Genomic DNA, 57671 nt, shown 5'->3' with positions numbered 1-57671 from the left:
GTCAGTAACACGATGAACACGCCCATGGCACCCAGTGCCAGCAGGAATCCGACGGTCAGGCTGAACCAGGTGCTGTACTGCTGGCTGTAGTCGTAGCCGATCCACACCAGCACCGACCCGCACAAGAACGCAATAAAGGTCAGGAAGGTACGACCGCGCTGACGCAGCGCCGAGCCATCGATCATCAGCAGGGTCAGCGAGAGCAGGGCCAGCACCACCGAGCCGATCGCCAGCACCCGCCATTGCGGGATCGCGACCACCGGCCCTTCAAAGTTGAATTTCTGCTGGCGCGCCGCGTTGAACACGCCCCAGTAGGCGCCTGCCGAGCCTTCGTCGCTGACCTTCCAGGGCTGGTCGAACGCCTCGATCACGAAATAGTTAAAGCCCTGGCGATTAAGCTTGTTGACCAGTGTGCGCAGGTAGATCGCCTGGTCGGCCGGGGACGATTCATTGCCGCCACGCATGCGCCCGTTGCTCGGCCAGCCGACTTCGGACAGCAGCAGCGGTTTTTTCGGGAACAGTTTCTTCAGGTCGCGGGCGCGGTCGAGTACGTACTGGCCGGCCTTGTCCATCGGAATGAACTCCCAGAACGGCAGGATGTGCGCGGCGATCAGGTCGACGTGCCTGGCCAGTTGCGGGTTCTTTTCCCAGATGTGCCACTGCTCGGAGGTGGTCACCGGCACTTTCACCGCGGCGCGCACCCGGTCCAGCAGCACGATCAGCGCTTCGGGGGTGATTTCTTCACGGAACAGCGCTTCGTTGCCCACTACCACGCGCACCACGCTGCGCGAGCTGTTGGCGATTTCGATAGCGCGCTGGATTTCACGCTCGTTGCGTTCCAGGTCCGGGCTGATCCAGATGCCCAGGGTCACGCGCAGGCCGAACTCTTCGGCCAGTTTGGGGATATCGCCCAGGGTGCCGTCGACCGAGTAGGTACGGATGTTGTCCGTCAGCTTGCTCATGATTTCGAGATCGCGACGCATCTGGTCGTCGCTCGGGTACTGGTTTTTCTGCGGGTACTGGCCTTGCTGGAACGGCGAGTAGGAGAACCCCGAGATCTGTTCAGGCCAGTTGGGAGTGGTGACCGGGCGGTTGATCAGCGCCCAGAAACCGGTGAACAGCGCGGCAATTGCCAGCACCACCACCAGGTTGAGTCCAAATTTACGCGATGACATGGCGATTTCGGGTTCCAAAGGGTGTGGAACGAAAAGAGGCGTCGGCTAACGCCGAACGGCGCGCATCCTACACCGGCCTTTCCCTGAGCGTACAGCAAGCCGAGAAAAACCTGACATTGGGCAGCGAAACGCCCACTAAGTTCTTCACCGGTCAGTTGTCGCTTAAAACTTGCCGCTGCGTAGCCCATACTGCGCGCCGGTTTTTGGGGTAATGGTCATGAGCACAGAAGATCCACGGTTTGCAGGCGTCGCTCGCTTGTATGGCATTGAAGGCCTGGAACGCTTGAAAGCGGCCCATGTGGCGATCGTCGGCGTCGGCGGCGTTGGCTCCTGGGCGGCGGAAGCCATGGCCCGTTGCGGGGTGGGTGAGATTTCGCTGTTTGACCTGGACGATGTCTGCGTCAGCAACAGCAACCGCCAGTTGCACGCGCTGGACAGCACCGTGGGCAAACCCAAGGTCGAGGTCATGGCCGAGCGCCTGCGCAGCATCAACCCGGCGTGCACGGTGCATGCAGTGGCCGATTTCGTGACCCGCGACACCATGGCTGAATACATCACGCCGAATATCGACTGCGTGATCGACTGCATCGACGCGGTCAACGCCAAGGCCGCGCTGATTGCCTGGTGCAAGCGCCGCAAGATCCAGATCATCACCACCGGCGGCGCGGGTGGGCAAATTGATCCGACGCTGATTCAGGTGTGCGACCTGAACCGCACGTTCAACGACCCGCTGGCCTCGAAAGTACGCTCGACCCTGCGTCGTGACTACGGGTTCTCGCGCACGGTGACGCGTCATTACAGCGTGCCTTGTGTGTTTTCCAGTGAGCAACTGCGCTATCCGAAGCCGGATGGCAGCATCTGTTTGCAGAAGAGTTTTGTCGGCGATGGGGTGAAGCTGGACTGCGCGGGTGGGTTTGGTGCGGTGATGATGGTGACTGCGACGTTTGGGATGGTGGCGGCGACCAAGGCGGTGGATAAGATTGTGGCGGGGGGGCGCAGGCCGTCGGAGCGTAGGTCTTAAGCAGGTGTAAGGGTGTACATATCCGTTGCTGCGGTAACGACTGATATGGGTTCCGCCCTTACGGCGGGTTACTTTTTGAAGAGCGCAAAAAGTAACCAAAAACGCTTTGCCCCACCACTCGGCACCTCGCTCAGGCTCGGTGTGCCCGCACGCAGGCTTGAATCCGTGGGCCGCCGCAATGGGCCATCCATGGCCCAGTGCGGCTAACCCGGCGTCCTGCCGGGTTACCCACGGATTCAAGCCTGCGTGCGGCCAGCGTGGTTAACGGGGCGCTTGAGATCAAGATCAAAAGCAAAGCAAAGCAAAAGCAGTGTGATATCCATCAGACAAATGGAGATCCAAATGTGGGAGGGGGCTTGCTCCCGATGGCAGTGGGTCAGCTACACATAAGCTGACTGACACTCAGCCATCGGGAGCAAGCCCCCTCCCACATTTTGAACAGCGTTCGGCAGCCAATTCCGGTCGGCTCTAAGGCCGCCGCGCTTTTGCTTTTGATCTGTGGCGCCCCGTCAAACACGCTGGCCGAACGCAGGCTTTGGAGCGTGGGTAACCCGGCAGGACGCCGGGTTAGCCGCGCTGGGCCAGGGATGGCCCATCGCGGCGGCCCACGCTCCAAAGCCGGAGTGAGGGCATGCCGAGCCTAGGCGAGGCACCGAGTGTTGGGGCAAGAGCCCTTTTGGTTACTTTTGGGGCTCTTTTCCAAAAGTGACCCGCTGTAAAAGCGGAACCCTAAGTAGCCGTTACCGCAGCAACGGATATGTCCCCCCGGTTATGTCCCCCTCAACTCTGCATACAACTCAACGCCCGCATACGCTGCAAAACCGCATTCAACCCATTACTACGCGAAGGCGACAACTGCCGAGACAACCCCAGTTGATTGAACCAATCAGGCAAATCCACCACCTGCAGCTCAGCCGCAGAAAGCCCATTAACCCGCGCCAGCAACAGGGCCACCAACCCACGAATCATCCGCGCCTCGCTGCTGGCGGTAAATTGCCAGTGCCCGTCCTGCAAGCGACCCACCAACCACACCAGGCTTTCGCAGCCCTGCACCAGGTTGGCCTCGACCTTGTCTTGCTCCGCCAGTATCGGCAGCCGTTCGCCCCATTGCATCAGCATCCGCGCGCGCTGCTCCCAGTTGCCCACGGCCTGGAACGCCTGCAGCGCGGCCACCGCATCCACCGGCAATTGACTCATCGCAACATATCCAGGGCCTGATCCAGCGCCGCGAAGAATCGCTCCAGGTCATCCGAGTCGTTGTACAGCGCCAGCGACACGCGGATCGCCCCGGACAATTGCATGGCCTTGAGCAACGGCATCGCACAATGATGGCCGGCACGGATGGCGATGCCTTGTTCGGTCAGCAGGTGAGCCAGGTCGGCGTTGTGCGCGCCTTCGACCACGAAGCTGGCCAGTGCTGCCTGCGGCGCGCCCAGTACGCGCACGCCGTTGCGCGCTTTCAGGCCGCGCAGCAGGTAGTCATGCAGGGCCGCTTCATGGGCGACGATGGCGTGCGGGTCCAGGGAACTCAGGTAGTCCAGGCTGGCGCCCAGGCCGATCACGCCGGCAATCGGCGGCGTGCCGGCCTCGAAGCCCAGCGGCGCGGGGCGAAAGCTCGCGGCGTGGTACTCGGCCTGCTGCACCATCTCGCCACCGAACTGCCAGTGACGCAGGTGATGCAGGGCTTCGTTGCGGCCGAACAGCACGCCGACGCCGTCCGGGCCGTAGAGCTTGTGGCTGGAAAACACATAGAAATCGCAGCCCAGGGTTTGCACGTCGTGGCGGCCATGCACAATGCCCTGGGCGCCGTCGACCACGCTCAGGGCACCTTGCGCGCGGGCCAGTGCCAGCAAGTGTTGCAGGGGTTGCCAGGTGCCGAGCACATTGGACAACTGGCTCACAGCCAGCAGCCGCGTACGCGGGCCAATCAGTTCGGCGGCGGCGTCGAGGTCGATCACACCGGCTGCATCGAGCGGCAATACCACCAGTTTCAGCGCGCGGCGTTTGGCCAGCTGCTGCCACGGTAAAAGGTTGGCGTGATGCTCCAGGGCGCTGATGACCAGCTCATCGCCTGCATTGAACAAATGCTCAAGGCCATACGCCAAAAGGTTCAGTGCCGAGGTGGCGCCATGGGTGAACACGATTTGCCCGCTGTCGCCTGCGTTGAGCCACTGCGCGACCTTCAGACGGCTGTCTTCGAACGCCTGGGTGGCATGGGCCCCCGGCAGATGCTGGGCACGGTGCACATTGGCGGCGCCATTGGTGTAGTAATGGCTGATCGCATCCAGCAAGGCCTGGGGTTTTTGTGTGGTGGCGGCATTGTCCAGATAGGTCTGGTCCTGCCGTTGCAGGGTGGCAATGGCCGGGAAATCGGCGCGCCAGGGGGAGGGCAAAAGCATGGTGGTCAAGACTCGTATAAGCGAACCGCACCCCGAGGGCGCGGCCCGCCAGTGGCATCGAGTGGCTGCTTAGTTGTGAGCGTGCAGCGCTTCGTTCAGTTCGATGGCCGATTTGTGGGTTTTGCACTCCACGGCACCGGTCTCGGAATTACGGCGGAACAGCAGGTCAGGCTGGCCGGCCAGTTCGCGCGCCTTGACCACCTTGACCAGTTGGTTCTGCTCGTCCAGCAGTGCCACCTTGGTGCCGGCGGTCACGTACAGACCCGATTCCACGGTGTTGCGGTCGCCCAGTGGAATACCGATACCGGCGTTGGCGCCGACCAGGCAGCCTTCACCGACCTTGATCACGATATTGCCGCCGCCCGAGAGCGTGCCCATGGTGGAGCAACCGCCGCCCAGGTCCGAGCCCTTGCCGACGAACACGCCAGCCGAGACACGCCCTTCGATCATGCCCGGGCCTTCGGTGCCGGCATTGAAGTTGACGAAACCTTCGTGCATCACCGTGGTGCCTTCGCCCACATACGCGCCCAGACGGATACGTGCGGCGTCGGCGATACGCACGCCGGCCGGGACCACGTAATCGGTCATTTTCGGGAACTTGTCCACCGAGAACACTTCCAGCAGATCGCCACGCAGGCGCGCTTCCAGCTGGCGCTCGGCCAGTTCATTGATGTCGATCGCGCCCTGGCTGGTCCACGCCACGTTCGGCAACTGCGGGAACACACCCGCCAGGCTCAGGCCGTGGGGCTTGACCAGGCGATGGGACAGCAGGTGCAGCTTGAGGTACGCCTCGGGCGTGGACGTGAGCGCTGCGTCTTCGGCCAGCAGGGTGGCGACCAGCGGCGTGTGGCTCTCGGCCAGGCGGCTCAGCAGCGCGGCCTGTGCAGTGTCGACGCCTTTAAGCGCGTCGGCCAGTTGCAGAGCCTGGGACACGGTGAAGGTGATGGCCTGGTTACCGTCGGTGTAACCGAGGATTGGCGCGATGGCCGCGACGATTTCAGCCGAAGGGTTGAGCAGGGGTTGTGCGTAAAACACTTCCAGCCAGGCACCCTGGCGGTTCTGAGTGCCAACGCCGAAGCCCAGGCTGAACAGGGAATGGGACATGCTGTTACCTCTACAAAAATGGAAGGCTGGCCTACTTGAGGGCCGCCGAATAACTTTCTGGCTTGAAGCCAATCAGGGTTCTGTCTCCGAGATCGAGCACCGGGCGCTTGATCATCGAGGGTTGTGCGAGCATCAATTCAATGGCTTTCGACTGATCGAGATCGGCTTTGCGTTCGTCTTCGAGTTTGCGAAAGGTGGTTCCCGCACGGTTCAACACCACTTGCCAACCGTGCTCATTGCACCATTGGGTCAAATGTTCGCGGTCGATACCGGCCGTTTTGTAATCGTGGAACTGATAGGTGACGCCGTGCTCGTCGAGCCAGGTGCGCGCCTTTTTCATGGTGTCGCAAGCTTTGATGCCGAAAAGGTGCAACGTTTTGCTTGAATCGGTCAAGGAATTGCCCCCTTTTGGACTAATGAAACCGAAGGATCGCGGATTATGCCATGCCCAGCGGATTTGGGTGCTGTAGGACTTTTGTGCACAAGCCAGCGCAGCATAGGCAGCTAATATGGCACTTCAACTGCCAATTGTTGCCTGATGTGTGTCATTGCAAGTCGATTGTCCGGGAACCTCGCTTTATGCAAACCGCTTACACCGTGCTTATCCTGCTGATGCTGGTCAGCGTTTCGCGTCTCGTCGGACGTGTCATCCCCCTGCCGTTGCCCCTGGTGCAGATTGCCGCCGGCGCCTTGCTGGCCTGGCCGACGCTGGGGCTGCATGTGGCGCTGGACCCGGAGCTGTTCCTGTTTCTGTTTTTGCCGCCGCTGTTATTCTCCGATGGCTGGCGCATGCCCAAGCGCGAGTTGTGGCGCTTGCGCGGACCGATCCTGACGCTGGCCGTGGGGCTGGTGCTGTTCACCGTGGTGGGCGCGGGCTATTTTATTCATTGGCTGTTGCCTGCGATCCCGCTTCCGGCGGCCTTCGCGTTGGCGGCGGTGTTATCACCAACGGACGCGGTAGCCGTGTCGGCCATTTCCCAGAATCGCCTGCCCAAGCCGCTTATGCACATGCTGCAGGGCGAGGCGCTGATGAATGATGCGTCGGGCCTGGTGACCTTCAAGTTCGCCCTGGCGGCGGCGTTGACCGGGGTGTTTTCCCTCGCAGACGCCAGTCTGACGTTTGTGTTGGTGGCGGTGGGCGGCCTGGCAGTGGGTGTGGCGTTGAGCTGGCTGGTCGGCCGTCTGCGCGCCTGGATGATCGCGCGCGGCTGGGACGATCCGGCCACCCATGTGGTGTTCATGTTGCTGCTGCCATTTGCCGCGTACGTATTGGCCGAGCGCCTGGGCGCGTCAGGCATCCTCTCGGCGGTGGCGGCGGGCATGATGCAAAGTTGGCTTGACCTGCTGCCGCGCCAGACCAGTACGCGCCTGCTCAATCGCAGCGTCTGGTCGTTGCTGGAATTCGCCTTCAACGGTCTGATATTTCTACTGTTGGGTCTGCAACTGCCGGACATCATCAAGGCTGTTGTCAGCCATGAGCCGACCGTGTGGCCAACCCTGTTGTACCGCTGTCTGGACGTGATTGCGATCTTCCTGGTGCTGGTGGTGTTGCGCTTTATCTGGGTGCAAAGCATCTGGCGCCTGTCAGTCCTGCTCCGACGTATACGTGGGAAAGGTGAGCTGACACAGGTGCCGACCGCGCGCTCGTGCTGGCTGTTGACCTTTGGCGGCGTGCGCGGCGCCGTGACCCTGGCCGGTGTCATGTCGGTGCCCTTGCTGCTGGCGCCGGGTCAGGATTTTCCCGAACGCGACCTGCTGATCTTCATCGCGGCCGGGGTGATTCTGTTGTCGCTGGTCGCAGCCTGCATTGCCTTGCCCCTGCTGTTGCGGGGTATCGAAAAGAGCCCGGATGAAAAACGCCACAACGAAGTGCGCGAGGCCTGGAAGAAAACTGCTGTGGCGGCGATCCATGCCCTTGAAGCCGAGGAATCCGCCGAAGCGGACCCTGCGGATGCCGCCAAGGCAGCCCTGGCGACCGAGTTGCGGGCGCGGTTGATGTCGGAGTATCGCCATCAGTTGGAAGTGTTCAACGACTCCGCCGAAGCCCAGGCTTTGGCGCTGCAAATGGACCAGCTTGAACGCAAGCTGCGCCTCAAGGCCCTGCGTGCGCAGCGCCTTGAATTGTACCGCCTGAGCCGTCTTCACCAGATTGGTGATGACGTGTTGAGGGAGGTGTTGGCGGAACTGGATATGAGTGAAGCGAATCTGGGGACAGTCAGGCCTGGATAGCTGCAACGTCTACCGGTAGGCAGTTGAATTGGCGTCGCTGCCTTTAAAGCGGCTGGGCGTATAAAGCGTGCGAATGATTGCCTGGTCTCCCTTGGATAATGAGTAGTTTGGCGGCACTGCTTTTCCATCGATAGTTTCGCCGACATTAATGTGGTAGTGCATGATTGATCGGTCGTCGTAGGGGGACAGGAGTAGATCGGGTCCGGTATGAGTACTAAACATGTTGATCTCAACCGTATCTGCATCCCAGCCTTCGCTGTCACTCATGGACTTATAGACGTAGTCCTTGTCCCAGTTGATCGTGTTAGCCGGGTGTTGGTGTTCGTGCTCCATTCCCAGGGCATGCCCGATTTCATGCAAGGCCGTCGTGCGAAAGACTGCCGAGTCGTCATTCCTGTCCAGGTGCATCGTCGGCTCGTCCAACGGCGTGTTTTCTGCGTCGGTACCGATCTCCGACCAATTACCCTGCAAACCCTCGTCATCGCTGATTCGAATGTCGCCTTCCTTGCCGTCGACAACGTTGAATTGCAGTGCGGGGGTGTGATGAGCCCATTCCCTGAGTGCGTCGATTACCAGTGCCTTACTTCTGTTGTCTCTCAGGTCCAATGCGATATTAACAATGCCGTCAGGCCATCTCTTACCCGTGTCCGCAATGCCTCTTTTGGTTCGAGATACATGTTCGGAGGCTGAAGCTTCTCTATGCATGTCAGATGGGTGAGGAGTAAAGGTCGATACTTGAATAGGGAAACTCATGCTTTCTACGCTCGGAATAAGGTACCGAGTAGTGGAAGGCAGGGTTCAATTGGTTCCCAGGGAAAATTGACCCCGCACTGCATTGCACAGCGCGGGATTTGAAAGGGATTACCGGGCGCGCTGAATGAAATCGCGAATCCGCTCCGCCGCTTCTACGCACTCTGCCAGCGGTGCCACCAGCGCCAGGCGTACGCGACCGGCGCCAGGGTTTACGCCGTCCGCTTCCCGCGACAGGTATGAGCCCGGCACCACGGTCACATGCTCTTGCACAAACAGGTCGCGGCAGAACGCGGCGTCGTCCCCCTGCACATTCGGCCACAGGTAAAAGCCTCCGTCCGGGTGTTGTACGTCCAGCACCGGCTTGAGGATGGCCAGCACCGCGTCGAATTTCTCGCGATACAGATCACGGTTGGCCTGCACGTGGGCCTCATCCTGCCAGGCCGCAATGCTGGCGAGTTGGGTCTGCACCGGCATCGCGCAGCCGTGGTAGGTGCGGTACAGCAGGAAGGCCTTGAGGATGTCGGCATCGCCCGCCACGAACCCGGAACGCAGACCCGGCAGGTTGGAGCGTTTGGACAGGCTGTGGAACACCACGCAGCGCTTGAAATCCTGGCGACCCAGCTCGACGCAGGCGCTGAGCAGGCCCGGTGGCGGGGTGTGCTCGTCGAAGTAGAGTTCGCTGTAGCACTCGTCGGCGGCGATGACGAAGTCGCACTCGTCGGCCAGGGCGATAAGTTTTTTCAGGGTGTCGACCGGGATGAGTGCGCCGGTCGGGTTGCCTGGGGAGCACAGGAAGAGGATCTGGCAGCGCTTCCAGATGTCCGGTGACACCGCGTCGAAATCCGGGTTGAAGCCGTTTTGATCCAGGCACGGCAGGTAATGCGGCTTGGCTCCAGCGAGGAACGCGGCGCCTTCGTAGATCTGGTAGAACGGGTTCGGGCTCACCACCAGCGCGTCGTCGCTGCGATTGACCACGGTCTGGGTAAAGGCGAACAGCGCCTCACGGGTGCCGTTGACCGGCAGAATATTGCGCGCCGGGTCCAGCCAGCCCTTGGGCACATTGAAGCGACGTTCGCACCAGGCACCAATGGCTTCGCGCAGTGCCGGGATGCCCAGGGTGGTCGGGTACACCGCCATCTGGTCGAGGTTGTTGCTCAGCGCCTCGGCCACGAAGGAGGGAGAGGTGTGCTTGGGTTCGCCGATGGACAGGGCAATCGGGCGCTTGTCCGGGTTTGGCGTGACGCTGCCGAGCAGCGCGCGCAGTTTCTCGAACGGGTAGGGCTGCAGCTGGTTCAGGGCGTTGTTCATTGCAAGTCTCGTCAAATTCGGTTGTCGGCACGCGGTCTGGTTGCCGGGGGGGAACATCCACTGTGGGAGGGGGGCTTGCTCCCGATTACGGTGTGTCAGTCAGCTGATTTTTATCTGATCCACTGCTATCGGGAGCAAGCCCCCTCCCACATGATCCCGGCATGGCTCAAATAGTCAGGCGGGTCAGCTCAACGCCGGGCTCCTGGGTCACGCTCAATTGCTGCACGATCGCCGCCTGCAGGCGCAGGCACAGTTCGGGGTCGGACAGCGGCTGGTTGTCGGCGTCGGTAATAAAGAACACGTCTTCCACGCGCTCGCCGAGCGTTGCAATCTTGGCATTTTGCAGTGACAGATCGAACTCCAGGAAAATCCCGCCGATGCGCGCCAGCAGGCCGGGGCGGTCGGGCGCGCTGAGTTCCAGTACGGTGACCGGGCGCTGCGCATCGTTGGAGATGGTGACCTGGGGCGCAAAGGCAAAATGCTTGAGCTGGCGCGGCACCCTGCGCTGGATAATGGTCGGGTAATCGTCCGGGTTGCGCAGGGCGTCGGTCAGGCCATCGCGGATCTTCTTCACCCGCGCCGGGTTGTCGCCGATGGACTCGCCCTCGGTGTCGAGCACGATGTAGGTGTCGAGGGTGAACTGGCTGCTGGAAGTGATCACCCGGGCGTCATGGATGTTCAGGTTGAGCTGGTCCATGGCCGCCACGGTTACCGCGAAGAAGTCGTGCTGGTCGGGCGCATAGATGAAGATCTGCGTGCCGCCCTCGAATTCGCGCTGGGTGGTTTCCTTGATCAGCACCAGCGGGCCACCATCGGCCGGCTGCTGCAGGATCGCGTCGGTGTGCCAGGCCACATCGCCGGCGGTGTGGCGCAGGAAGTAATCGTCGCCCAGTTGCGACCACAGTTGCTCGACGTCGTCCGGGTCGTTGCCGCCGCGCACCAGAATGTCCAGGGCCGCGCTCTGGGTGCGACGGATCTGCTCTTCGCGGTCCACCGGGTTTTCCAGGCCGCGGCGCAGGGCGCGCTTGGTCTCGGTGTACAGCTGGCGCAACAGGCTGGCGCGCCAGGAATTCCACAGCGTCGGATTGGTGGCGTTGATGTCGGAAACAGTCAGCACGTACAGGTAGTCGAGGTGGGTTTCATCGCCTACGATCTGCGCGAAGTCGTGGATCACCTGCGGGTCGGACAAGTCCTTGCGCTGGGCGGTGGTCGACATCACCAGGTGGTTCTGCACCAGCCACACGATCAGGCGGCTGTCCCACAGCGGCAGCTGGTGGCGCTGGCAGAATGCTTCGGCGTCGACCGCGCCGATTTCCGAGTGATCGCCATGCCGGCCCTTGCCGATATCGTGGTACAGGCCGGCGAGGTAGATCAGTTCCGGCTTGGGCAGCTTGGCCATGAGCTTGCTGGCCAGCGGAAACTTCTCCGACACCTGGGTGTACTGCAACTTGCGCAGATGCTTGATCAGGTTGAGGGTGTGGGCGTCGACGGTGTAGATGTGGAACAGGTCGTGCTGCATCTGCCCGACGATAAAGCCGAACTCCGGCAGGTAGCGCCCGAGGATGCCGTAGCGGTTCATCCGCCGCAGGTTGCGATGGATGCCAATCCTGCACTTGAACAGTTCGATAAACAGGCTGGTGTTGCGAATGTCGTTGCGAAACTCGTCATCGATCAGGTGACGGTTTTCCCGCAGCAGGCGAATCGTGTCGGCGCGCACGCCTTTGATCTCCGGCTGCTGGGCCATCAGCACGAAGATTTCGAGCATGGCGAACGGGGTGCGGCTGAACACGTTGTCGTTGCGCGCCTCGATATAGCCGTCGTGCAACTGGAAGCGCGAGTTGATGGGCTGCGGCGGCGCCTCATCCTCGGGCGCGAGGATCACTTCTTCGAAGTGCTGGATGATCAGGTCGCTGAGTTGGGCAATGCTCATCACCACCCGGTAATACTGCTGCATGAAGCTTTCGATGCTGGTCTTTGCGTCTTCGCCCTCGAAGCCGAGCAGGGTGGCGATGGAGCGCTGGTGGTCGAACAGCAGGCGGTCTTCCGAGCGCCCGGCGAGCATGTGCAGCGCGTAGCGCACCTTCCACAAAAACTCCTGGGACGACGCCAGCAGGGCGTTTTCGCTTTCGACCAGGAAGCCTTCGCCGGCCAGGGCGCGCAGGTTCAGGGTGCCGTACTGGCGCCGCGCTACCCACAAAATCGTCTGGATATCCCGCAGCCCGCCGGGCGAGCCTTTGACGTTGGGCTCGAGGTTGTATTCGGTGTCGTTGTACTTGTGGTGCCGGGCTTTCTGCTCGGTGCGCTTTGCCAGGAAGAACTCCTTGCTCGGCCACATGTGCGCGGTGCTGGTGACTTCCAGCATGCGCTGGCGCAGGCGCTCGGGGCCGGCGATGGTGCGGCTTTCCATCAGGTTGGTGATGACGGTCAGGTCGGCCCGGGCCTCTTCGGCGCATTCGGCCACCGAGCGCACGCTCTGACCGACTTCCAGGCCGATATCCCACAGCAAAGTGAGAAAGCGCTCTATGGAATCGCGAAAGATCTCATGGTCGTCGCTGTCCAGCAGGATCAGCAGGTCGATGTCGGAGTAGGGGTGCAGTTCGCCGCGCCCGTAACCGCCGACTGCCACTAGAGCGATATCCGCCTCGCGGCTCCAGCTGAACTGCTCCCAGGCCTTTTGCAGGATGTTGTCGACGAACCAGGCGCGATCCTCGATCAGTCGACGAATGTCCCGGCCGCTGCGAAAGCGCGCATCGAGCACTTCGCGGGCCTGGCGGATGGCCTTCTTGAACGCGGCGATGGGGCTCGCCTTCAGGGCCAGTTCGGCCTGGAACTGGCCACGGTCGAAGAGTTCGGGATCCACCTGGGGCATCGATCGGCTTTCCTTTCTATCTATTGAGTCGCACGCAACGTGGGAAAACCAGCGCAAGCCTTATGGCGAGACGCGTGCAATCGTGTCGTCGGCGCGCAGGGTGAAGATCTCGTAGCCGGTCTCGGTGACGAGCAAGGTGTGTTCCCACTGGGCCGAGAGCTTGCGGTCCTTGGTGATGGCCGTCCAGCCGTCGCCCAGCACCTTGGTGTCGGCCTTGCCCTGGTTGATCATCGGTTCGATGGTGAAAGTCATGCCCGCTTTGAGCTCCATGCCGGTGCCGGCACGGCCGTAGTGCAGGATCTGCGGCTCTTCATGGAACACGGTACCGATGCCGTGGCCGCAGAATTCACGGACCACCGAGAAGCCGTTCTTTTCGGCGTGCTTCTGGATCACTTCACCGATGTCGCCCAGGCGGCAGCCGGGTTTGACGATCTCGATGGCCTTGTACATGCATTCCTGGGTCACCTGGGACAGGCGTTCGGCCCAGACCGGCACGTTGCCGACATGGAACATGCGGCTGGTGTCGCCGAAGTAGCGGTCCTTGATCACCGTGACGTCGATGTTCAGGGTGTCGCCGTCCTTCAGCGGTTTGTCGCCCGGGATGCCATGGCACACCACGTGGTTGACCGAGGTGCAGATCGACTTGGGGAAACCCTTGTAGTTGAGCGGTGCGGGGATGGCGCCCTGTACATTGACGATGTAATCGTGGCAGATCTGGTTCAGGGTTTCGGTGGTGACGCCGGGCTTGACGTGTTCGGCGATCATTTCCAGCACATCCGCAGCCAGCTTGCCGGCGATGCGCATGCCGGCGATGTCTTCGGCGGTTTTCAAACTAACGGTCATACGGACTCTCTCTAGCGCAACGCGCTGAAATCAATACGGTTCAAGGGCGTGCGATAAAAGGTTACAGAATTCGCACAAGCCGCAAAAAACGCGATTCTATCAGACGCGGGCGGCAAATCATGAGCCCCTGATGATCGCTTCTCTCTATAAGGTGGGGCTAAATTGGCTCTATTCAAAGGGTTACAGTCGGGTTGCGCAGGCCGGATGTGATTTCGAGTTCCGTTTTCGTCTTCGCCGTGGTATAAAATGCGCCGCTTTCCGGGGATACCCCGCAGAGCTTAAATCCACACACGTGTCGACACGATGACCTGGGTGCCGGAGGCCTTGATGCCGCTGGTTGGTCATTGGGATACGTGGAGGCCAAACCCGACTTATTAAGGAACTATCATGTCCCAAGTCAACATGCGCGATATGCTGAAGGCCGGTGTGCACTTCGGTCACCAGACCCGTTACTGGAACCCGAAAATGGGCAAGTACATTTTCGGCGCGCGTAACAAGATTCACATTATCAACCTTGAAAAAACCCTGCCGATGTTCAACGAAGCACTGACCTTCGTAGAGCGCCTGGCCCAGGGCAAAAACAAGATTCTGTTCGTCGGCACCAAGCGTTCCGCCGGCAAGATCGTTGCTGAAGAAGCAGCACGTTGCGGTTCGCCGTACGTCGATCACCGCTGGTTGGGCGGCATGCTGACCAACTTCAAAACCATCCGTGCTTCCATCAAGCGTCTGCGTGACCTTGAAGTGCAAGCCGAAGACGGTACTTTCGCCAAGCTGACCAAGAAAGAGGCGCTGATGCGCACTCGCGATCTGGAAAAGCTCGATCGTTCCCTGGGTGGTATCAAGGACATGGGCGGCCTGCCTGACGCACTGTTCGTGATCGACGTTGATCACGAGCGCATCGCGATCACCGAAGCCAACAAGCTGGGCATCCCGGTTATCGGCGTTGTCGATACCAACAGCAGCCCGGAAGGCGTTGACTACATCATCCCGGGCAACGATGACGCAATCCGCGCTATCCAGCTGTACATGGGTTCGATGGCCGACGCTGTTATCCGTGGTCGCAACCACGTTGCTGGTGGCACCGAGCAGTTCGTTGAAGAAGCTCCGGTAGCCGCAGCTGAGTAATTGACGCCCTGGCGTTGACTCAGTAAGCAAAAAGGGGGCTTGGCCCCCTTTTTGCCCCCTCGGAAACCGTTTGTCGGCGCCCACTTGTGGCAGCGCAACAGTGCAACTGTAACGTGCAGCGGCCTGCGACGGTGATTCGGGAAGAATTGATCCCCCGTTCGATCGGGTGGAATGGTTGAAAACCTATCCAAGAGGAATTTGAAAATGGCAGCAATTACTGCAGCGTTGGTTAAAGAACTGCGTGAGCGTACTGGCGAAGGCATGATGGATTGCAAGAAAGCCCTGGAAAAGGCTGACGGCGACATCGAAAAAGCCATTGATGACATGCGTGCTTCCGGCGCCATCAAGGCTGCCAAGAAAGCAGGCAACGTGGCCGCTGAAGGCGCGATCGCTCTGAAGGAAGACGGCAAATCTGCCGTGCTGCTGGAAGTGAACTCGCAGACCGACTTCCTGGCCCTGCAGGATGACTTCAAGGCGTTTGTTGCCGCCAGCGTTGAAAAAGCGTTCGCCGACAAACTGACTGACGTCGCTCCGCTGATCGAAGCTCAGGAAGCGGATCGCCTGGTACTGGTCGGCAAGGTTGGCGAAAACGTCAACATCCGTCGCCTGGTTCGCGTTGAAGGTGATGTTGTCGGTGGTTACCTGCACGGTAACAAGATCGGTGTTGCCGTTGTGCTCAAAGGCGGCAACGTTGAGCTGGCCAAGGACATCGCTATGCACGTAGCGGCCAGCAACCCTGAGTTCCTGCTGCCTTCGGAAGTTTCTGCTGAAGCCATCGAGCGTGAAAAAGCTGTGTTCCTGCAGCTGAACGAAGAAAAAATCAAAGGCAAGCCAGAAAACATTGTTGAGAACATGGTCAAAGGCCGTATCAGCAAGTTCCTGGCCGAAGCAAGCCTGGTTGAGCAGGCGTTCGTCAAGAACCCTGAAATCAAGGTTGGCGAGCTGGCCAAGAAAGCCGGTGCCGAAATCGTTTCCTTCACTTACTTCAAGGTAGGCGAAGGCATCGAGAAGCCGGTCGACAACTTCGCTGAAGAAGTTGCTGCCCAGCTGGCTGCCGCCAAGCAATAAGACAGGTTTCAACTGTCGCCCGAAAGAGGCTGCCCGCTCACGCGCGCAGCCTCTTTTCAAATGGGCAGGCCGATTTAATTTGGCTTCCCTTCGGAACTGGCTTACAAAGCCGTGTTCCGATGGCGCTGTGACAGCGTCCAGCTAGAGTGAACGCAAGCCGTAAACGGCTCGCCAAGAATTTTTAAAAAATACGCCGCAGGAGAGATTCGCAATGGCTCAGCAGGGCAGTGGTTATCAGGCTCGCTATAAACGCATTCTACTCAAGCTCAGCGGCGAGGCCCTGATGGGCTCGGAAGAGTTCGGGATCGATCCCAAAGTGCTCGACCGCATGGCGCTGGAAGTCGGCCAGTTGGTTGGCATTGGTGTGCAGGTCGGCCTCGTGATCGGCGGCGGCAACCTGTTTCGCGGTGCCGCGCTGAGTGCGGCCGGCATGGACCGTGTGACCGGTGACCACATGGGCATGCTGGCCACTGTGATGAACGCCCTGGCCATGCGTGACGCGCTGGAGCGAGCCAATATCTCGGCCATCGTGATGTCGGCTATTTCCATGGTGGGCGTGACCGATCACTATGATCGCCGCAAAGCCATGCGCCATCTCAATTCCAAAGAGGTGGTGATCTTTGCCGCCGGCACCGGTAACCCGTTCTTCACCACCGATTCGGCGGCGTGCCTGCGTGCCATCGAAATCGATGCCGACGTGGTGCTCAAGGCCACCAAGGTGGACGGTGTGTACACCGCAGACCCATTCAAAGACCCGCATGCCGAGAAGTTCGATCATCTGACCTACGATGAAGTGCTGGATCGCAAGCTGGGCGTGATGGACCTGACGGCTATTTGCCTGTGCCGCGACCACAAAATGCCGCTGCGCGTATTTAACATGAACAAGCCCGGCGCCCTGCTGAACATCGTACACGGCGGCGCGGAAGGGACTCTGATCGAGGAAGGCCAACAATGATCAACGAAATCAAGAAAGACGCTCAAGAGCGTATGCAGAAATCCCTGGACTCCCTGAACCATGCATTTGGTCAGATTCGTACAGGCAAGGCTCACCCAAGCATTCTGGGCAGCGTGATGGTGCCGTACTACGGCGCAGACACCTCCATCACTCAGGTGGCCAACATCACCGTAAAGGACTCGCGCACCCTGCAGGTCGTGGCGTTTGAGCGCAACATGCTCGGCGCCGTCGACAAGGCCATCCAGAGCGCCGGCCTGAACCTCAACCCGACCAACCTGGGCGAGTTGCTGCTGATCTCCATGCCGGCGCTGACCGAAGAGACTCGCAAGGGCTTCACCAAGCAGGCGCGCAGCGCGGCAGAAGATGCGCGCGTTGCTGTGCGTAACATCCGTCGCGATGCCCTGGGTGACCTGAAGAAGCTGGTCAAGGACAAGGAAATCAGCGAAGACGAAGAGCGTCGTGCCGTCGCCGATATCGACAAGCTGACCAAGGATGCCGAGGCGCAGATCACCAAGGCCACCGACGAGAAAGAAAAGGACCTGATGGCCGTATAAGGGGTCAGGACGCCTTCATGGAAAAGACCAAGCAGACTGTGCCCTCCGTGGTGCCGCGCCATGTCGCGATCATCATGGATGGGAATAATCGCTGGGCGAAGAAGCGCTTTATGCCGGGTGTTGCCGGGCATAAAGCGGGTGTCGACGCGGTACGGGCAGTGATTGAGGTGTGTGCCGAGGCCAAGGTCGAGGTGCTCACGCTGTTTGCCTTCTCCAGTGAGAACTGGCAGCGCCCGGCCGACGAAGTCAGTGCCTTGATGGACCTGTTCTTCAAGGCTCTGCGTCGCGAAGCCAAGCGCCTCAATGACAACAAGATCAGCCTGCGTATCATTGGCGACCGCTCGCGCTTTCATCCTGAACTGCAGACCGCCATGCGCGAAGCCGAGGCGATTACTGCCGGCGCCGACCGTTTTGTGCTGCAGATCGCCGCCAACTATGGCGGTCAGTGGGATATCGCCCAGGCTGCGCAGCGACTGGCCAGAGAAGTGCAGGCCGGTCACTTGCAACCGGAAGACATCTCGCCCGAACTGTTGCAGACCTGCCTGGTGACCGGCGATCTGCCGTTGCCGGACTTGTGCATTCGCACCGGTGGCGAGCACCGCATCAGCAATTTCCTGTTGTGGCAGCTGGCTTATACCGAGCTGTATTTCTCCGACCTGTTCTGGCCGGACTTCAAACACGATGCCATGCGCAATGCGCTGGCTGATTTCGCTTCCCGTCAGCGTCGCTTCGGTAAAACGAGCGAGCAGATCGAAGCTGGAGCCCGGGTTTAAATGCTTAAACAACGAATCATCACGGCACTCATCCTGCTGCCTATCGCGCTGTGCGGGTTTTTCCTGCTCGACGGTTCCGGCTTTGCACTGTTTATCGGTCTGGTCGTGACGCTGGGTGCCTGGGAATGGGCGCGTCTGGCGGGCTTCACCAGCCAACTGCCACGTGTGGTCTACGCCGCGGTGGTGGCGGTGCTGCTGTTCCTGATGTACATCCTGCCGGACATCGCGCCCTGGGTGTTGGGTGCGGCGGTGCTGTGGTGGGCGATGGCGACATTCCTCGTGCTGACTTATCCGCGCACCAGCGGCCACTGGTCCAGTGTCGCCTGCAAATTGGTGATCGGCCTGCTGATTCTGCTGCCGGCCTGGCAAGGGCTGGTGGAGATCAAGCGTTTCCCGATTGGTAACCAATTGATCCTGGCGGTGATGGTGCTGGTCTGGGGGGCGGACATTGGCGCGTACTTTTCCGGCCGTGCCTTCGGCAAGCGCAAGCTCGCTCCGGCCGTCAGTCCCGGTAAAAGCTGGGAGGGCGTGTACGGCGGGCTCGCGTTGACGCTGCTGATCACGCTGGTAGTCGGGATTGTGCGCGACTGGTCACTGAAGGAAATTCTCCTGGGTCTGGTGGGCACAGCGATCGTGGTGTTTATTTCGGTGGTGGGTGACCTCACCGAAAGCATGTTCAAGCGCCAGGCCGGGATCAAGGACAGCAGCAACCTGCTGCCGGGCCACGGCGGCGTGCTGGACCGTATCGACAGTCTCACCGCTGCCATTCCGATCTTTGCCGTGCTGTTGTGGATGATCGCTTCGTGAGTCGTGCGCAACAGGTAACGGTGCTGGGTGCTACGGGTTCGATAGGGCTGAGCACCCTGGATGTGATTGCGCGGCATCCTGAGCGCTATCAGGTGTTCGCCCTTACGGGCTTCACGCGCGTGAAGGAATTGCTGGCGCTGTGCGTGCGCCATGTGCCGCGCTTTGCCGTGGTGCCTGAGGCGGCGGCTGCGCGCGGCTTGCAGGATGATCTGCGCGCTGCCGGGCTGGCCACTCGGGTGCTGGTGGGCGAGGAGGGGTTGTGCCAGGTGTCAGCGGACGCCGAAGTCGACACGGTGGTGGCTGCCATCGTCGGTGCCGCCGGACTGCGTCCGACGTTGGCTGCAGTCGATGCCGGCAAGAAAATTCTGCTGGCCAATAAAGAGGCGCTGGTAATGTCCGGCGCGCTCTTTATGCAGGCGGTGCGCAAGAGCGGCGCCGTGCTGCTGCCTCTGGACAGCGAACATAACGCTATTTTCCAGTGCATGCCCGGTGATTTCGCCCGTGGCCTCAATCAGGTGGGCGTGCGTCGGATTCTGTTGACCGCCTCCGGTGGGCCTTTCCGGCAAACTCCGCTGGCGCAGCTGGAGCATGTATCGCCGGAGCAGGCGTGCGCCCATCCGAACTGGTCCATGGGCCGCAAGATTTCCGTCGACTCGGCCAGCATGATGAACAAGGGCCTGGAACTGATCGAGGCGTGCTGGCTGTTCGATGCGCGGCCGGAGCAGGTCGAGGTGGTGATCCACCCGCAAAGTGTGATTCATTCCCTGGTCGACTATGTGGACGGTTCGGTGCTGGCGCAGTTGGGCAATCCCGACATGCGTACGCCCATCGCCAATGCCCTGGCGTGGCCGGAGCGGATTGATTCGGGGGTCGCACCCCTGGACTTGTTTGCCATTGCCCGCCTGGACTTCGAAGCGCCGGACGAGCAGCGTTTTCCGTGCCTGCGCCTGGCGCGCCAGGCGGCAGACGCAGGCAACAGCGCCCCGGCGATGCTCAATGCGGCCAATGAAGTGGCCGTGGCGGCGTTTCTCGAACGGCGCATCCGCTTTCCGCAGATCGCGAGTATCATCGACGACGTCCTGAACCTTGAGCCGGTAGTGGCCGTGAATGAGTTGGCGGCGGTGTTCGAGGCTGATACAAAGGCCCGGGCCCTGGCCGAGCAATGGCTGAACCGCAACGCGCGTTAGTCGGTGGGCATGTTTGAGCCTGTGGGCACTGGATTGGAATGCGGAGAAATTAGATGAGTGCGCTCTACATGATTGTCGGCACCCTGGTTGCTCTGGGTGTGCTGGTTACCTTCCACGAATTCGGCCACTTCTGGGTGGCACGCCGTTGTGGCGTGAAGGTGCTGCGCTTTTCCGTCGGCTTCGGTATGCCGCTGGTGCGTTGGCACGACCGCCAGGGCACCGAATTCGTGATCGCAGCCATCCCGCTGGGTGGTTACGTCAAGATGCTCGATGAGCGCGAAGGCGAAGTGCCGGCTGATCAGTTGGACCAGTCCTTCAATCGCAAGACCGTTCGTCAGCGTATCGCCATTGTTGCCGCAGGCCCGATCGCCAACTTCCTGCTGGCCATGGTGTTCTTCTGGGTATTGGCCATGCTGGGCAGCCAGCAGGTGCGCCCGGTCATTGGCGCGGTCGAGGCGCAGAGCATCGCAGCCAAGGCCGGTCTGACGGCGGGGCAAGAGATAGTTTCCATTGATGGCGAGCCGACCACGGGTTGGGGCGCGGTCAATTTGCAGCTGGTGCGCCGCCTGGGTGAGAGCGGCACCGTCAATGTGGTGGTGCGCGAGCAGGATTCCAGCGCCGAAACCCCGCGTGCATTGGCGCTGGACCATTGGCTCAAGGGCGCTGACGAGCCTGATCCGATCAAATCCCTGGGTATCCGGCCGTGGCGTCCATCGTTGCCTCCGGTGCTCGCCGAGCTGGATCCGAAAGGCCCGGCCCAGGCCGCAGGTCTGAAAACCGGCGACCGCCTGCTGGCGCTCGATGGCCAGCCGCTGAATGACTGGCAGCAAGTGGTCGATCTGGTGCGTGTACGTCCTGACAGCAAAATTGTGCTGAAAGTCGAGCGTGATGCCGTGCAAATCGACGTCCCCGTGACCTTGTCGGTTCGTGGCGAAGCCAAGGCGGCCGGGGGTTACCTGGGTGCCGGAGTGAAAAGCCCGGAGTGGCCGCCGTCGATGGTGCGCGAGGTCAGCTTCGGGCCGTTGGATGCGATTGGCGAGGGCGCGAAACGCACCTGGACCATGAGTGTGCTGACCCTGGAGTCCCTCAAGAAAATGTTGTTCGGCGAGCTCTCGGTAAAAAACTTGAGTGGACCGATAACCATTGCTAAAGTGGCGGGCGCTTCTGCCCAGTCGGGTGTCGCGGATTTCCTGAATTTCCTGGCTTATCTGAGTATCAGCCTTGGAGTTCTGAATTTGTTGCCCATCCCTGTACTGGATGGGGGGCATCTGTTGTTTTATCTGGTCGAGTGGGTGCGTGGTCGCCCCTTGTCGGATCGGGTGCAGGGTTGGGGGATACAGATCGGTATCAGTTTGGTGGTCGGGGTGATGTTGTTAGCCCTGGTCAACGATCTGGGTCGTCTGTAACGCTTCGCTGAATTGCGAATCTGCCGCATTTTGCGGCAGTTTGTTTATTGCCAGTTGGAATAAGAAAGGACTTCATGAAACGTCTGCTGCTAACTGCGGTTCTCACCGTATTGATGATCGCCGAAGTTCACGCCGAGTCCTTCACTATCTCCGATATTCGCGTCAACGGCCTCCAGCGGGTTTCCGCAGGTAGCGTCTTTGGTGCCTTGCCGTTGAACGTCGGGGAACAGGCGGATGATCGTCGCCTGGTGGAATCCACTCGTGCGCTGTTCAAAACCGGTTTCTTTCAAGACATCCAACTGGGTCGCGAAGGTAACGTCCTGGTCATCACCGTCGTCGAGCGACCTTCCGTCGCCAGTATCGAGATCGAAGGCAACAAGGCGATCTCCACTGAAGACCTGATGAAGGGCCTCAAGCAATCGGGCCTGGCCGAGGGCGAGATCTTCCAGCGTGCCACGCTCGAAGGTGTGCGTAACGAACTGCAACGCCAGTACGTTGCCCAGGGTCGTTACTCGGCCACGGTCGAGACCGAAGTGGTGCCGCAGCCGCGTAACCGTGTGGGCCTCAAGGTCAACATCAACGAAGGCACCGTGGCCGCCATTCAGCACATCAACGTGGTGGGCAACACCAAGTTCGATGATGACGAACTGGTCGGCCTGTTCGAGCTCAAGACCACCAACTGGCTGTCGTTCTTCAAGAACGATGACAAGTACGCCCGTGAAAAACTCTCCGGTGACCTGGAACGCCTGCGTTCCTTCTACCTGGACCGTGGCTATATCAACATGGATATCGCTTCGACCCAGGTGTCCATCACCCCGGACAAGAAACATGTGTACATCACCGTCAACGTCAATGAAGGTGAGAAGTACAAGGTTCGTGACGTCAAGCTGAGCGGCGACCTGAAAGTCCCTGAAGACCAGGTCAAGTCCCTCTTGCTGGTGCAGAAAGACCAGGTGTTCTCGCGCAAGCTGATGACCACCACGTCCGAGCTGATCACTCGTCGTCTGGGCAACGAAGGCTACACCTTCGCCAACGTCAACGGTGTGCCGACTCCCCATGACGAAGACCACACCGTGGACATCACCTTCGTGGTCGATCCCGGCAAGCGTGCCTACGTCAACCGCATCAACTTCCGTGGCAACACCAAGTCCGCCGACGAAGTGCTGCGCCGCGAAATGCGCCAGATGGAAGGTGGCTGGGCGTCGACTTACCTCATCGACCAGTCCAAGACCCGTCTTGAGCGCCTGGGCTTCTTCAAGGAGGTCAACGTCGAGACCCCGGCCGTACCGGGTGTGGACGACCAGGTTGACGTGAACTACGCCGTTGAGGAACAAGCTTCGGGTTCGATCACCGCCAGCGTCGGCTTTGCACAGAGTGCCGGCCTGATCCTCGGTGGCTCGATCACTCAGAACAACTTCCTCGGTACCGGTAACCGTGTGTCCATCGGCCTGACCCGAAGCGAATACCAGAGCCGCTATAACTTCGGTTATACCGACCCCTACTGGACGGCTGACGGTGTCAGCCTGGGCTACAACGCCTTCTACCGCACCACCGACTACAAAGACCTCGATGTCGACGTGGCAAGCTACGCGATCGACAGCCTGGGTGCTGGCGTCAACATCGGTTATCCGATCAGTGAGACCTCGCGTCTGACCTTCGGCCTCACCGCACAGCAGGATGAGATCAAGACCGGTGTTTACACCGTGGATGAGATCTTTGACTTCACCCGTCGTGAAGGCGACAAGTTCCTGAACTTCAAGGCGTCTGCCGGCTGGTCCGAATCGACCCTGAACAAAGGTGTACTGGCGACCCGTGGCCATTCCCAAAGCCTGACTGCAGAAGTCACCACGCCGGGCAGCGACCTGTCGTTCTTCAAGCTCGATTACCGCGGCCAGTTGTTCCAGCCGTTGACCGATAACTACACCCTGCGCCTGCATACCGAGCTGGGCTATGGCGACGGTTACGGTTCAACCAATGGCCTGCCGTTCTATGAGAACTACTACGCAGGTGGTTTCAACTCGGTACGTGGCTTCAAGGACAGTACCTTGGGTCCTCGTGGTACGCCGAGCCGTGGTCAGGCGTTTACCGGTAACCAGGGCACCCAGGTGGACTCGGACAACGACCCACTGCCGTTCGGTGGTAACGTGCTGATCCAGGGTGGCGCGGAAGTCCTGTTCCCACTGCCGTTCGTTAAAGACCAGCGGTCTCTGCGTACTTCGGTCTTCTGGGACGTGGGTAACGTGTTCGATTCCAAGTGTGACCAGATCACCAACCCGAGCGGCGTGAAGTCCAATACCCAGTGTAACGACGTGAGCCTCAGCAATCTGGCGAGCTCCGTGGGTGTGGGTGTGACCTGGGTGACCGCGTTGGGTCCGTTGAGCTTTGCTCTGGCCATGCCGATCAAGAAACCGGATAACGCTGAAACCCAGATTTTCCAATTCTCCCTCGGCCAGACGTTCTAAGCGTCTGACCCAAGATAACGACAACGGATTCTGTAGGAGTACATCGTGCGTAAGTTGACTCAATTGGTCCTGCTGGCCACCGTGCTGGTAACCACCCCGGCCTTCGCCGAAATGAAAATCGCCGTGCTGAACTATCAGATGGCCTTGCTCGAATCCGACGCGGCCAAGCGTTACGCCGTGGATGCCGAGAAGAAATTCGGTCCGCAACTGACCAAGCTCAAGACTCTGGAAAGCAGCGCCAAGGGCATTCAGGATCGTCTGGTCGCCGGTGGCGACAAGATGCAGCAGGGCGAGCGCGAGCGCCTGGAGCTTGAATTCAAGCAAAAGGCCCGTGACTACCAGTTCCAGTCCAAAGAACTGAACGAAGCCAAGGCTGTTGCCGACCGCGAAATGCTCAAGCAGCTCAAGCCGAAACTGGACAGCGCTGTGGAAGAAGTCATCAAGAAAGGTGCCTTTGACCTGGTGTTCGAGCGCGGCGCCGTGATTGACGTCAAACCTCAATACGACATCACCCGTCAGGTGATCGAGCGCATGAACCAGCTGAAGTAAGCCATGACCGCGACTATCAGGCTCGGCGAGTTGGCCGAGTTCCTGGGCGCCACCTTGTGTGGCTCCCCGGAGAAGGAAATCACTGGGCTAGCCACCTTGCAGGAGGCTGGCCCAGCTCAGTTGAGCTTCCTCGCAAATCCCCAATACCGTAAATACCTGGTCGACTGTCAGGCCGCAGCCGTGTTGCTGAAGGCCGCAGATGCCGAGGGTTACGTCGGGGATGCGCTGGTGGTAGCCGACCCGTACCTGTCGTACGCCAAAGCCTCGCACCTGTTCGATCCAAAACCCAGGGCTGCCGGTGGTATTCACCCATCGGCCGTGATCGCCGAGGATGCCCAGGTTGATCCTGCCGCCAGCATCGGCGCCTTCGCCGTGATCGAGAGCGGTGCGCGTATTGCCGCGGGCGTTACCGTCGGCGCGCATTGCTTTATCGGTGCGCGCTGTGAAATAGGTGCCGATGGCTGGCTGGCGCCCCGTGTGACCCTGTACCACGATGTGCGTATCGGACAGCGCGTGGTGATCCAGTCGGGCGCGGTGATCGGTGGCGAAGGCTTCGGTTTTGCCAATGCCAAGGGTGTCTGGCACAAGATCGCCCAGGTCGGCGGCGTATTGATCGGCGACGACGTGGAGATCGGTGTCAACACCGCTGTGGATCGCGGCGCCCTGGCCGACACCGTGATCGGTAACGGCGTGAAGCTCGACAATCAGATTCAGATTGCCCACAACGTGCAGATTGGCGATCACACCGCCATGGCGGCATGCGTGGGCATTTCCGGCAGTACCAGAATCGGCAAGCATTGCATGCTCGCCGGTGGTGTTGGGCTGGTGGGGCATATCGATATCTGTGACAACGTGTTCATTACCGGCATGACCATGGTGACCCACTCGATTACCGAGCCGGGTGCCTATTCTTCCGGTACCGCTATGCAGCCCGCAGCTGAATGGCGCAAAAGTGCAGCACGCTTGCGGCAGCTCGACGACATGGCTCGACGTCTCAAACAGCTGGAAAAGCGTGTCGGGGACGTGACCCCTGACGGTAATGCTTCATCACAAGGCTGATACCATTTCCATATCAAGTGTGCACAGCCGCTAGACTGCCTCCTTGATTTGCCAGCGGGGCGTGCCTTTAGTCCGCCCGCCCCCAATTTTATTACAGGCTTCCCCACGAAATGATGGACATCAACGAGATTCGCGAATACCTGCCTCACCGTTACCCGTTCCTGCTGGTGGACCGCGTAGTGGACCTGAACATTGAGGAAAAGCGCATTCGTGCCTACAAGAATGTCAGCATCAACGAGCCGTTCTTCAACGGTCACTTTCCTGCGCATCCCATCATGCCAGGCGTGTTGATCATCGAAGCGATGGCCCAGGCTGCCGGTATCCTTGGTTTCAAAATGCTCGACCTCAAGCCTGCCGACGGCACGCTTTACTATTTCGTGGGTTCCGACAAGCTGCGTTTTCGCAACCCGGTCACCCCGGGTGACCAGTTGATCCTGGAAGCCAGGTTCATCAGCTGCAAGCGCCAGATCTGGAAGTTCGAGTGCCAGGCTTCGGTGGATGGCAAGGCGGTGTGCTCCGCCGAAATCATCTGTGCGGAACGCAAACTATGAGTTTGATTGACCCTCGCGCAATCATCGATCCGTCGGCCGTTCTGGCCGCAGGCGTAGAGGTTGGCCCTTGGTCGATCGTCGGCGCAGGTGTGGAAATCGGCGAGGGTACTGTCATCGGGCCGCACGTGATCCTCAAGGGGCCGACCCGTATTGGCAAACACAATCGCATCTACCAGTTTTCGTCGGTAGGTGAAGACACCCCGGACATGAAGTACAAGGGTGAGGAAACACGCCTGGTAATCGGTGATCACAACATCATTCGTGAAGGCGTGACCATTCACCGTGGCACCGTACAGGATCGTGCCGAAACCACGCTGGGTGATCACAACCTGGTGATGGCGTACGCGCATATCGGACACGACAGTGTCATCGGCAACCATTGCATCCTGGTCAACAACACCGCGTTGGCCGGCCATGTGCACGTTGACGACTGGGCGATCCTGTCGGGTTTCACGCTGGTGCATCAGTATTGCCATATTGGCGCCCACAGCTTTTCCGGCATGGGCACCGCCATCGGCAAGGATGTACCGGCATTTGTCACGGTCTTCGGCAACCCGGCCGAAGCCCGCAGCATGAATTTCGAAGGCATGCGCCGCCGAGGTTTCAGCGATGACGCCATCCACGCCTTGCGCCGCGCCTACAAGACGGTCTACCGCCAGGGCCTCACGGTTGAACAGGCGCTGACTGAATTGACCGAGCCGGCAACGCTGTTCCCGGAAGTCGCGGTGTTCCGTGACTCGATCCAGGCGTCGACTCGCGGCATCACCCGCTGATCATGGCCACTGTGCGTATCGCGCTGGTGGCCGGAGAAGCTTCCGGCGATATTCTGGGCGCAGGCCTGATGCGGGCGCTGAAGGCCCGCCACCCGGCAGTCGAATTCATCGGCGTCGGTGGGCCTCTCATGCAGGCCGAGGGCCTCACGTCCTACTTCCCCATGGAACGCTTGTCGGTCATGGGACTGGTTGAGGTACTGGGCCGTCTGCGTGAACTGCTGGCACGGCGCAAGCTGCTGATTCAGACCCTGATCGAAGAAAAGCCCGACGTCTTTATCGGCATCGACGCGCCGGATTTCACCCTTAATATCGAGCTCAAGCTGCGTCAGGCCGGGATCAAGACCGTGCATTACGTCAGCCCGTCCGTATGGGCATGGCGGCAGAAGCGCGTGCTGAAAATCCGCGAGGGCTGCGACCTGATGCTCACCCTGCTGCCCTTCGAGGCCAGGTTTTACCAAGAGCAGGGCGTGCCGGTACGGTTTGTCGGCCATACGCTGGCCGATGCGATTCCCTTGCAGGCTGACCGCGCTGCGGCGCGTGCCGAGCTGGGATTGCCTGATGGCCCGTTGGTTGCGCTGATGCCGGGCAGCCGGGGTGGCGAAGTCGGGCGCCTGGGCGCATTGTTTTTTGACGCCGCAGAGCGCCTGCTGGCCATGAGGCCGGGTATTCGCTTCGTGCTGCCCTGCGCCAGCCCGCAACGGCGTGCGCAGATCGAGACGCTGCTCGACGGGCGCAACCTGCCGCTGACCTTGCTCGATGGCCAGTCGCACCTGGCCCTGGCTGCCTGCGACGCGGTGCTCATCGCCTCGGGCACCGCGACTCTGGAGGCCTTGCTGTACAAGCGCCCGATGGTCGTGGCCTATCGCCTGGCGCCGCTGACGTTCTGGATTCTCAAGCGCATGGTCAAGAGCCCCTACATCTCCCTGCCCAACCTGCTGGCCCAACGCCTGCTGGTGCCGGAGCTGTTGCAGGACGACGCAACGCCTGCCGCCCTCGCGCAAACCCTACTACCCTTGATCGACGGCGGCGAAGAGCAGACCCGTGGTTTCGACGACATCCACCGCACCCTGCGCCGGGATGCCTCGAACCAGGCGGCCGATGCCGTGTTGAACTTGATCGGTCATACACAGGAGGCCTTATGAGCAAGCAAATGGGCCTGGATTTCAGCCTGGTTGCGCACGCCGACGAGCTGGTGGCCGGTGTCGACGAAGTAGGGCGCGGCCCGCTGTGTGGCGCAGTCGTGACGGCCGCCGTGATTCTCGACCCGAACCGGCCGATCCTGGGCCTGAATGACTCGAAAAAACTCACCGAAGCACGCCGTGAAAAGCTCTACGACGAGATCTGTGAAAAGGCGCTGAGCTGGCATATTGCCCGCGCCGAGGTCGAAGAAATCGACAGGTTGAACATTCTGCACGCCACCATGCTCGCCATGCAGCGCGCGGTGGAAGGCCTGCATATCACGCCGAAAATGGCGATGATCGACGGCAACCGTTGCCCCAGACTGGCGATGCCGTCCGAAGCTGTGGTCAAGGGCGACAGCAAGGTACCGGCGATTGCGGCGGCCTCAATCCTGGCCAAGGTCAGCCGTGATCGCGAGATGGCTGCGTTCGAGTTGATCTATCCCGGCTATGGCATGGGGGGGCATAAGGGCTACCCGACGCCCGTTCATCTGGAAGCGCTGGCCCGGCTGGGGCCCACCCCGATCCATCGACGCTCGTTCGCCCCGGTGCGCCAGGCCTATGAGCTGCGCGCGAGCCTGATCGAGGTTTAGTCCCAAAGCTGATGTTTTTGCCAAGGCCCGGTACAATCCCGGGCCTTGTTGTTTCCATGTTTGGACAGGATCACTATGCCGGCTTCATTCGTTCACCTGCGCCTGCACACTGAATACTCGCTGGTCGACGGCCTGGTACGCATCAAGCCGTTGGTCAAGACGCTGGTGGGCATGAACATGCCCGCAGTAGCGGTTACCGATCAGAACAACATGTGTTCCCTGGTCAAGTTCTACAAAAACGCCATGGGCGCCGGGATCAAGCCGATCTGCGGCGTCGACCTGTGGCTGTCCAACAAGGACCCGGATAACCCGCTGAGCCGCATCAGCCTGCTGGCGATGAACGGCGTGGGTTATCGCAACCTCACCGAACTGATTTCCCGTGGTTTTATCGACGGGCAGCGCAACGGTTCGATCATCATCGAGCGCGAATGGGTGGCGCAGGCCAGCGAGGGCGTGATCATGCTCTCGGCGGCTAAAGAGGGTGAGATTGGCATCGCGCTGCTGGGCGGCAATCCCCAGGAAGCCGAAGTGCTGGCGCGCGAATGGATGCATGTTTTTCCTGATCGCTTCTACCTGGAAGTGCAGCGCACCAACCGCCCCAACGATGAAGAACACCTGCACGCCGCCGTGGCCCTGGCCGACAAGCTGGGCGCGCCGCTGGTGGCGACCAACGATGTACGCTTTATCAAGAAGGAAGATTTCGAAGCCCACGAAACCCGCGTGTGCATCGGTGAAGGCCGCGCCCTTGACGACCCGCGCCGCTCGAAAAACTACAGCGAAGAGCAATACCTCAAAAGCGCCGATGAGATGGCCGAGCTGTTCAGCGACCTCCCCGAGGCCCTGGAAAACTCCGTCGAGATCGCCAAGCGCTGCAATATCGAAGTGAAGCTGGGCAAGCACTTCCTGCCCAACTTCCCGATTCCCGATGGCATGACCATCGATGAGTATTTCCGCAAGGTGTCGTTCGATGGCCTGGAAGAGCGCCTTAGCGTGCTGCTGCCCAGGGACACCACCGAGGACTACGAGGCCAAGCGTCAGGTCTATGTGGATCGGCTGAATTTCGAGCTGGATATCATCATCCAGATGGGTTTCCCCGGTTACTTTCTGATCGTAATGGACTTTATCCAGTGGGCCAAAAGCAACGGCGTGCCGGTAGGCCCGGGCCGGGGGTCGGGTGCCGGTTCGCTGGTGGCTTATGTGCAGAAGATCACCGACCTCGACCCGCTGGAATATGACCTGCTGTTCGAACGCTTCCTGAACCCGGAACGGGTCTCCATGCCCGACTTCGACGTCGACTTCTGCATGGACGGTCGCGACCGCGTAATCGAATACGTGGCCGAAAAGTACGGCCGCAACGCGGTCAGCCAGATCATCACGTTTGGTTCCATGGCGGCGAAAGCGGTCATCCGTGACGTGGCGCGAGTGCAGGGGAAGTCCTACGGCCTGGCCGATCGCCTGTCGAAGATGATCCCGTTCGAAGTCGGCATGACCCTGGAAAAAGCCTACGAGCAGGAAGAAATCCTGCGCGACTTCATCAAGGTCGATGAAGAAGCCGCCGAAATCTGGGACATGGCACGCAAGCTGGAAGGCGTGGTGCGTAACGTCGGTAAGCACGCCGGCGGTGTGGTGATCGCGCCTACGAAGCTCACTGACTTTTCGCCTATTTATTGCGACGAAGAAGGCGACGGCCTGGTAACCCAGTTCGACAAGGATGACGTAGAGGCGGCCGGCCTGGTGAAGTTCGACTTCCTCGGCCTGCGGACCCTGACGATCATCGACTGGGCGCTCAAGACCATCAACCGCGAGCGCGCCAAGGTCGACGAAGCACCGCTGGATATCGCGTTTATTCCGCTGGACGACAAGCCGACTTACCAGTTGCTGCAAAAAGCGGAAACCACCGCCGTGTTCCAGCTCGAGTCGCGCGGCATGAAGGAGCTGATCAAAAAGCTCAAGCCCGACTGCCTGGAAGACCTGATCGCACTGGTGGCCCTGTTCCGTCCGGGCCCGCTGCAATCGGGCATGGTTGATGACTTTATCAACCGCAAGCACGGCCGCGCCGAGCTGGCCTACCCGCACTCCGACTACCAGTACGAAGGCCTCAAGCCGGTATTGGCACCGACCTACGGCATCATCCTGTATCAGGAACAGGTGATGCAGATTGCCCAGGTCATGGCCGGCTACACCCTTGGCGGCGCGGACATGCTGCGTCGCGCCATGGGTAAAAAGAAACCCGAGGAAATGGCCAAGCAGCGCGGCGGTTTCATTGAGGGTTGCGCGACCAACAATATCGACGCAGACCTGGCCGGTAACATCTTCGATCTGGTGGAAAAATTCGCCGGTTACGGCTTCAACAAATCCCACTCCGCCGCCTACGGGCTGGTGTCGTACCAGACCGCCTGGCTCAAGGCTCACTACCCGGCGCCGTTCATGGCCGCCGTACTCTCGGCGGACATGCACAACACCGACAAGGTCGTGACCTTGATCGAGGAAGTGCGCACCATGAAGCTGCGCCTTGACGCGCCGGACGTGAACGCCTCGGAGTTCAAGTTCACGGTGAACGACGAAGGCCGCATCATCTATGGCCTGGGCGCGATCAAAGGGGTGGGCGAAGGCCCGGTTGAGGCGATCACCGAAGCACGCCAGGATGGGCCGTTCACCGACCTGTTCGATTTCTGCGCGCGTGTCGACCTCAAGCGCATCAACAAGCGCACCCTGGACGGCCTGATCCGCAGCGGCGCCCTCGACCGCCTGGGCCCTTACTTCCATGATGAGCCCAAGGCGTATCAGGCCAATATCGACCGTAATCGTGCGGTGCTGCTGACCGCCATGGAAGAGGCGATCAAGGCCGCCGAGCAGACCGCCCGCACCCATGACAGCGGCCACGCCGACCTGTTTGGCGGGCTGTTCGTCGAAGAAGATGCGGATGTATACGCCAACCACCGCAAGGCCAAGGATCTGACCCTCAAGGAACGCCTCAAGGGTGAAAAAGACACCCTGGGCCTGTACCTCACCGGTCACCCGATCGACGAATACGAAGGCGAGATCCGTCGTTTCGCCCGCCAGCGCATCATCGACCTGAAGCCGGCGCGCGACACCCAGACCGTGGCCGGCATGATCATCGCGCTGCGCGTGATGAAAAACAAAAAGGGCGACAAGATGGGCTTCATCACCCTCGACGACCGCTCGGGCCGGATCGAAGCGTCGCTGTTTGCCGACGCGTTCCACTCCGCCCAGTCGCTGTTGCAGACCGACGCCATGGTGGTGGTGGAAGGTGAGGTCAGCAACGACGACTTCTCCGGCGGCCTGCGCCTGCGCATCAAGCGGGTGATGAGCATGGAGGACGCGCGCACCAACCTGGCTGAAAGCCTGCGTTTGAAGGTGAAAACCGAAGCGCTCAAGGGCGACCAGCTACGCTGGCTGGGGGATCTGCTCAAACGCCACCGTGGCGCCTGTCCGGTGACCATGGAGTACACCGGCAATGACGCCAAGGCCATGCTGCAATTCGGCGAGACCTGGCGAATTGACCCTGCCGATGGCTTGATTCAAGCATTGCGTGACCAGTTCGGCCGTGACAACGTCTTCCTCCAATACCGTTGACGGCCAGGCAGTTTTCTTTTTCATCAAGAGAAACGCCTGAACTCGACGAAACATTTAATCTCGACCTGGACGCGCCTCTCCCTTAAGGTAGGGCGCGAACAGACAACCGGCTGGCCAGGCACGCCCTGGCCGTCGACCCAAGACGGACGCTTATGAACCCGAATTTTCTTGATTTCGAACAGCCGATCGCTGACCTGCAAGCCAAGATCGAAGAACTGCGCCTGGTCGGCAATGACAATTCGCTGAACATCGGCGATGAAATCGCTCGCCTGCAAGACAAGAGCAGCACGCTCACCGAAGACATCTTCGGCAAGCTGACCAGCTGGCAGATCGCGCGCCTGGCTCGCCACCCGCGACGTCCGTACACCCTGGATTACATCCAGCACATCTTCACCGAGTTCGACGAACTGCATGGCGACCGTCACTTCTCCGACGACGCCGCTATCGTGGGCGGCATTGCGCGCCTGGACGACCAGCCGGTGATGGTGATCGGTCACCAGAAAGGCCGTGAAGTGCGCGAGAAAGTGCGCCGCAACTTCGGCATGCCGCGTCCGGAAGGCTACCGCAAGGCCTGCCGCCTGATGGAAATGGCCGAACGCTTCAAAATGCCGATCCTGACCTTCATCGACACGCCGGGCGCTTACCCTGGCATCGACGCTGAAGAGCGCAACCAGAGCGAAGCGATTGCCTGGAACCTGCGCGTCATGTCCCGCCTGAAAACCCCGATCATCGCCACGGTGATTGGTGAAGGTGGCTCCGGCGGTGCACTGGCGATTGGCGTGTGCGACCAACTGAACATGCTGCAATATTCGACCTACGCGGTGATCTCGCCGGAAGGTTGCGCCTCGATCCTGTGGAAAACCGCCGAAAAGGCGCCGGACGCCGCGGAAGCCATGGGCATTACTGCCGATCGCCTCAAGGGCCTGGGTATCGTCGACAAGGTCATCGCCGAGCCATTGGGTGGCGCGCACCGCGACCCGGCTGCGGCCGCCGCGACCATCCGTGCTGAATTGGGTTCGCAACTGGCGATGCTCAAGAAGCTGGATAACGAAGCGCTGCTGGCTCGTCGTTATGAGCGTTTGATGAGCTACGGTCTCTGATCAAGCACTGATCCGGCAGACAATGCAGTACTAATGTGGGAGCGGGCTTGCTCGCGAACGCGGTATATCAGTCGACATGTTCATTGACTGACACACCGCCTTCGCGAGCAAGCCCGCTCCCACATTTGCTTTGTGTATGCTTGGCTACCGTACTCCAGTTCTGCGCCGGTATTTTTGATGAAGCCAACGCTACCCGCCAAGCTCCTGCAAACCCTGGCCCCCTGGCGCAACGCGCCGGTCTGGCATGTCGCTTTTTCCGGCGGGCTTGATTCCACCGTCCTGCTGCATCTCCTGGCCGCTCTGGCAAACACTCCTCCCCTGCGTGCTGTGCATGTCCACCACGGCCTGCAAACGGCGGCCGACGCCTGGCCCGAGCATTGTCAGGCAGTGTGTGACGGCCTGGGCGTACCGTTGCGGGTGATGCGCGTGCAGGTCCTGCCCGGCGCAAGCCTTGAGCGCGCCGCCCGTGATGCGCGTTATCAAGCGTTTGCCGAGCTGGTCGGGGCAGGGGAGGTGATCCTGACAGGCCAGCATCGCGATGATCAGGCCGAAACCCTGTTGTTCCGCCTGCTGCGTGGGGCCGGGGTGCGCGGGTTGGCGGCAATGCCCGCCCGTCGCGCGTTGGCGAGTGGGCACTTGGTGCGGCCGTTGCTGGATGCTGCGCGTGTTGAATTGGAAGCCTACGCCCACGAGCACCAATTGAAGTGGATCGAAGACCCCTCGAACGCCGATCCTCGGTTCTCGCGCAATTACCTGCGCCATCGTGTGCTCCCGGCGTTGACTGAACGGTGGCCCCAGGCCGTAACAAGCCTGGCCCGCACCGCTGAGCACTTGAGCGAAGCCCAGGGCCTGCTCGACGAGTTGGCCGTCTCGGACCTGCACGCCTGCGAACAGCCTTCGGCGTTTCCGTGGCTGCCGCTACCGTCATTGGCCATTGCGCCATTGCGCGAGCTTTCCGACGCCCGACAACGCAACGCTCTGCGCCATTGGCTGAACCCACTGACCCGTTTACCCGACAGCGACCACTGGGCCAGTTGGTATTCCCTGCGCGATGCCAAGGCCGACGCTCAGCCCATATGGCGCCTGGCGGACGGCGAATTGCACCGTTGCGGCGAGCGCATCTGGTGGTTGCCCGCCACGTGGTCGGAATTTTCCGATGCGTCGGTGAGCTGGCCCGATCCGCAAAACCCACTAGAGTTACCCGGCAATGGTCAGCTGAAATTTATCGGCAAAGCCCCTGACGGTCCGCTGGTGATCGGTTATCGCCAAGGCGGCGAAATCATCGAAGTGCCAGGTCGCGGGCGGCGCGACTTGAAGCGTCTGCTTAATGAAAGTGGGTTGCCGGGCTTCGTCCGTGGCAGATTGCCGCTGCTGTATCAGGGCGAACGATTGTTGGCTGCCCCATGCCTTGCAGGGTTATGGGCCATGCCGCCGGGTGGCTGGCAATTGCATTGGGTGCCACAGAGCTGCGATCAAGGTTTGAGCTGATAGAGCCTTTCCGGTAGACTACGCTCCCTTCTTGATACAACTTCTGTGGATTCGCCTGAATCGCAGCAGTTGCCGATTACCAAGCAGTCTTTGCTGGGCGATTCCAAAAAATGTGTAGCGATCAACGTACCGGTGTTCCATTGCTGGTCTGTCACCACGCGGCGGTTTTTTTGAAAGGTGCACTGTGATTAATGCAGGTGATCGGGGGCTTCGGCCTTCCTTCGCTTTCCCCGGCGGCTCGGACCGCTTTAACGCAGACTTCTAGGGTTTTTCATGACGCGCTACATATTCGTCACGGGCGGTGTTGTTTCTTCATTGGGGAAAGGCATTGCCTCCGCTTCATTGGCGGCCATCCTGGAGGCGCGGGGACTTAAGGTCACCATGCTCAAGCTGGACCCGTACATCAACGTCGATCCGGGCACCATGAGCCCGTTCCAGCACGGTGAGGTGTTCGTCACTCACGACGGCGCCGAAACCGACCTGGACCTGGGCCACTACGAGCGGTTCATCCGCACGACCATGACCCAGAACAACAACTTCACCACCGGCCGCGTCTACGAGCACGTGCTGCGCAAAGAGCGCCGTGGTGATTACCTGGGTGCAACCATTCAGGTCATCCCGCACATCACCGACGAAATCAAGCGCCGCATCATCAAGGGTGCAGGCGATGCCGACGTGGCGATGGTCGAGATCGGCGGCACCGTGGGTGACATCGAATCCCAGCCGTTCCTCGAAGCCATCCGTCAGCTGCGTTTCGAAATCGGCGCCAAGCGCGCGATGCTGATGCACCTTACCCTGGTGCCGTACATCGCCACCGCCGGCGAGACCAAAACCAAGCCGACCCAGCATTCCGTCAAGGAACTGCGTTCCATCGGCCTGCAGCCGGACGTACTGATCTGCCGCTCCGATCACCCGATCGACATCTCCTCGCGTCGCAAGATCGCGCAATTCACCAACGTTGAAGAACGAGCGGTGATTGGCCTGGAAGACGCCGACACCATCTACAAGATCCCGGGCATCCTGCATGCGCAAGGCCTGGATGATTTTGTCGTCGAGCGCTTCGGCCTGCAGTGCGGCAGCGCCGACCTCTCCGAATGGGAAGCGGTAGTCGACGCCAAGCTCAACCCTGAGCACGAAGTCACCATCGCCATGGTCGGCAAGTACATGGAACTGCTGGACGCGTACAAGTCGCTGATCGAAGCGATGAGCCACGCCGGTATCAGCAACCGTACCAAGGTCAACCTGCGCTACATCGACTCCGAAGACATCGAGAACCAGGGCACCGCGTTGCTCGAAGGTGTTGACGCGATCCTCGTACCCGGCGGTTTCGGCCTGCGTGGCGTGGAAGGCAAGATCACTGCCGTTCAATACGCCCGTGAAAACAAAGTGCCGTACCTGGGTATCTGCCTGGGCATGCAAGTGGCCGTTATCGAGTTCGCCCGTAACGTGCTGGGCTGGAAAGACGCCAACTCCACCGAGTTCGATCACACCAGCGGCCACCCGGTCGTAGGCTTGATCACCGAGTGGGAAGACGCCACCGGCGCCGTTGAAACCCGTACCGAAACCTCCGACCTGGGCGGCACCATGCGCCTTGGCGCACAGGACTGCCTGCTGGAGCCGGGTTCGCTGGTTCACGACTGCTACGGCAAGGACGTGATCGTCGAACGTCACCGTCACCGCTACGAAGTGAACAACAACCTGCTGCCGCAGATCAAAGAGGCCGGCCTGAAAATCTCCGGTCGTTCCGGTGACGGCAAGCTGGTCGAAGTGGTCGAGGCGCCGGATCATCCATGGTTCGTGGCATGCCAGTTCCACCCCGAGTTCACCTCGACACCGCGCGATGGTCATCCATTGTTCAGCGGTTTCGTCAGAGCCGCACTGACGCAACATCAGAAGAAGGCGTAACCCTGATGGCCCAGAAGATCATTCGCGTAGGCGATATCGAAATTGCCAACGACAAGCCCATGGTGCTGTTCGGCGGCATGAACGTGCTGGAAAGCCGCGACATGGCGATGCAGGTCTGTGAAGAGTACGTCAAGGTTACCCAGAAACTGGGTATCCCTTACGTGTTCAAGGCCAGCTTCGACAAGGCCAACCGCTCGTCCGTGACCTCCTATCGCGGCCCGGGCCTTGAAGAAGGCATGCGGATCTTCCAGGACATCAAGCAAGCCTTCGGCGTGCCGATCATCACCGACGTCCACGAGCCTGAGCAGGCCGCCGTGGTCGCCGAGGTGTGCGACATCATCCAGTTGCCGGCTTTTCTGTCGCGCCAGACCGACCTGGTGGTCGCGATGGCCAGGACCGGCGCCGTGATCAATATCAAGAAAGCCCAGTTCCTCGCGCCCCAGGAAATGAAACACATCCTGAACAAATGCGTCGAAGCAGGTAACGACCAGTTGATTCTCTGCGAGCGCGGTTCGAGCTTCGGCTACAACAACCTCGTGGTGGACATGCTCGGTTTTGGCATCATGAAACAGTTCGAATACCCGGTGTTCTTCGACGTCACCCACGCGCTGCAAATGCCCGGCGGTCGCGCCGATTCCGCCGGTGGGCGCCGTGCCCAGGTGCTGGACCTGGCCAAGGCTGGCATCAGCCAGTCGCTGGCGGGCCTGTTTCTGGAAGCCCATCCGGACCCTGACAACGCCAAGTGCGACGGCCCCTGCGCCCTGCGCCTGGACAAGCTGGAGCCGTTCCTGGCTCAGCTCAAGCAACTGGACGAACTGGTCAAGGGATTTGCGACGGTAGAAACCGCGTAAGCGGCATTTCTCCGGTAGACTTTCCCACGCTTTATGCTCAGGCATGCGTGCCTGAGCCTTGTCGTCTGCAAGCCTGCCCTGTTGTTCCACCCTTGCGGTCGGTCAAAAGATTTCCTTCAGCTGCGTCGTTTTCGTCAACTTTGGAGTGTTCACAACAATGGCAAAAATCGTCGACATCAAAGGTCGTGAAGTTCTCGACTCCCGTGGCAACCCCACCGTCGAAGCCGACGTGCTTCTCGATAACGGCATCATCGGCAGCGCCTGCGCGCCGTCCGGTGCTTCTACCGGTTCGCGCGAAGCGCTGGAACTGCGTGATGGCGACAAGAGCCGTTACCTGGGCAAGGGTGTACTCAAGGCGGTAGCCAACATCAATGGCCCGATCCGTGACCTGCTGCTGGGCAAGGACCCGCTGGACCAGAAAGCCCTGGACCACGCGATGATCCAGCTCGACGGCACCGAGAACAAAGGCAGCCTGGGCGCCAACGCCATCCTCGCTGTATCCCTGGCCGCTGCCAAGGCTGCTGCCCAGGACCAGGACCTGCCGTTGTACGCCCACATCGCCAACCTGAACGGCACGCCGGGTGTGTACTCCATGCCGGTGCCGATGATGAACATCATCAACGGTGGCGAGCACGCCGATAACAACGTCGACATCCAGGAATTCATGGTGCAGCCGGTTGGCGCCAAGACCTTCTCCGAAGGCCTGCGCATGGGCACCGAAATTTTTCACCACCTCAAGGCCGTGCTCAAAGCCCGTGGCCTGAGCACCGCAGTGGGTGACGAAGGTGGTTTCGCGCCGAACCTGGCGTCCAACGAAGATGCACTCAAAGTGATCTCCGAAGCCGTGGCCAACGCCGGCTACACCCTGGGCACCGACGTGACCCTGGCCCTGGACTGCGCCGCCAGCGAATTCTATGAAGACGGCAAGTACAACCTGTCCGGTGAAGGCCAGGTGTTCAACTCCGAAGGTTTTGCTGAATACCTCAAGGGCCTGACCCAGCGCTACCCGATCATCTCGATCGAAGACGGCCTGGACGAGTCCGACTGGGACGGCTGGAAGATCCTCACCGACAAGATCGGCGAGAAAGTCCAACTGGTGGGCGACGATTTGTTCGTGACCAACACCAAGATCCTGAAAGAGGGCATCGACAAGAAGATCGCCAACTCGATCCTGATCAAGTTCAACCAGATCGGCACCCTGACCGAAACCCTGGAAGCCATCCAGATGGCCAAGGCTGCGGGCTACACCGCCGTGATCTCCCATCGCTCCGGCGAAACCGAAGATTCGACCATTGCCGACCTGGCCGTGGGCACCTCGGCAGGCCAGATCAAGACCGGCTCCCTGTGCCGTTCCGACCGTGTTTCCAAGTACAACCAATTGCTGCGTATCGAAGAGCAACTGGCGGGTAAAGCCAAGTACAACGGTCGTGGCGAGTTTCGCGGCTGACCGTTAACCGGTTAAAAATGTAAAAAAGTCGACGGACTGCGTCGGAAAACTCACGACAAAGTGAATTTCGACGTTAATCTGTTGGCCATCTAGCACAAGCCTGGTTTTTCCAGGCTTCGTGCTGTCAGTTGCTGCAAAAGTTTTGCATGGCGGTCTTTTTTCACTGGATACCCGATATTCGATGCGCAGTCCCAATTGGTTGTTCCTCGTCTTGCTCTTGTTGCTGGCTGGCCTGCAGTACCGCCTATGGGTGGGTAATGGCAGCTTTGCGCAGGTAAAAGACCTGACTGAGCAAATTGCTGCACAGCACGCCGAAAACGAAATCCTGCTGGAGCGCAATCGCGTCCTCGATGCCGAAGTGCTTGAGTTGAAAAAAGGCACGGAGACCGTTGAAGAACGGGCTCGTCATGAATTGGGCATGGTCAAGGAGGGCGAGACCCTCTACCAGTTGGCCCAATGACTCAGCGTTTGCCGGCCTTCTGGGCCGTGATTCCCGCCGCGGGCGTTGGTGCCCGTATGGCTGCGGACCGTCCCAAGCAATACTTGCAACTGGGCGGACGCACTATTCTCGAACACAGCCTCGGCTGTTTTCTCGATCACCCGATGCTCAAGGGCCTGGTGGTCAGTCTTGCTCCTGATGATCCTTACTGGCCTGGCCTGGCCTGTGCTGCCGACCCGCGTATCCAGCGTGCGGACGGCGGCTCGGAGCGCTCGGGCTCGGTGCTCAACGCGTTGCTGCAGCTCAATGCCCTGGGGGCCGGCGATGAGGATTGGGTGCTGGTGCACGATGCGGCAAGGCCGAATTTGAGCCGCGACGACCTCGACACGCTATTGGCCGAACTGGCGGACGACCCGGTGGGCGGCCTGCTGGCGGTGCCGGCGCGCGACACGCTCAAGCGTGCAGACAAGCGCGGCCGTGTGGTTGAAACCGTTGATCGCAGCCTGATCTGGCAGGCGTACACACCGCAGATGTTCCGCCTGGGCGCTTTGCATCGTGCCCTGGCTGACAGTCTGGTGGCGGATGCGGTGATTACCGATGAAGCCTCGGCCATGGAATGGTCAGGGCAGGCGCCGCGATTGATTGAGGGGCGTTCGGACAATATCAAGGTGACTCGGCCGGAAGATCTGGAGTGGCTCAGGTTGCGGTGGGCCAATCGTAGATAGTCAGTTAAACCGAGTCGCCTTCATCGCAGGCAAGCCAGCTTCCACACTTGATCGCAGTCATTGCAGACACCTCGGTCAACTGTGGGAGGCTCCGCCACGTCTTCGACTTAGCGCTGTCGCGCAGCAAACTGGCGCCTCTGTGGCAAGCCCCAATGCCGTTCAGTTAAGCGCAGATTCCCTGTGGCGAGCAGGCTTGTCCTGCGTTGGGCTGCGCAGCAGCCCCAAAACCAGACGCTGAGCCGTATCAGGTACACCGCGTTTTGCTCGATTGGGGGCGCTTCGCACCCCAACGCGGGGCAAGCCCGCTCGCCACAGGCGTGTGGCTGCCTGAAACTTCAGGTTTTAAAATCAATACGCTATTTTTTGTTTGATAAGCGCTGGCTTGCCTGCGATGAGGCCGGTGTAGTCAACGCAGACTCACTGGCTGTACTCCGGCCTCCCCGCCAACCCCTCCTTCAAAAAATCCACCAGCTTGCGCACCTTGGGCGACAAATGCCGCTGCTGCGGATACAGCCCCCACACCGCCGTATTCGGCGGCTGATGCGCCTCAAGCAGCGACACCAGCGCGCCACTGTGCAAGTGCTCCAGCACGTAGTAATCCGGCAACTGGCACAACCCAGCGCCCTGCAACGATGCGTCCAGCACCGCCTGCCCACTGTTGCAGCGCCAGTTTCCCTGGACCCGTTGGGAAAATTCGCGCCCGTCCTGGGCCAGTTGCCAGATATCCGAACTGCCGATCAGGCAGTTATGCCGACTCAACTCCGACAAGCTGTGTGGCCGACCATACCGCGCGAGGTAGGACGGCGACGCGCACACATACATACGCCGTGGCGCCAGGCGGCTGGCGACCATCCGCGAGTCCTGCAGGCGGCCAAGGCGGATCGCCAGGTCCAGGCCTTCATGTACCAGGTCCAACTGCCGGTTGCTCAGTTCGATATCCACGCGTAACTGCGGATACAGCGCCATGAAGCGCGTCACCAGCGGCACGATAAACCGCTCGCCGTAGGCCACGGCGCAGGTCATGCGCAGCATGCCCTTGGGTTCGCTGGCCAGATCGCCGACCGCACGCAGGGCTTCCTCGCGGCCGTCCTGCAGGCGCTGGCAATGCTGCAGGAAGGTCTGGCCGGCTTCAGTCAGCGTCACCTTGCGCGTACTGCGGTACAGCAACCGCGTTTGCAGGCGCTCTTCCAGGCGCGCCACTTGCCGGCTGATATGGGACGAGGACACCCCCAGCCGCTCGGCCGCCGCCGTGAACTGGCTGCACTCGGCCACCGCCACGAACTCATCGATGCCTTCCCAGCGGTTCTCCAGCATTTGATTATCCCTGTACAGCAATAAAGTTTTGCTTTTGTCCGGATTATTAATCAAAGGGCGCTGATTTACACTCACCGTCTCAGTTTTAAATTCCCTGGAGAAACCCGGATGATCAAGTCCCGCGCCGCCGTAGCCTTCGAAGCCAACAAGCCTCTGGAGATCGTTGAAGTGGATGTCGCCATGCCCAAGGCGGGTGAAGTGCTGTTGCGGGTGGTCGCCTCCGGCGTGTGCCACACCGACGCCTACACCTTGTCGGGCGCCGACCCGGAAGGCATCTTCCCGTCGATCCTCGGCCATGAAGGCGGTGCGGTGGTTGAAGCAATCGGCGAAGGCGTGACGTCGGTGGCCGTGGGCGATCACGTGATCCCGCTGTACACACCGGAATGCGGCCAGTGCAAATTCTGCAAGTCGGGCAAGACCAACCTGTGCCAGGCCATCCGCTCCACTCAGGGCAAAGGCCTGATGCCCGACGGCACCACACGTTTTTCCTACAAGGGTCAGCAGATTTTCCACTACATGGGCACGTCGACTTTTTCCGAGTACACCGTGCTGCCGGAAATCTCCGTCGCGAAAATTCCTAAAGAAGCGCCGCTGGAAAAAGTCTGCCTGCTGGGCTGCGGCGTCACCACCGGCATCGGTGCCGTGCTCAACACCGCCAAGGTCAAGCCAGGCGATACCGTGGCCATTTTCGGCCTGGGCGGCATTGGCTTGTCGGCAGTCATTGGCGCGGCCAAGGCCAAGGCCGGGCGCATCATTGCCATTGACATCAACCCGGCCAAGTTCGAAATCGCCAAGCAACTGGGTGCCACCGAGTGCGTCAACCCGAAGGACTACGATCGCCCGATCCAGGACGTGATTGTCGACTTGACCGATGGCGGCGTGGACTTCTCTTTCGAGTGCATCGGCAACGTACAACTGATGCGCGCTGCCCTCGAGTGCTGCCACAAAGGCTGGGGCGAGTCGGTGATCATCGGTGTGGCGGGTGCGGGCCAGGAAATCGCCACGCGCCCCTTCCAACTGGTGACCGGTCGAGTCTGGCGCGGTTCGGCGTTCGGTGGCGTGCGCGGGCGCAGCGAATTGCCAAGCTATGTGGAAATGGCCCAGACCGGCGAAATCCCGCTGGACACCTTCATCACCCATACCATGGGCCTGGAAGACATCAACAAAGCGTTTGACCTGATGCATGAAGGCAAGAGCATTCGTACCGTCATTCATTTTTGAAGCAGCGGCAAGCTACAAGCTACAAGCTGCAAGTGGGTGTACGCCTGCTTGCCGCTTGAGACTTGCGGCTTGCAGTTGGGAGAACGCCCATGAGTCTGGAAAACCTGTCCTGCCAGAAAAGCTTCGGCGGCTGGCATAAACGCTACAAGCATCATTCGGCTGTACTCGATTGCGACATGACCTTCGCCGTCTACCTGCCGCCGCAGGCGGAGCAGGGTGGCAAGCTGCCGGTGCTGTACTGGCTGTCCGGCCTGACCTGCACCGACGAGAACTTCATGCAGAAGGCCGGCGCCCAGCGCATGGCTGCCGAGCTGGGCTTGATCATCGTGGCGCCCGACACCAGCCCGCGTGGGCCGGGTGTGCCGGACGACCCGGAGAATGCCTGGGATTTCGGCCTGGGCGCCGGTTTCTACCTGAATGCCACCCAGCAACCCTGGGCCACGCATTACCGGATGCATGACTACGTGGTGCAGGAGTTGCCGGCGTTGGTTGAAGCGCATTTCCCGGCTTCGGACAAACGCGGCATCAGCGGCCACTCCATGGGCGGCCACGGGGCGTTGGTGTGTGCACTGCGCAATCCCGGTCGCTACCTGTCGGTGTCGGCGTTTTCGCCGATCAACAACCCGATGGATTGCCCCTGGGGCCAGAAAGCCTTCTCCCGTTACCTGGGCGAAGAGCGCGCCAAGTGGCGCGAGTGGGATGCTTGCGTGCTGATCAGCGAGGCCTCGGAAAAGCTGCCGTTGTTGGTGGACCAGGGTGATCGCGACGATTTCCTCGCCGAGCAGCTCAAGCCCGAAGCCCTGCAGCAGGCGGCCAGGGCGGCCAACCATCCGCTGCAACTGCGCCTGCAACCGGGTTACGACCACAGCTACTTCTTTATTGCCAGTTTCATCGAAGATCATTTGCGCCATCACGGACGCGCTTTGCTCGGTTAATCTGCGGCAAAAGTAGGTAGAATCACGCCCTGAATTAAATCGGGGCGTTTTTTTATGCGTATTGGCCACGGCTACGATGTGCACCGTTTCGCCGAAGGCGAGTTCATCACCCTGGGCGGCGTGCGCATTGCACATCACCACGGGTTGCTGGCCCATTCCGACGGCGATGTTGTATTGCATGCCTTGAGCGATGCCTTGCTCGGCGCGGCGGCACTGGGCGATATCGGCAAGCACTTTCCGGATACCGACCCGACGTTCAAGGGCGCGGACAGTCGTGTGTTGCTGCGCCATGTGGTCGGACTCATCCACGCCAGGGGCTGGAAGGTCGGCAACGTCGATAACACTATCGTGGCCCAGGCACCGAAAATGGCGCCCCATATCGAATCGATGCGCGCGCTGATCGCCGCCGACCTGCAAATAGAACTGGATCAAGTGAACGTGAAAGCCACCACCACCGAAAAGCTCGGGTTTACCGGTCGTGAAGAGGGCATTGCGGTGCACTCTGTCGCCTTGTTGCTGCGCGCATGAATGAACTGCAATTGCTGGGCCCGCGGGCTTATGGCGAGGCGCTGGGCAGCGCGGTCCTGAAGGCGACCGCCGAGGACTTCCAGGTCGATGAGGTGCTGGACATTCCGCTGAGTGGCGACGGCGAACACCTGTGGTTGTGGGTGGAAAAACGCGGCCTTAATACCGAAGAGGCGGCCCGGCGCATCGCCAAGGCGGCGGGTGTGCCGCTGCGCACGGTCAGTTACGCCGGGCTCAAGGATCGCCAGGCGTTGACCCGCCAATGGTTCAGCGTGCAGCTGCCCGGCAAGGCCGACCCGGACATGAGCGGTGCGCAAGACGACACCCTCAAGATCCTGGAAATGAAACGCCACAAGCGCAAATTGCAGCGCGGTGCTCATTCGGCCAATGGCTTTACCCTGCGCCTGACGCAACTGGTCGGTGATACCGCCGCCATCGACGCGCGCCTGCAGTTGATCGCCCGGCACGGTATTCCCAATTATTTCGGCACGCAGCGCTTTGGTCATAACGGCGGCAACGTCGTGGATGCCCGCGAATGGGCTGCGCGCAAAGCCTTGCCGGAGCAGCGCGCGGTGCGTTCGCGGTTGCTCTCCACTGCGCGCAGTTTCCTCTTCAATAAAGTGCTGGCCGCCCGCGTGGCGGACGGTTCCTGGCAGCGTGCACAGGTCGGCGACCTGCTGGCATTTACCGACAGCCGCAGTTTTTTCCCGGCGGGGGAGGCTGAATGCAACGACCCGCGCCTGGCGATCCTGGACCTGCACCCCACCGGCCCACAATGGGGCGAGGGCGACTCTCCGGCGAAAGGTCTTACCTTTGCGCTGGAGCAATCTGTCGCCGCTGGCGAAGCTGACCTGCGTGATTGGCTGGTGAATGCCGGAATGAGCCAGGAACGTCGCATTCTGCGGCTGCCCATTGGCGGGTTGACGTGGCATTATCCCCGGCCTGACATTCTGCAATTGGAATTCGTCCTGCCGGCCGGATGCTTCGCCACTGTCTTGGTGCGCGAGCTTGTTGATCTGGTGCCGGTGGGGCAGACGGACAGCCCATGCGTATTCTGATATCAAACGATGACGGTGCCACCGCACCCGGCCTCGCCGCGCTTCATGCTGCGCTGGCGGATTACGCCGAGTGCGTGGTGGTTGCCCCCGACCAGGACAAAAGTGGTGCCAGCTGTTCGCTGACACTTGACCGTCCGCTGCACCCGCACGTCCTCGCCAATGGTTTCATCAGCGTGAACGGTACGCCCACCGATTGCGTGCACCTGGCGATCAACAGCCTGCTGCAGCCGCAGCCGGACCTGATCGTGTCGGGCATCAACCTCGGCGCCAACCTCGGTGACGACGTGCTGTATTCCGGCACTGTCGGCGCGGCGCTTGAAGGGCGTTTCCTCGGGCGAACCTCGTTCGCGTTCTCTCTGGCGTCGCGCCAGCTGGACAACCTGCCCACGGCCGCCCATTTCGCGCGCAAGCTGGTCGAGGCGCATGCTTCCCTCGATTTGCCGCCGCGCACAGTGCTCAACGTCAATATTCCCAACTTGCCCCTCGACCATATCCGCGGTATCCGGCTCACGCGTCTGGGCCATCGGGCCCGCGCAGCGGCACCGCTGAAAGTGGTTGATCCGCGTGGCAAGGAAGGCTACTGGATTGCCGCAGCCGGCGATGCCGAAGACGGTGGCGAAGGCACGGACTTTCATGCGGTGATGCAAGGTTATGTTTCGATTACCCCGTTGCAATTTGATCGCACCTTCAGTGATGCCTTCAGTCGTCTCGATGGCTGGCTGGAGGGGCTGCGCTGATGGCTCGTGAACAGGACGACCTGCTGCGTCGCGGCATCGGGATGACCTCCCAGCGCACCCGCGAGCGTTTGATCCAGCGCCTGTATGAAGAGGGCCTGTCCAACGCCCAGGTGCTGGAAGTGATTCGGCGCACGCCTCGCCATCTGTTTGTCGATGAAGCCCTGGCGCATCGCGCCTACGAAGACACCGCGTTGCCGATCGGCCATAACCAGACCATTTCCCAGCCTTACATGGTTGCGCGCATGAGCGAGCTGTTGCTGGCGGCGGGCCCACTGGACAAAGTGCTGGAGATCGGCACCGGTTCGGGCTACCAGACTGCCGTGCTGTCGCAGTTGGTGGAGCGGGTGTTCTCGGTGGAGCGCATCAAGGTGTTGCAGGACCGTGCCAAGGAGCGCCTGGTTGAGTTGAACCTGCGCAACGTGGTGTTTCGCTGGGGCGATGGCTGGGAAGGCTGGCCAGCATTGGCGCCGTATAACGGCATTATCGTTACGGCTGTGGCCACGGATGTCCCGCAGGCATTGCTTGATCAACTGGCCCCCGGTGGACGCCTGGTGATCCCGGTGGGGGCTGGTGAAGTGCAGCAATTGATGCTGATTATCCGTGAGGACGACGGCTTCTCCCGACATGTGCTTGGGGCGGTACGCTTCGTGCCGTTGCTCAATGGGCCGCTGGCCTGATCATTTATGGGCGGGCAGTGAATTCCGTTGCGTGGGATGTGTCTTACAGCGGGGTCTATCGAATCACGATGATCAAGCGTTGGTGGTTAACACGATGAGTCTTTCGTTTGCGCCGTGTACCGGTAAAAAGCCAATGCCCAGTTATACTTGCGGCATCTTTCAAGCCTGATACAGGCATTCATGTTCAGCCACCATCAAAGGGAGCGGCGGGTGAGTCTCACAGGTCTTGCGCAGCGTATGAGTAAAACTAGCTTTCAGCGACTGGTGCTTGGCCTTGTCTTGAGTTCGTTACTGGCAGCCTGCTCCAGCACGCCAAGCGGCGGCGCACGGGTCGTTGACCGTACCAAGGCGGTGCCGCAGAAACCTACGGTCACCACCGGGCAATATGTGGTGCGCAAGGGCGATACGATGTTCTCGATCGCCTTTCGTTATGGTTGGGACTACAAGGCACTCGCAGCTCGCAACAATATTCCCGTGCCCTATACCATCCATCCGGGACAGACGATTCGCTTCGACGGCCGGAGCGGTTCCGCGCCCGTGTCCGTGGTGACAAGCAGCGGCTCTTCGTCATCCTCCTCAAGCAAGACCACTATTACCACTCGGCCTGCCGGCACTGCGGCACCGACTGTCGCAAACAGGCCCGCTCCCGCGCCGCTGCCCCCTGCGGGCCCTGCGCCGAAGGGCTGGGGATGGCCTTCAAACGGCGTGTTAATTGGAAAATTCTCTTCAAACGGCAGTTTGAATAAAGGCATTGATATCGCCGGGGATTTGGGACAGCCTGTTTTAGCTGCGTCTGATGGGACAGTGGTTTACGCCGGGAGTGGTTTACGGGGCTACGGCGAGCTGGTCATCATCAAGCACAGTGACACCTACGTCAGTGCTTACGGTCACAACCGCAGGCTGTTGGTTCGGGAGGGGCAGCAGGTCAAGGTCGGACAGACGATTGCTGAAATGGGGTCAACGGGGACAGACCGGGTGAAACTGCATTTTGAGATTCGCCGTCAAGGGAAGCCCGTCGATCCGCTGCAATTCCTACCCCGTCGTTGATGTGTTACCAGCCTGTTCCCTCACGTAGAAGGAACAGGCTCCAGCGTTGCCAAGGATAAAGGCGCCGCTTGAGCTTGAGGTCGAACTCACCAAAGGACTATAACAATGGCTCTCAGTAAAGAAGCGCCGGAGTTGGACATCGACGATGAGGTTCTCCTTATGGAGACCGATATCGCTATGGAATCGATGTCGAATGAGGGACCTGCAACACCTTCAGTTCGTACCAAATCCAAGAACGCTTCCGCATTAAAGCAACACAAATACATTGACTACACGCGGGCGCTTGATGCGACGCAGCTGTACCTCAATGAAATCGGTTTTTCCCCTCTGTTGACCCCCGAAGAAGAAGTCCATTTTGCGCGGTTGTCGCAAAAGGGTGATCCGGCCGGGCGCAAACGCATGATTGAAAGCAACCTGCGGCTGGTGGTGAAAATCGCCCGACGTTACGTCAATCGTGGGCTGTCCTTGCTGGACCTGATCGAGGAGGGCAACCTCGGCCTGATTCGCGCGGTGGAAAAGTTCGACCCTGAGCGAGGCTTTCGGTTTTCCACCTATGCCACCTGGTGGATCCGCCAGACCATCGAACGGGCGATCATGAATCAGACCCGTACAATTCGTCTGCCGATCCATGTGGTCAAAGAGCTCAACGTCTACCTGCGGGCGGCACGTGAGCTGACACAAAAACTCGATCATGAACCTTCGCCCGAAGAAATCGCCAACCTGCTGGAGAAGCCAGTCGCGGAGGTCAAGCGCATGCTGGGCCTTAACGAGCGGGTGTCTTCGGTCGATGTCTCGCTGGGGCCGGACTCGGATAAAACCCTGCTGGACACCCTGACCGATGATCGTCCGACAGACCCCTGCGAGCTGTTGCAGGATGATGACCTTTCGCAAAGCATTGACCAGTGGCTGTCCGAGCTTACGGACAAGCAGCGCGAGGTGGTGATTCGCCGCTTTGGCCTGCGTGGCCATGAGAGCAGCACCCTGGAAGACGTAGGCCTGGAGATCGGCCTGACGCGCGAGCGGGTGCGGCAGATCCAGGTGGAGGGTCTCAAGCGCTTGCGCGAGATCCTGGAGAAGAATGGCTTGTCGAGCGAGTCGTTGTTCCAGTAGTAACGCAGTACAAAATGTGGGAGGGAGCTTGCTCCCGATTGCAGTGAAACAGTCACCGATTGTAGCGACTGTGCCACCGCTATCGGGAGCAAGCCCCCTCCCATTTTTGTGCGCGGCATTCCATGGCGCAAAGGCCAAATTCCAGGCATAAAAAAACCCCGCTTTTAAGGGCGGGGTCTTTTCGACTGAGTCAGTACAAGTTAGATAACTTGAACTTCTTCAGCTTGCATGCCTTTCTGACCGCGGGTAGCGATGAAAGAAACCTGTTGGCCTTCTTTCAGGCTTTTGAAGCCGTCGGATTGGATAGCTTTGAAGTGAACGAACAGGTCGTCACCGGATTGTGGAGTGATGAAGCCGAAGCCTTTTTCATCGTTGAACCACTTAACGGTACCAGTTTGGCGATTAGACATGGTGTAACTCCTTGAACAAAGTTAACTGCGACTCAGGAAAAGCCCTGGCCGAGACTGAGTGCAAAGAGCAGGAAAAATTCTTGGAGATGGTTGGATCGAAATTCAACATATCGTGTAGAGATTCTCAGTGACACAAGCAACACAGTGACGCCACCTTAACCGTTTTTCCGGGACGTGCCAATGGTATTTCCACAGGTTTCTATAAATTCGTGACTGGCGGCGGTATTTACAGCGCGCTCTTGCGGCAGTCAGAGCCCGCCCCCGCTGGCTGTGGCCTGCAGCCACGCGCGCAGCCGCGAAGAAATGCCCCGCGCCCTTTGAACCCCATCGCCGGCCCCGGTAAGATGCCCCACAGCCTTTTTTCTACCTCGCTATTCAGGACACCCGCCATGAGCATCAAATCGGACAAGTGGATTCGCCGCATGGCGCAAGAGCACGGCATGATCGAACCCTTCGTCGAGCGCCAGATCCGTGGCGAAGGCAATGACCGCGTGATCTCGTACGGTGTTTCCAGCTACGGCTACGACGTGCGTTGCGCCGACGAATTCAAGGTGTTCACCAACATCAATTCGGCCACTGTCGACCCAAAGAACTTCGACGAAAAGAGCTTCGTCGATATCAAGAGCGACGTGTGCATCATCCCGCCCAACTCTTTCGCGCTGGCGCGTACCGTGGAGTTCTTCCGTATCCCCCGCGACGTGTTGACCATCTGCCTGGGCAAAAGCACTTACGCGCGTTGCGGCATTATCGTCAACGTGACGCCGCTTGAGCCGGAGTGGGAAGGCCATGTGACCCTGGAGTTCTCCAACACCACCACGCTGCCGGCGAAAATCTACGCAAATGAAGGTGTCGCGCAGATGCTGTTCCTGCAGTCCGATGAAGCCTGTGAAGTGTCCTACAAGGACCGTGGCGGCAAGTACCAGGGCCAGCGTGGCGTCACTCTCCCACGCGCTTGATCGAAAGGTCTTACACGTTAAGGGAATTAGTCTGCAAGAAGTGACTCTATTGGGTGTACTGCCTCGGTGCGTGTAAAGCGCGCCGAGCCACGCTTGAGGAGTACCTTATGAAGATTGACCCGCGAATCAGCGCTGAACTTGCCCGGCTTGAACCCAACCAGATTGGTGTTTTAGCCTGGTCCCTGATGGCCAACCCTGCTCACGCGGGTGGCATTCCCGGCCAACCTGAACCGGATTATCCCCAGCCGACCGAGCCAGGCGAGCCCGTCCTCCCGGATGAGCCACCGCCCGCACCTGTCGCCTGATAGACGCGCGGCCGGTCAGTGCCTCACTGAACGGGCCACACCTCGTGATCGCCGATCACAAACAGTCGGCGATCAACGTCCTGCTCAACCGCATAGCCACCAGTAAATGCGCCGAAGGCCGGCAGCAGGCTGACCTGCGTGCCTATCAGAAAGCACGGCAGGCGCAGGCTTTGCCGGCCCTTGCCGCGCAATCGATACACCGGATGCACATGCCCCGCCAGCACGTGGTGGCTGGGGTGGGCGTCCGGTTCGTGTTGCAGAGCGAAGGGGCCCATCAGAAGCGGTTCGGTGACCACCTCAATACGTAGATCTGCAGGTGGATCGCCTGCACGTTTATCGTGATTGCCGCGAATCAGCGTCATGGCCAGATCAGGCGTGCGATCACGCCAGGCCCTTAAGGTGCCCAGTGTTCCGCTGGCGTGGGAGCCGGGGCCATGCAGAAAATCACCCAGAAAGATCACCTGTTCGCAGGCAAACCCGCTTAGCACACGGTCAAGCCTGTGCAGATTGGCCGTGGTGGTCCCTTGCGGCACCGGTTGCCCGAGGCTGCGGTAGGCCGATGCCTTGCCAAAATGCGCGTCGGCAATCAGCAGTGTACGGCGGGCGGGCCAGTACACGGCCTTGTCCGCCAGCAGCCAGAGTTCTTCCCCCTCAAGCGTGACTGAGCAATACATCAACGTTTCCCGTTATCCGCGACTTTTTCCAGGTCCTTGACCATCCGCGCAATGCGCTCCGACAGTTTTTCCGAACTCATGCTCTCGCGCATCCGTTCCACCAGCAGCGGAAAGGCGAGCGGGGTAGGCCGCTCAATCATATGCAGGTCGCGTTTGAGCGACGACAGATGCAGCAACGTCTCTTCCAACCGTCGAATATCCAACTCATCACGCAGGACTTCTTCCCCGGCCTGGGTCAGCAGCAGGTTGTGCGGATCGTATTGCTTGAACACCTCGAAAAACAAACCGCTGGAGGCCTGCACCTGCCGGGTACTCTTCGGCGCTCCCGGGTATCCGGCAAACACCAGCCCGGCAATCCGCGCGATCTCGCGAAAGCGGCGCAGCGCCAGTTCCCCTGCATTCAGGCTTGCGGCGACGTCCGCCAGCAGATGCTCCGGGCTCAGCAGGGCCTCGTTCAATAGACGTGGCCAGTGCACCTCGGTGGCGCTCAGCAGCTCCAGCCCGTAATCGTTCACCGCAATCGAAAACGTCACCGGCTGTTGCTGGCTGACCCGCCATGCCAGCAGGCTTGCCAGTCCCAGGTGCACCTGACGGCCGGCGAAAGGGTAGAGAAACAGATGCCAGCCCTCGCGCGACTTCAGCGCTTCGGCCAGCAGGTGATCGTGGGTGGGCAGGCCCGACCAGCGCAATTGCGTTTGCAGCAACGGTTGCACCGCTTGCATCTCCGGGCCGTCGAAGCGCCCATGCGCCGCCGCGTCAAAGCGTTCGACCACCGCCTGCGCCAGCTCGTTGGAAAGCGGCATGCGCCCGCCATTCCAGCGCGGCACGGCGGCTTTTTTCGCGGTGCTGCGGCGCACGTAGGCGGTCATGTTCTCCACGCGCACCAGTTCCAGCAAGCGGCCGGCAAACAGAAACCCGTCCCCCGGCTTGAGCCGCGCAATAAAACCTTCCTCGACACTGCCCAGATTCTTGCCGCCGCCGCCCTTGCTCCAGTATTTGAGATGGATACTCGCATCGCTGACGATAGTGCCCACGCTCATGCGATGACGCCGCGCCAGGCGCGCATCGGGCACGCGCCAGATGCCATGTTCGTCCGGTTCCACGCGGCGGTAATCCGGGTAGGCGGTCAGCGACAGGCCGCCGTGGCGCACAAAGCCCAGCGCCCAGGCCCAGTCCTCCTCCGTGAGTTCGCGGTACGCCCAGGCAGCGCGAACTTCGGCCAGCAAGGCATCTGGCGTAAAGCCGCCGCCCAAGGCCATGCTCACCAGGTGTTGTACGAGTACATCCAATGGCTTGTGGGGCGATTCCCGCGCCTCGATGCGCCGTTCGGCGATTGCATCCTGCGCCGCCGCGGCCTCGACCAGCTCCAGGCTATGGGTCGGTACCAGCGTCACCCGTGACGGCCGCCCCGGCGCATGGCCGGAGCGCCCGGCGCGTTGCATCAGGCGCGCCACGCCTTTGGCCGAGCCGATCTGCAGCACGCGCTCCACCGGTAAAAAGTCCACGCCCAGGTCCAGGCTCGACGTACACACCACGGCCTTGAGCTGCCCGTCTTTCAAGGCGCGCTCCACCCAGTCACGGGTTTCCCGCGACAGTGAGCCGTGGTGCAGGGCGATCAAACCGGCCCAGTCCGGCCGCGCGTCCAGCAAGGCCTGGTACCAGATCTCCGATTGCGCACGGGTATTGGTGAACACCAGGCAACTGCTGCTCGAGTCCACTTCGGCCACCACTTGCGGCAGCATTTTCAAGCCAATATGCCCGGCCCATGGGAAACGTTCGGTGACGGGCGGCAACAGCGTGTCAATGATCAATTGCTTGGCAGTCTGCCCTTGCACATTGATCCCATCGCCCTGTGGGACCAAAACCTCCAGCGCGTGGGCCTGATTGCCCAGGGTCGCGGAAATGCCCCACACCATCAATTCAGGGTGCCAGCGCCGCAAGCGGGCCAACGCCAATTGCAGCTGCACGCCGCGCTTGTTGCCGATCAATTCATGCCATTCATCCACGATCACCATGCGCAGGTGCCCCAGGCTGGCCTCGCTGTCAGCGCGGGCGAGCATCAGGGTCAGGCTTTCCGGGGTGGTGACCAGCGCAGTGGGCTGGCGGCGGGTCTGGCGGGCGCGTTCGCTGTTGCTGGTATCGCCGGTGCGCAGGCCGACGCTCCAGGGGATCTGCAAGTCAGCAAGCGGTGCTTCGAGGGCGCGGGCGGTGTCGGCGGCCAGCGCACGCATGGGGGTGATCCACAGCACGCTCAGCGGTTCGGCTGGCGGCTTGCGTTTACCGGTGGCCGGCGGACGCGTGATGGCCAGGCGGTTGAGCGCGGCGAACCACAAGGCGTAGGTCTTGCCGGCTCCAGTGCTGGCGTGCAACAGGCCGGACCGGCCCTGCTTGACCGCCGCCCACACGTCTTTCTGAAACGCGAAGGGCTTCCAACCCTTGGCGGCGAACCATTGCCTGGCGAAGTCGTGGGGTTTTGCCATGCGGCAGCTGACGTCCTGAAGGGTCTATTCCACAGACCCTTCGCGCGGCATAAAGGTTTACTTCAAGTTGCCACTCAAAAATTGCTGCAGACGCTCGCTCTGCGGATTGCCCAGCACCGCGTCCGGCGTGCCTTCCTCTTCCACTCGTCCCTGATGCAGGAACAGCACCTGGCTCGATACCTTGCGCGCAAAACTCATCTCGTGGGTCACCATGATCATGGTGCGGCCTTCCTCGGCCAGGCCCTGGATCACCTTGAGCACTTCGCCCACCAGTTCGGGGTCGAGGGCCGAGGTGGGTTCGTCGAACAGCATCACTTCCGGCTCCATGGCCAGGGCGCGGGCGATGGCCACCCGCTGTTGCTGGCCGCCGGAGAGGAAGGCCGGGTATTGATCGGCCACCCGAGCCGGCAGGCCGACCTTGTCCAGGTAGCGGCGGGCACGCTCTTCGGCGTCCTTTTTGCTGCAACCCAGCACCCGGCGCGGGGCCATGGTGATGTTTTCCAGCACGCTCATGTGGCTCCACAGGTTGAAGTGCTGGAATACCATCGCCAGCCGCGTGCGCAGGCGCTGCAACTCGGCATCGTCGGCCACGCGCATGCCGTGGCGGTCACTGACCATGCGGATCGCCTTGCCATCCAGGGTCATGGCGCCGTCGTCGGGGGTTTCCAGAAAGTTGATGCAGCGCAAAAACGTGCTCTTGCCCGAGCCGCTGGCGCCGATCAGGCTGATCACGTCACCGGTATTGGCCTTGAGCGTGACGCCTTTGAGCACTTGATTGTCGCCATAGCTTTTATGCAGGCCTTCAACGGTCAGTTTGTACATGGGGCGTGCATCCTCAAGGCGAAAGTAGATAGCCGCTGCGGTAGGCCTTTGCGCCTGCGACATGGCCGATGACCATCCCGGCAGTGGCCATGCGGCGCAGCGAACGGGCGTAAAGCAGGCCTGCGTGCCGGCAGTGCACGGGCGTTACGCGGTCGGTAATGGGGTCGATGATCTCGGCGATCCGTTGCCCGGCGTGCAGGTATTCCCCCGGCAGGACGCTGTACACCAGCAAGCCGCCCACTGGCGTGGCCACCGGTTCCACGCCCGCCAGCGGGCTGGCCGGGTAGGGCAGGTCGGGCAGCGGCGGCGCCTGGCCGGCAATTGCGCCGAAGTGAATCAGGTAGTCGATGATCGCCTGGCAGTCGAGGCTGGCCAGGCCGTGGTTGACGTCACCCTGGCCGCGCAGCTCGACGGTGACCGCAAAACTGCCCATGGGCAGCGGAAAGCGCTCGCCGAAGCGTTGCTGCAACTGCCACCACACCAGCGTGAAACACTCGTCGAAGGACTGCCCGCCCGAGTCGGTGGCCAGCAGGTTGGCTTCGCTGCCGATATAGCGTGCTAGCGGCTCCACCTGCGGCCAGGCCTCGGGCGTGGTGTACAGGTGCGCCACGGCTTCGAAGTCGCAATGCAGGTCCAGCACCATGTCGGCATCGCAGGCCAGGCGTTGCAGCACCAAACGTTGGGACTGCAACTGGGTGTCGGCGGTTTGCTCGGCCAGGGCGCCTGACAGCGCGGTGCGCACACGCTCCACATTGCGCCGGGGATCGTCGTCCAGCAGCGCCTCCACCTGGTCGCCGACCTGCGCACTGAGGTCGACAAAATGGCGATTGAAGTTCTGCCCGCTTTCCAGCTCGTAGCGTCCCAGCGGGGTGTCCATCAACACTTGTTCCAGGCCGGCCGGATTGGCGATGGGCACCAGCACGATTTCGCTGCGCAGGCGCCCGGCTGCCGCCAGCTCGGCCAGGCGCTGTTTCAGATGCCAGGCCACCAGCATGCCTGGCAGCTCATCAGCGTGCAGCGACGACTGGATGTAGATTTTGCCGACGGCCTGTTCCGGGCCGAAGTGAAAACTGTGAATCTGCCGCGCCGTGCCGGGCACCGGCGCGATCAGATCATGTACCTGATGACGCATGAACACTCCTTAGCGGCTCGGCCCGAGGAAGGCCAGCCAGCGACGCTCCGCCAGTCGAAACAGACCGACCAGGGCGAAGGTCACCGTCAGATAGATCAGCGCGGCGATGCCGAACGATTGAAAGGTCATGTAGGTGGCCGAGTTGGCGTCCCGTGCGACTTTGAGAATGTCTGGCACGGTTGCGGTAAACGCCACGGTGGTCGAGTGCAGCATCAAAATCACTTCGTTGCTGTAGTAAGGCAGCGAACGGCGCAGGGCCGACGGCATGATCACATAGGCATACAGCTTCCAGCCGCTGAGGCCGTAAGCCTTGGCCGCCTCCACTTCACCGTGGGCCATGCTGCGAATGGCGCCAGCGAAAATCTCGGTGGTGTACGCGCAGGTGTTGAGGGCGAAGGCGAGGATGGTGCAGTTCATCGCATCGCGAAAGAACGCCCCCAGCAGCGGCTGCTCGCGTACCGCTGCGATGCTGTAGATACCGGTGTAGCAGATCAGCAACTGGATATAGAGCGGCGTGCCACGAAACAGATAGGTGTAGAACTGCACCGGCCAGCGCACCCGGCGTTTGGGCGACACCCGCGCGATGGACAGCGGGATCGACACGATAAACCCGATGACCAGCGCCGCGCTCAGCAGCCACAGGGTCATGGCCAGCCCGGTGATGTGCTGGCCGTCGCTATAAAGGAAGGGGCGCCAGTATTCCTGCAGGAGCTCGATCATCGCACTGCCTCCCGTGAGCCTGCCGAGTAGCGCCGTTCAAGCCGGCGCAGGACGAAATTGGACGCGCTGGTGATCAGCAGGTAGATCAACGCGGCGATGACCAGAAAATAGAACAGTTGATACGTGCTCTTGCCGGCATCCTGGGCGGCCTTGACCAGGTCGGCCAGGCCGATGATCGACACCAGCGCCGTGGCCTTGAGCATCACCATCCAGTTATTGCCGATGCCCGGCAGGGCAAAACGCATCATCTGCGGGAAGGTCACGTAGCGAAAGCGTTGCCCGCGCTTGAGCCCGTAGGCGGTCGCGGCTTCCAGTTGGCCACGGGGCACGGCGAGGATCGCGCCGCGAAACGTCTCGGTGAAGTACGCACCGTAGATAAAGCCCAGGGTGATGACCCCGGCGCTGAATGGGTCGATCTCGATGTAGTCCCATTCCATGAAGTCGGTAAAACCGGTCAGCCAGATTTGCAGGCTGTAGAAAATCAGCAGCATCAGCACCAGGTCGGGCACGCCGCGAATCAGGGTGGTGTAAAGCTGGGCAGGAATGCGCAGCAGGTGCAGGCTGGACAATTTGGCACTGGCACCGAGCAGGCCCAGCAGGACGCTGACGGCCAGGGAAGCGACCGACAACTTGATGGTCATCCACGTACCTTGCAGCAACAGCGGGCCGAACCCTTTCAAGCTGAAGGCAGTCAGCCCCAGGGTGTTCAGAAGATCTTCAAACATGAATTCAGGACCTATGGCGATAAAAAAGCGCCCACCGCAAAGCGATGGGCGCCAGCGTGTTATTTACCGCTGTACAGGTTCAGGTCGCCGAAGTGTTTCTTCTGGATGGTGGCGTAGGTGCCATCATCGTGTAACGCTTTGATACCTTTATCGAGCAGGGCCTTGAGGTCTTTGTTACCTTTTTTGATACCGATCGCGGTTTTCGACGGCAGCAACGGGTCGTCGATGGCGGCGCTGACTTCGTAACCGGCGCCGGCCGGCGACTTCAGAAAGCCCAGTTCGGCTTGCAGCATGTCCTGCACCGAAGCGTCCAGACGACCGGAGGTCAGGTCGGCGTACACCTGGTCCTGGTTGGCGTAGGCCTTGGTGGTCACACCGGCCTTATCCAGTACGGCCTTGGCGTAGGCTTCCTGGATGGTGCCCTGCTCGTAGCCCACGGATTTGCCCTTGAGGGACTCCGGCGTAGAGAACCCTGCGCCTTTCTTGAACACCAGGGAGGTCGGGCCCGAGAACAGCTCATTGGAGAAGTC

General features: G+C 60.7%; 53 protein-coding genes (2 of these 53 running past the window's edge). 35 read left to right on the top strand and 18 right to left on the bottom strand.

Annotation, left to right across the window (positions count from 1 at the left end; genetic code table 11):
- A protein-coding gene (locus tag ACXX81_RS16575) for a glycosyltransferase (protein WP_209989497.1) crosses the window boundary here: on the bottom strand, positions 1-1175 show its start. 1417 nt of this gene lie to the left of the window's left edge; the window shows 1175 of its 2592 coding nt (coding positions 1-1175); its start codon is at positions 1173-1175; its stop codon lies off the left edge, out of view.
- 217 nt (positions 1176-1392) lie between these two features.
- Here ACXX81_RS16575 and tcdA point away from each other — a divergent pair, with 217 nt between their 5' ends.
- Complete coding sequence (gene tcdA / locus ACXX81_RS16570) at positions 1393-2196, top strand: tRNA cyclic N6-threonylcarbamoyladenosine(37) synthase TcdA (protein WP_209989500.1); 804 nt, start codon at positions 1393-1395, stop codon at positions 2194-2196.
- Positions 2197-2976: 780 nt separating this feature from the next.
- On the opposite strand, the gene ACXX81_RS16565 is transcribed toward tcdA, so the two are convergent.
- From ACXX81_RS16565 to ACXX81_RS16550, 4 genes are all read right to left on the bottom strand, one after another.
- Positions 2977-3393, bottom strand: coding sequence for a SufE family protein (locus ACXX81_RS16565; protein WP_209989503.1), 417 nt, complete (start codon positions 3391-3393; stop codon positions 2977-2979).
- Positions 3390-4595: an aminotransferase class V-fold PLP-dependent enzyme gene (locus ACXX81_RS16560; RefSeq protein ID WP_458572061.1), complete on the bottom strand. Its 1206-nt coding sequence runs from the start codon at positions 4593-4595 to the stop codon at positions 3390-3392. Before ACXX81_RS16560 ends, ACXX81_RS16565 begins: the two co-directional genes overlap by 4 nt.
- 69 nt (positions 4596-4664) lie before the next feature.
- Entirely contained in the window at positions 4665-5699 is a 1035-nt protein-coding gene (gene dapD, locus ACXX81_RS16555) for a 2,3,4,5-tetrahydropyridine-2,6-dicarboxylate N-succinyltransferase (RefSeq protein ID WP_003231250.1), read from the bottom strand.
- 31 nt (positions 5700-5730) lie between these two features.
- Complete coding sequence (locus ACXX81_RS16550) at positions 5731-6093, bottom strand: ArsC family reductase (RefSeq protein ID WP_209989511.1); 363 nt, start codon at positions 6091-6093, stop codon at positions 5731-5733.
- 185 nt (positions 6094-6278) lie between these two features.
- Between ACXX81_RS16550 and ACXX81_RS16545 the strand changes: the two genes are divergently transcribed.
- A complete protein-coding gene (locus ACXX81_RS16545) occupies positions 6279-7928 on the top strand; it encodes a Na+/H+ antiporter (RefSeq protein WP_209989514.1) in 1650 nt (549 codons plus the stop codon).
- A gap of 9 nt (positions 7929-7937) precedes the next feature.
- Here ACXX81_RS16545 and ACXX81_RS16540 read toward each other — a convergent pair whose 3' ends face one another.
- The 4 genes from ACXX81_RS16540 to map all read right to left on the bottom strand — a co-directional run bounded on the left by ACXX81_RS16540 (position 7938) and on the right by map (position 13701).
- Entirely contained in the window at positions 7938-8681 is a 744-nt protein-coding gene (locus ACXX81_RS16540; protein WP_458572060.1) for a M12 family metallopeptidase, read from the bottom strand.
- A gap of 108 nt (positions 8682-8789) precedes the next feature.
- Positions 8790-9989 (bottom strand): succinyldiaminopimelate transaminase, encoded by a 1200-nt coding sequence (gene dapC / locus ACXX81_RS16535; protein WP_458572059.1) that lies wholly within the window; start codon positions 9987-9989, stop codon positions 8790-8792.
- 166 nt (positions 9990-10155) lie between these two features.
- Positions 10156-12858, bottom strand: coding sequence for a [protein-PII] uridylyltransferase (locus ACXX81_RS16530; protein ID WP_458572058.1), 2703 nt, complete (start codon positions 12856-12858; stop codon positions 10156-10158).
- 60 nt (positions 12859-12918) lie between these two features.
- Entirely contained in the window at positions 12919-13701 is a 783-nt protein-coding gene (gene map / locus ACXX81_RS16525; RefSeq protein ID WP_209989528.1) for a type I methionyl aminopeptidase, read from the bottom strand.
- 387 nt (positions 13702-14088) lie between these two features.
- Between map and rpsB the strand changes: the two genes are divergently transcribed.
- From rpsB to ispD, 23 genes are all read left to right on the top strand, one after another.
- Positions 14089-14826 (top strand): 30S ribosomal protein S2, encoded by a 738-nt coding sequence (rpsB, locus tag ACXX81_RS16520; protein ID WP_003219330.1) that lies wholly within the window; start codon positions 14089-14091, stop codon positions 14824-14826.
- A 204-nt stretch (positions 14827-15030) separates the two neighbouring features.
- Positions 15031-15894 (top strand): translation elongation factor Ts, encoded by an 864-nt coding sequence (gene tsf / locus ACXX81_RS16515; protein WP_003231235.1) that lies wholly within the window; start codon positions 15031-15033, stop codon positions 15892-15894.
- Positions 15895-16105: 211 nt separating this feature from the next.
- The gene (gene pyrH / locus ACXX81_RS16510) at positions 16106-16849 is read left to right on the top strand and encodes a UMP kinase (protein ID WP_003189161.1); all 744 of its coding nucleotides are present in this window, start codon (positions 16106-16108) and stop codon (positions 16847-16849) included.
- A complete protein-coding gene (gene frr / locus ACXX81_RS16505) occupies positions 16846-17403 on the top strand; it encodes a ribosome recycling factor (protein ID WP_003231233.1) in 558 nt (185 codons plus the stop codon). The genes pyrH and frr overlap by 4 nt, the downstream gene beginning before the upstream one ends.
- Before the next feature lie 17 nt (positions 17404-17420).
- Positions 17421-18176, top strand: a complete 756-nt coding sequence (gene uppS / locus ACXX81_RS16500; RefSeq protein WP_209989532.1) for a polyprenyl diphosphate synthase — start codon at positions 17421-17423, stop codon at positions 18174-18176.
- Entirely contained in the window at positions 18177-18983 is an 807-nt protein-coding gene (locus tag ACXX81_RS16495; RefSeq protein ID WP_209989534.1) for a phosphatidate cytidylyltransferase, read from the top strand.
- Positions 18980-20170, top strand: coding sequence for a 1-deoxy-D-xylulose-5-phosphate reductoisomerase (gene ispC / locus ACXX81_RS16490; protein ID WP_231421988.1), 1191 nt, complete (start codon positions 18980-18982; stop codon positions 20168-20170). Before ACXX81_RS16495 ends, ispC begins: the two co-directional genes overlap by 4 nt.
- Before the next feature lie 53 nt (positions 20171-20223).
- Positions 20224-21576, top strand: a complete 1353-nt coding sequence (gene rseP, locus ACXX81_RS16485) for a sigma E protease regulator RseP (protein ID WP_458572057.1) — start codon at positions 20224-20226, stop codon at positions 21574-21576.
- A 74-nt stretch (positions 21577-21650) separates the two neighbouring features.
- On the top strand, positions 21651-24038 hold the full coding sequence (bamA, locus tag ACXX81_RS16480) for an outer membrane protein assembly factor BamA (RefSeq protein WP_209989542.1): 2388 nt from the start codon (positions 21651-21653) through the stop codon (positions 24036-24038).
- Positions 24039-24083: 45 nt separating this feature from the next.
- Positions 24084-24587, top strand: coding sequence for an OmpH/Skp family outer membrane protein (locus tag ACXX81_RS16475; RefSeq protein ID WP_003189173.1), 504 nt, complete (start codon positions 24084-24086; stop codon positions 24585-24587).
- A gap of 3 nt (positions 24588-24590) precedes the next feature.
- Positions 24591-25646, top strand: coding sequence for a UDP-3-O-(3-hydroxymyristoyl)glucosamine N-acyltransferase (lpxD, locus tag ACXX81_RS16470; protein ID WP_458572056.1), 1056 nt, complete (start codon positions 24591-24593; stop codon positions 25644-25646).
- 110 nt (positions 25647-25756) lie between these two features.
- Positions 25757-26197: a 3-hydroxyacyl-ACP dehydratase FabZ gene (gene fabZ / locus ACXX81_RS16465; protein WP_057007789.1), complete on the top strand. Its 441-nt coding sequence runs from the start codon at positions 25757-25759 to the stop codon at positions 26195-26197.
- Positions 26194-26970 (top strand): acyl-ACP--UDP-N-acetylglucosamine O-acyltransferase, encoded by a 777-nt coding sequence (gene lpxA / locus ACXX81_RS16460; RefSeq protein ID WP_209989550.1) that lies wholly within the window; start codon positions 26194-26196, stop codon positions 26968-26970. The genes fabZ and lpxA overlap by 4 nt, the downstream gene beginning before the upstream one ends.
- Positions 26971-26972: 2 nt before the next feature.
- Positions 26973-28112 carry a lipid-A-disaccharide synthase gene (gene lpxB / locus ACXX81_RS16455; protein ID WP_458572055.1) on the top strand — a complete coding sequence of 380 codons (1140 nt, stop codon included), beginning with the start codon at positions 26973-26975 and terminating at the stop codon, positions 28110-28112.
- Positions 28109-28741 (top strand): ribonuclease HII, encoded by a 633-nt coding sequence (gene rnhB / locus ACXX81_RS16450; protein ID WP_209989555.1) that lies wholly within the window; start codon positions 28109-28111, stop codon positions 28739-28741. Before lpxB ends, rnhB begins: the two co-directional genes overlap by 4 nt.
- 75 nt (positions 28742-28816) lie before the next feature.
- Entirely contained in the window at positions 28817-32338 is a 3522-nt protein-coding gene (gene dnaE, locus ACXX81_RS16445) for a DNA polymerase III subunit alpha (protein WP_458572054.1), read from the top strand.
- A 152-nt stretch (positions 32339-32490) separates the two neighbouring features.
- The gene (locus tag ACXX81_RS16440) at positions 32491-33438 is read left to right on the top strand and encodes an acetyl-CoA carboxylase carboxyltransferase subunit alpha (protein ID WP_003172288.1); all 948 of its coding nucleotides are present in this window, start codon (positions 32491-32493) and stop codon (positions 33436-33438) included.
- Positions 33439-33615: 177 nt separating this feature from the next.
- Complete coding sequence (gene tilS / locus ACXX81_RS16435; RefSeq protein WP_458572053.1) at positions 33616-34926, top strand: tRNA lysidine(34) synthetase TilS; 1311 nt, start codon at positions 33616-33618, stop codon at positions 34924-34926.
- 273 nt (positions 34927-35199) lie between these two features.
- Entirely contained in the window at positions 35200-36831 is a 1632-nt protein-coding gene (gene pyrG / locus ACXX81_RS16430; RefSeq protein ID WP_458572052.1) for a CTP synthase, read from the top strand.
- Between the two features lie 5 nt (positions 36832-36836).
- A complete protein-coding gene (kdsA, locus tag ACXX81_RS16425) occupies positions 36837-37682 on the top strand; it encodes a 3-deoxy-8-phosphooctulonate synthase (RefSeq protein WP_057007795.1) in 846 nt (281 codons plus the stop codon).
- 157 nt (positions 37683-37839) lie between these two features.
- On the top strand, positions 37840-39129 hold the full coding sequence (gene eno, locus ACXX81_RS16420) for a phosphopyruvate hydratase (RefSeq protein WP_057007796.1): 1290 nt from the start codon (positions 37840-37842) through the stop codon (positions 39127-39129).
- A gap of 181 nt (positions 39130-39310) precedes the next feature.
- The gene (gene ftsB, locus ACXX81_RS16415) at positions 39311-39589 is read left to right on the top strand and encodes a cell division protein FtsB (protein ID WP_003231201.1); all 279 of its coding nucleotides are present in this window, start codon (positions 39311-39313) and stop codon (positions 39587-39589) included.
- Positions 39586-40293, top strand: coding sequence for a 2-C-methyl-D-erythritol 4-phosphate cytidylyltransferase (gene ispD / locus ACXX81_RS16410; protein ID WP_209989565.1), 708 nt, complete (start codon positions 39586-39588; stop codon positions 40291-40293). Before ftsB ends, ispD begins: the two co-directional genes overlap by 4 nt.
- Positions 40294-40710: 417 nt before the next feature.
- Here the strand turns inward: ispD and ACXX81_RS16405 are convergent, their stop codons facing one another.
- Positions 40711-41607, bottom strand: coding sequence for a LysR family transcriptional regulator (locus ACXX81_RS16405; RefSeq protein ID WP_458572051.1), 897 nt, complete (start codon positions 41605-41607; stop codon positions 40711-40713).
- Positions 41608-41715: 108 nt separating this feature from the next.
- On the opposite strand from ACXX81_RS16405, the gene ACXX81_RS16400 reads away from it, so the two are divergent.
- The 8 genes from ACXX81_RS16400 to rpoS all read left to right on the top strand — a co-directional run bounded on the left by ACXX81_RS16400 (position 41716) and on the right by rpoS (position 48917).
- Entirely contained in the window at positions 41716-42828 is a 1113-nt protein-coding gene (locus ACXX81_RS16400; protein WP_209989574.1) for an S-(hydroxymethyl)glutathione dehydrogenase/class III alcohol dehydrogenase, read from the top strand.
- A gap of 89 nt (positions 42829-42917) precedes the next feature.
- Complete coding sequence (fghA, locus tag ACXX81_RS16395; RefSeq protein WP_209989577.1) at positions 42918-43763, top strand: S-formylglutathione hydrolase; 846 nt, start codon at positions 42918-42920, stop codon at positions 43761-43763.
- 54 nt (positions 43764-43817) lie between these two features.
- A complete protein-coding gene (gene ispF, locus ACXX81_RS16390; protein WP_209989580.1) occupies positions 43818-44291 on the top strand; it encodes a 2-C-methyl-D-erythritol 2,4-cyclodiphosphate synthase in 474 nt (157 codons plus the stop codon).
- Positions 44288-45346, top strand: a complete 1059-nt coding sequence (gene truD / locus ACXX81_RS16385; RefSeq protein ID WP_458572050.1) for a tRNA pseudouridine(13) synthase TruD — start codon at positions 44288-44290, stop codon at positions 45344-45346. Before ispF ends, truD begins: the two co-directional genes overlap by 4 nt.
- Positions 45334-46083 carry a 5'/3'-nucleotidase SurE gene (surE, locus tag ACXX81_RS16380; protein ID WP_057007803.1) on the top strand — a complete coding sequence of 250 codons (750 nt, stop codon included), beginning with the start codon at positions 45334-45336 and terminating at the stop codon, positions 46081-46083. The genes truD and surE overlap by 13 nt, the downstream gene beginning before the upstream one ends.
- Before the next feature lie 41 nt (positions 46084-46124).
- Positions 46125-46760 (top strand): protein-L-isoaspartate(D-aspartate) O-methyltransferase, encoded by a 636-nt coding sequence (locus tag ACXX81_RS16375; RefSeq protein ID WP_173670290.1) that lies wholly within the window; start codon positions 46125-46127, stop codon positions 46758-46760.
- A gap of 210 nt (positions 46761-46970) precedes the next feature.
- Positions 46971-47807, top strand: coding sequence for a peptidoglycan DD-metalloendopeptidase family protein (locus ACXX81_RS16370; RefSeq protein ID WP_209989587.1), 837 nt, complete (start codon positions 46971-46973; stop codon positions 47805-47807).
- Positions 47808-47912: 105 nt separating this feature from the next.
- On the top strand, positions 47913-48917 hold the full coding sequence (gene rpoS, locus ACXX81_RS16365) for an RNA polymerase sigma factor RpoS (RefSeq protein WP_209989590.1): 1005 nt from the start codon (positions 47913-47915) through the stop codon (positions 48915-48917).
- A gap of 200 nt (positions 48918-49117) precedes the next feature.
- On the opposite strand, the gene ACXX81_RS16360 is transcribed toward rpoS, so the two are convergent.
- Positions 49118-49327: a cold-shock protein gene (locus tag ACXX81_RS16360; RefSeq protein ID WP_002554837.1), complete on the bottom strand. Its 210-nt coding sequence runs from the start codon at positions 49325-49327 to the stop codon at positions 49118-49120.
- A gap of 389 nt (positions 49328-49716) precedes the next feature.
- Between ACXX81_RS16360 and dcd the strand changes: the two genes are divergently transcribed.
- On the top strand, positions 49717-50283 hold the full coding sequence (gene dcd, locus ACXX81_RS16355) for a dCTP deaminase (protein WP_003231181.1): 567 nt from the start codon (positions 49717-49719) through the stop codon (positions 50281-50283).
- Between the two features lie 107 nt (positions 50284-50390).
- Positions 50391-50588, top strand: coding sequence for a hypothetical protein (locus tag ACXX81_RS16350; RefSeq protein ID WP_003231179.1), 198 nt, complete (start codon positions 50391-50393; stop codon positions 50586-50588).
- Positions 50589-50611: 23 nt separating this feature from the next.
- Here the strand turns inward: ACXX81_RS16350 and pdeM are convergent, their stop codons facing one another.
- The 7 genes in view from pdeM to ACXX81_RS16315 are tightly spaced (at most 59 nt apart) and all read right to left on the bottom strand, a layout consistent with a single transcriptional unit that may run on beyond the window.
- On the bottom strand, positions 50612-51262 hold the full coding sequence (pdeM, locus tag ACXX81_RS16345; protein WP_231421998.1) for a ligase-associated DNA damage response endonuclease PdeM: 651 nt from the start codon (positions 51260-51262) through the stop codon (positions 50612-50614).
- Positions 51262-53742: a ligase-associated DNA damage response DEXH box helicase gene (locus tag ACXX81_RS16340; RefSeq protein WP_458572049.1), complete on the bottom strand. Its 2481-nt coding sequence runs from the start codon at positions 53740-53742 to the stop codon at positions 51262-51264. The genes pdeM and ACXX81_RS16340 overlap by 1 nt, the downstream gene beginning before the upstream one ends.
- A gap of 57 nt (positions 53743-53799) precedes the next feature.
- The gene (locus ACXX81_RS16335) at positions 53800-54564 is read right to left on the bottom strand and encodes an ABC transporter ATP-binding protein (protein WP_209989600.1); all 765 of its coding nucleotides are present in this window, start codon (positions 54562-54564) and stop codon (positions 53800-53802) included.
- A 13-nt stretch (positions 54565-54577) separates the two neighbouring features.
- Entirely contained in the window at positions 54578-55696 is a 1119-nt protein-coding gene (locus tag ACXX81_RS16330; protein WP_458572048.1) for a succinylglutamate desuccinylase/aspartoacylase family protein, read from the bottom strand.
- A gap of 9 nt (positions 55697-55705) precedes the next feature.
- Complete coding sequence (locus ACXX81_RS16325) at positions 55706-56416, bottom strand: ABC transporter permease (RefSeq protein WP_057007810.1); 711 nt, start codon at positions 56414-56416, stop codon at positions 55706-55708.
- On the bottom strand, positions 56413-57141 hold the full coding sequence (locus tag ACXX81_RS16320) for an ABC transporter permease (RefSeq protein WP_458572047.1): 729 nt from the start codon (positions 57139-57141) through the stop codon (positions 56413-56415). The genes ACXX81_RS16325 and ACXX81_RS16320 overlap by 4 nt, the downstream gene beginning before the upstream one ends.
- Before the next feature lie 59 nt (positions 57142-57200).
- A protein-coding gene (locus ACXX81_RS16315; protein ID WP_003231167.1) for a transporter substrate-binding domain-containing protein crosses the window boundary here: on the bottom strand, positions 57201-57671 show its 3' portion. 309 nt of this gene lie beyond the right edge of the window; only the last 471 of its 780 coding nucleotides appear in the window; the start codon falls outside the window, past its right edge; the stop codon is at positions 57201-57203.

It is taken from the genome of Pseudomonas sp. GNP013, assembly GCF_054343995.1.
Note: the sequence above shows the minus strand (reverse complement) of the source record. Positions and strands in the feature narration are given on the sequence as shown.

Bases quoted from the DNA above. Each gene is read 5' to 3' on its own strand.
- lpxD (WP_458572056.1), top strand. From the start codon at position 24,591: ATGACCGCGACTATCAGGCTCGGCGAGTTGGCCGAGTTCCTGGGCGCC.
- ACXX81_RS16320 (WP_458572047.1), bottom strand. From the start codon at position 57,141: ATGTTTGAAGATCTTCTGAACACCCTGGGGCTGACTGCCTTCAGCTTG.
- fabZ (WP_057007789.1), top strand. From the start codon at position 25,757: ATGATGGACATCAACGAGATTCGCGAATACCTGCCTCACCGTTACCCG.
- ispF (WP_209989580.1), top strand. From the start codon at position 43,818: ATGCGTATTGGCCACGGCTACGATGTGCACCGTTTCGCCGAAGGCGAG.
- dapC (WP_458572059.1), bottom strand. From the start codon at position 9,989: ATGAACAACGCCCTGAACCAGCTGCAGCCCTACCCGTTCGAGAAACTG.
- ACXX81_RS16350 (WP_003231179.1), top strand. From the start codon at position 50,391: ATGAAGATTGACCCGCGAATCAGCGCTGAACTTGCCCGGCTTGAACCC.
- tsf (WP_003231235.1), top strand. From the start codon at position 15,031: ATGGCAGCAATTACTGCAGCGTTGGTTAAAGAACTGCGTGAGCGTACT.
- ACXX81_RS16565 (WP_209989503.1), bottom strand. From the start codon at position 3,393: ATGAGTCAATTGCCGGTGGATGCGGTGGCCGCGCTGCAGGCGTTCCAG.
- tcdA (WP_209989500.1), top strand. From the start codon at position 1,393: ATGAGCACAGAAGATCCACGGTTTGCAGGCGTCGCTCGCTTGTATGGC.
- fghA (WP_209989577.1), top strand. From the start codon at position 42,918: ATGAGTCTGGAAAACCTGTCCTGCCAGAAAAGCTTCGGCGGCTGGCAT.
- pyrH (WP_003189161.1), top strand. From the start codon at position 16,106: ATGGCTCAGCAGGGCAGTGGTTATCAGGCTCGCTATAAACGCATTCTA.
- dcd (WP_003231181.1), top strand. From the start codon at position 49,717: ATGAGCATCAAATCGGACAAGTGGATTCGCCGCATGGCGCAAGAGCAC.
- dnaE (WP_458572054.1), top strand. From the start codon at position 28,817: ATGCCGGCTTCATTCGTTCACCTGCGCCTGCACACTGAATACTCGCTG.
- ACXX81_RS16560 (WP_458572061.1), bottom strand. From the start codon at position 4,595: ATGCTTTTGCCCTCCCCCTGGCGCGCCGATTTCCCGGCCATTGCCACC.
- rpsB (WP_003219330.1), top strand. From the start codon at position 14,089: ATGTCCCAAGTCAACATGCGCGATATGCTGAAGGCCGGTGTGCACTTC.
- map (WP_209989528.1), bottom strand. From the start codon at position 13,701: ATGACCGTTAGTTTGAAAACCGCCGAAGACATCGCCGGCATGCGCATC.
- ACXX81_RS16405 (WP_458572051.1), bottom strand. From the start codon at position 41,607: ATGCTGGAGAACCGCTGGGAAGGCATCGATGAGTTCGTGGCGGTGGCC.
- ACXX81_RS16375 (WP_173670290.1), top strand. From the start codon at position 46,125: ATGACCTCCCAGCGCACCCGCGAGCGTTTGATCCAGCGCCTGTATGAA.
- ACXX81_RS16440 (WP_003172288.1), top strand. From the start codon at position 32,491: ATGAACCCGAATTTTCTTGATTTCGAACAGCCGATCGCTGACCTGCAA.
- frr (WP_003231233.1), top strand. From the start codon at position 16,846: ATGATCAACGAAATCAAGAAAGACGCTCAAGAGCGTATGCAGAAATCC.
- ACXX81_RS16335 (WP_209989600.1), bottom strand. From the start codon at position 54,564: ATGTACAAACTGACCGTTGAAGGCCTGCATAAAAGCTATGGCGACAAT.
- ACXX81_RS16400 (WP_209989574.1), top strand. From the start codon at position 41,716: ATGATCAAGTCCCGCGCCGCCGTAGCCTTCGAAGCCAACAAGCCTCTG.
- ACXX81_RS16325 (WP_057007810.1), bottom strand. From the start codon at position 56,416: ATGATCGAGCTCCTGCAGGAATACTGGCGCCCCTTCCTTTATAGCGAC.
- kdsA (WP_057007795.1), top strand. From the start codon at position 36,837: ATGGCCCAGAAGATCATTCGCGTAGGCGATATCGAAATTGCCAACGAC.
- rpoS (WP_209989590.1), top strand. From the start codon at position 47,913: ATGGCTCTCAGTAAAGAAGCGCCGGAGTTGGACATCGACGATGAGGTT.
- bamA (WP_209989542.1), top strand. From the start codon at position 21,651: ATGAAACGTCTGCTGCTAACTGCGGTTCTCACCGTATTGATGATCGCC.
- eno (WP_057007796.1), top strand. From the start codon at position 37,840: ATGGCAAAAATCGTCGACATCAAAGGTCGTGAAGTTCTCGACTCCCGT.
- lpxA (WP_209989550.1), top strand. From the start codon at position 26,194: ATGAGTTTGATTGACCCTCGCGCAATCATCGATCCGTCGGCCGTTCTG.
- dapD (WP_003231250.1), bottom strand. From the start codon at position 5,699: ATGTCCCATTCCCTGTTCAGCCTGGGCTTCGGCGTTGGCACTCAGAAC.
- rnhB (WP_209989555.1), top strand. From the start codon at position 28,109: ATGAGCAAGCAAATGGGCCTGGATTTCAGCCTGGTTGCGCACGCCGAC.
- ACXX81_RS16340 (WP_458572049.1), bottom strand. From the start codon at position 53,742: ATGGCAAAACCCCACGACTTCGCCAGGCAATGGTTCGCCGCCAAGGGT.
- tilS (WP_458572053.1), top strand. From the start codon at position 33,616: ATGAAGCCAACGCTACCCGCCAAGCTCCTGCAAACCCTGGCCCCCTGG.
- ftsB (WP_003231201.1), top strand. From the start codon at position 39,311: ATGCGCAGTCCCAATTGGTTGTTCCTCGTCTTGCTCTTGTTGCTGGCT.
- pyrG (WP_458572052.1), top strand. From the start codon at position 35,200: ATGACGCGCTACATATTCGTCACGGGCGGTGTTGTTTCTTCATTGGGG.
- pdeM (WP_231421998.1), bottom strand. From the start codon at position 51,262: ATGTATTGCTCAGTCACGCTTGAGGGGGAAGAACTCTGGCTGCTGGCG.
- ACXX81_RS16530 (WP_458572058.1), bottom strand. From the start codon at position 12,858: ATGCCCCAGGTGGATCCCGAACTCTTCGACCGTGGCCAGTTCCAGGCC.
- truD (WP_458572050.1), top strand. From the start codon at position 44,288: ATGAATGAACTGCAATTGCTGGGCCCGCGGGCTTATGGCGAGGCGCTG.
- lpxB (WP_458572055.1), top strand. From the start codon at position 26,973: ATGGCCACTGTGCGTATCGCGCTGGTGGCCGGAGAAGCTTCCGGCGAT.
- ACXX81_RS16360 (WP_002554837.1), bottom strand. From the start codon at position 49,327: ATGTCTAATCGCCAAACTGGTACCGTTAAGTGGTTCAACGATGAAAAA.
- ispD (WP_209989565.1), top strand. From the start codon at position 39,586: ATGACTCAGCGTTTGCCGGCCTTCTGGGCCGTGATTCCCGCCGCGGGC.
- ACXX81_RS16540 (WP_458572060.1), bottom strand. From the start codon at position 8,681: ATGAGTTTCCCTATTCAAGTATCGACCTTTACTCCTCACCCATCTGAC.
- surE (WP_057007803.1), top strand. From the start codon at position 45,334: ATGCGTATTCTGATATCAAACGATGACGGTGCCACCGCACCCGGCCTC.
- ACXX81_RS16495 (WP_209989534.1), top strand. From the start codon at position 18,177: ATGCTTAAACAACGAATCATCACGGCACTCATCCTGCTGCCTATCGCG.
- uppS (WP_209989532.1), top strand. From the start codon at position 17,421: ATGGAAAAGACCAAGCAGACTGTGCCCTCCGTGGTGCCGCGCCATGTC.
- ACXX81_RS16545 (WP_209989514.1), top strand. From the start codon at position 6,279: ATGCAAACCGCTTACACCGTGCTTATCCTGCTGATGCTGGTCAGCGTT.
- rseP (WP_458572057.1), top strand. From the start codon at position 20,224: ATGAGTGCGCTCTACATGATTGTCGGCACCCTGGTTGCTCTGGGTGTG.
- ACXX81_RS16330 (WP_458572048.1), bottom strand. From the start codon at position 55,696: ATGCGTCATCAGGTACATGATCTGATCGCGCCGGTGCCCGGCACGGCG.